The 57,509-nt window shown below is 66.5% G+C and carries 50 protein-coding genes, 1 tRNA gene, 3 rRNA genes and 1 pseudogene (1 of these 55 running past the window's edge); 36 read left to right on the forward strand and 19 right to left on the reverse strand.

Features of this window, described 5'->3' with window-relative positions:
* From A5659_RS07015 to A5659_RS07070, 12 genes and pseudogenes are all read left to right on the forward strand, one after another.
* The coding region (locus A5659_RS07015) for an L-threonylcarbamoyladenylate synthase (protein WP_067180024.1) at positions 1–472 on the forward strand (472 nt) is incomplete at its 5' end.
* Between the two features lie 28 nt (positions 473–500).
* A pseudogene (locus A5659_RS07020) lies at positions 501–1,710 on the forward strand (glycosyltransferase family 4 protein); the annotation flags it as partial.
* Between the two features lie 215 nt (positions 1,711–1,925).
* Positions 1,926–2,417, forward strand: coding sequence for an ATP synthase subunit I (locus A5659_RS07025; RefSeq protein WP_066864568.1), 492 nt, complete (start codon positions 1,926–1,928; stop codon positions 2,415–2,417).
* Entirely contained in the window at positions 2,414–3,172 is a 759-nt protein-coding gene (gene atpB, locus A5659_RS07030; protein ID WP_066864573.1) for a F0F1 ATP synthase subunit A, read from the forward strand. Before A5659_RS07025 ends, atpB begins: the two co-directional genes overlap by 4 nt.
* Before the next feature lie 95 nt (positions 3,173–3,267).
* Positions 3,268–3,513: a F0F1 ATP synthase subunit C gene (locus A5659_RS07035; protein ID WP_065052998.1), complete on the forward strand. Its 246-nt coding sequence runs from the start codon at positions 3,268–3,270 to the stop codon at positions 3,511–3,513.
* 9 nt (positions 3,514–3,522) lie between these two features.
* Positions 3,523–4,056, forward strand: a complete 534-nt coding sequence (locus A5659_RS07040; protein ID WP_066864576.1) for a F0F1 ATP synthase subunit B — start codon at positions 3,523–3,525, stop codon at positions 4,054–4,056.
* A 6-nt stretch (positions 4,057–4,062) separates the two neighbouring features.
* Entirely contained in the window at positions 4,063–5,403 is a 1,341-nt protein-coding gene (locus A5659_RS07045; RefSeq protein ID WP_066877011.1) for a F0F1 ATP synthase subunit B/delta, read from the forward strand.
* Positions 5,404–5,462: 59 nt separating this feature from the next.
* Positions 5,463–7,151 carry a F0F1 ATP synthase subunit alpha gene (gene atpA / locus A5659_RS07050; protein ID WP_066864582.1) on the forward strand — a complete coding sequence of 563 codons (1,689 nt, stop codon included), beginning with the start codon at positions 5,463–5,465 and terminating at the stop codon, positions 7,149–7,151.
* A gap of 6 nt (positions 7,152–7,157) precedes the next feature.
* Positions 7,158–8,066 carry a F0F1 ATP synthase subunit gamma gene (locus tag A5659_RS07055; RefSeq protein WP_066864584.1) on the forward strand — a complete coding sequence of 303 codons (909 nt, stop codon included), beginning with the start codon at positions 7,158–7,160 and terminating at the stop codon, positions 8,064–8,066.
* 21 nt (positions 8,067–8,087) lie between these two features.
* Positions 8,088–9,557, forward strand: coding sequence for a F0F1 ATP synthase subunit beta (gene atpD, locus A5659_RS07060; RefSeq protein ID WP_066864587.1), 1,470 nt, complete (start codon positions 8,088–8,090; stop codon positions 9,555–9,557).
* A gap of 34 nt (positions 9,558–9,591) precedes the next feature.
* Positions 9,592–9,957 (forward strand): F0F1 ATP synthase subunit epsilon, encoded by a 366-nt coding sequence (locus A5659_RS07065; RefSeq protein WP_066864590.1) that lies wholly within the window; start codon positions 9,592–9,594, stop codon positions 9,955–9,957.
* 17 nt (positions 9,958–9,974) lie between these two features.
* Positions 9,975–10,418: a DUF2550 domain-containing protein gene (locus A5659_RS07070; RefSeq protein WP_066864592.1), complete on the forward strand. Its 444-nt coding sequence runs from the start codon at positions 9,975–9,977 to the stop codon at positions 10,416–10,418.
* Positions 10,419–10,448: 30 nt separating this feature from the next.
* Here A5659_RS07070 and A5659_RS07075 read toward each other — a convergent pair whose 3' ends face one another.
* Positions 10,449–11,021: a cob(I)yrinic acid a,c-diamide adenosyltransferase gene (locus A5659_RS07075; protein ID WP_066864595.1), complete on the reverse strand. Its 573-nt coding sequence runs from the start codon at positions 11,019–11,021 to the stop codon at positions 10,449–10,451.
* A 68-nt stretch (positions 11,022–11,089) separates the two neighbouring features.
* On the opposite strand from A5659_RS07075, the gene murA reads away from it, so the two are divergent.
* The 4 genes from murA to rrf all read left to right on the forward strand — a co-directional run bounded on the left by murA (position 11,090) and on the right by rrf (position 17,830).
* A complete protein-coding gene (murA, locus tag A5659_RS07080; RefSeq protein ID WP_066864597.1) occupies positions 11,090–12,343 on the forward strand; it encodes a UDP-N-acetylglucosamine 1-carboxyvinyltransferase in 1,254 nt (417 codons plus the stop codon).
* A 370-nt stretch (positions 12,344–12,713) separates the two neighbouring features.
* Positions 12,714–14,244 (forward strand): 16S ribosomal RNA (locus A5659_RS07085).
* Positions 14,245–14,527: 283 nt separating this feature from the next.
* Positions 14,528–17,637: ribosomal RNA gene (locus A5659_RS07090) — 23S ribosomal RNA — on the forward strand.
* An 80-nt stretch (positions 17,638–17,717) separates the two neighbouring features.
* Positions 17,718–17,830: ribosomal RNA gene (rrf, locus tag A5659_RS07095) — 5S ribosomal RNA — on the forward strand.
* The 16S, 23S and 5S rRNA genes sit together here, the layout of an rRNA operon.
* 46 nt (positions 17,831–17,876) lie before the next feature.
* Here rrf and A5659_RS07100 read toward each other — a convergent pair.
* Complete coding sequence (locus A5659_RS07100) at positions 17,877–18,368, reverse strand: methylated-DNA--[protein]-cysteine S-methyltransferase (RefSeq protein WP_067180031.1); 492 nt, start codon at positions 18,366–18,368, stop codon at positions 17,877–17,879.
* 79 nt (positions 18,369–18,447) lie between these two features.
* Positions 18,448–19,935, reverse strand: a complete 1,488-nt coding sequence (locus A5659_RS07105; RefSeq protein ID WP_066864604.1) for a DNA-3-methyladenine glycosylase 2 family protein — start codon at positions 19,933–19,935, stop codon at positions 18,448–18,450.
* Between the two features lie 227 nt (positions 19,936–20,162).
* Between A5659_RS07105 and A5659_RS07110 the strand changes: the two genes are divergently transcribed.
* Positions 20,163–21,236, forward strand: coding sequence for a GGDEF domain-containing protein (locus tag A5659_RS07110; RefSeq protein ID WP_066864607.1), 1,074 nt, complete (start codon positions 20,163–20,165; stop codon positions 21,234–21,236).
* Between the two features lie 25 nt (positions 21,237–21,261).
* On the opposite strand, the gene A5659_RS07115 is transcribed toward A5659_RS07110, so the two are convergent.
* Entirely contained in the window at positions 21,262–22,161 is a 900-nt protein-coding gene (locus tag A5659_RS07115) for a LysR family transcriptional regulator (protein ID WP_067180034.1), read from the reverse strand.
* An 89-nt stretch (positions 22,162–22,250) separates the two neighbouring features.
* On the opposite strand from A5659_RS07115, the gene A5659_RS07120 reads away from it, so the two are divergent.
* Complete coding sequence (locus tag A5659_RS07120; RefSeq protein ID WP_197497944.1) at positions 22,251–23,480, forward strand: MFS transporter; 1,230 nt, start codon at positions 22,251–22,253, stop codon at positions 23,478–23,480.
* A 17-nt stretch (positions 23,481–23,497) separates the two neighbouring features.
* On the opposite strand, the gene A5659_RS07125 is transcribed toward A5659_RS07120, so the two are convergent.
* Together A5659_RS07125 and A5659_RS07130 are read right to left on the reverse strand one after the other, a co-directional pair.
* Positions 23,498–23,872, reverse strand: a complete 375-nt coding sequence (locus A5659_RS07125) for a hypothetical protein (RefSeq protein ID WP_082975941.1) — start codon at positions 23,870–23,872, stop codon at positions 23,498–23,500.
* 59 nt (positions 23,873–23,931) lie between these two features.
* The gene (locus tag A5659_RS07130; RefSeq protein WP_066864623.1) at positions 23,932–25,566 is read right to left on the reverse strand and encodes an adenylate/guanylate cyclase domain-containing protein; all 1,635 of its coding nucleotides are present in this window, start codon (positions 25,564–25,566) and stop codon (positions 23,932–23,934) included.
* 45 nt (positions 25,567–25,611) lie between these two features.
* On the opposite strand from A5659_RS07130, the gene nucS reads away from it, so the two are divergent.
* Entirely contained in the window at positions 25,612–26,283 is a 672-nt protein-coding gene (gene nucS, locus A5659_RS07135; RefSeq protein WP_066864626.1) for an endonuclease NucS, read from the forward strand.
* A 23-nt stretch (positions 26,284–26,306) separates the two neighbouring features.
* On the forward strand, positions 26,307–26,615 hold the full coding sequence (locus A5659_RS26815; RefSeq protein WP_082975945.1) for a hypothetical protein: 309 nt from the start codon (positions 26,307–26,309) through the stop codon (positions 26,613–26,615).
* Between the two features lie 11 nt (positions 26,616–26,626).
* Here the strand turns inward: A5659_RS26815 and mce are convergent, their stop codons facing one another.
* Positions 26,627–27,094 (reverse strand): methylmalonyl-CoA epimerase, encoded by a 468-nt coding sequence (mce, locus tag A5659_RS07140; RefSeq protein WP_082975947.1) that lies wholly within the window; start codon positions 27,092–27,094, stop codon positions 26,627–26,629.
* 78 nt (positions 27,095–27,172) lie between these two features.
* On the opposite strand from mce, the gene A5659_RS07145 reads away from it, so the two are divergent.
* Together A5659_RS07145 and A5659_RS07150 are read left to right on the forward strand one after the other, a co-directional pair.
* Positions 27,173–28,366 (forward strand): acetyl-CoA C-acetyltransferase, encoded by a 1,194-nt coding sequence (locus tag A5659_RS07145; RefSeq protein ID WP_066879060.1) that lies wholly within the window; start codon positions 27,173–27,175, stop codon positions 28,364–28,366.
* A 179-nt stretch (positions 28,367–28,545) separates the two neighbouring features.
* Positions 28,546–29,463 (forward strand): tetratricopeptide repeat protein, encoded by a 918-nt coding sequence (locus tag A5659_RS07150; protein WP_067180042.1) that lies wholly within the window; start codon positions 28,546–28,548, stop codon positions 29,461–29,463.
* A 3-nt stretch (positions 29,464–29,466) separates the two neighbouring features.
* Here the strand turns inward: A5659_RS07150 and glgB are convergent, their stop codons facing one another.
* Positions 29,467–31,662 (reverse strand): 1,4-alpha-glucan branching protein GlgB, encoded by a 2,196-nt coding sequence (glgB, locus tag A5659_RS07155; RefSeq protein ID WP_067142782.1) that lies wholly within the window; start codon positions 31,660–31,662, stop codon positions 29,467–29,469.
* A gap of 1 nt (position 31,663) precedes the next feature.
* Complete coding sequence (locus tag A5659_RS07160) at positions 31,664–33,778, reverse strand: alpha-1,4-glucan--maltose-1-phosphate maltosyltransferase (protein ID WP_231997762.1); 2,115 nt, start codon at positions 33,776–33,778, stop codon at positions 31,664–31,666.
* Positions 33,779–34,005: 227 nt separating this feature from the next.
* Here A5659_RS07160 and glgP point away from each other — a divergent pair, with 227 nt between their 5' ends.
* Positions 34,006–36,666 carry an alpha-glucan family phosphorylase gene (glgP, locus tag A5659_RS07165; protein ID WP_067180045.1) on the forward strand — a complete coding sequence of 887 codons (2,661 nt, stop codon included), beginning with the start codon at positions 34,006–34,008 and terminating at the stop codon, positions 36,664–36,666.
* 11 nt (positions 36,667–36,677) lie between these two features.
* Here glgP and A5659_RS07170 read toward each other — a convergent pair whose 3' ends face one another.
* Positions 36,678–38,678, reverse strand: coding sequence for an ATP-dependent DNA helicase (locus tag A5659_RS07170; RefSeq protein WP_156748885.1), 2,001 nt, complete (start codon positions 38,676–38,678; stop codon positions 36,678–36,680).
* An 11-nt stretch (positions 38,679–38,689) separates the two neighbouring features.
* Positions 38,690–40,009, reverse strand: coding sequence for a nicotinate phosphoribosyltransferase (locus A5659_RS07175; protein WP_066879066.1), 1,320 nt, complete (start codon positions 40,007–40,009; stop codon positions 38,690–38,692).
* A 66-nt stretch (positions 40,010–40,075) separates the two neighbouring features.
* On the opposite strand from A5659_RS07175, the gene clpS reads away from it, so the two are divergent.
* The 7 genes from clpS (at position 40,076) to rph (ending at position 45,263) form a co-directional block, all read left to right on the forward strand.
* Positions 40,076–40,381, forward strand: a complete 306-nt coding sequence (gene clpS / locus A5659_RS07180; protein ID WP_066867352.1) for an ATP-dependent Clp protease adapter ClpS — start codon at positions 40,076–40,078, stop codon at positions 40,379–40,381.
* A 24-nt stretch (positions 40,382–40,405) separates the two neighbouring features.
* Positions 40,406–40,984, forward strand: coding sequence for a DUF2017 domain-containing protein (locus A5659_RS07185; RefSeq protein ID WP_066867350.1), 579 nt, complete (start codon positions 40,406–40,408; stop codon positions 40,982–40,984).
* 16 nt (positions 40,985–41,000) lie between these two features.
* Positions 41,001–42,038 (forward strand): P1 family peptidase, encoded by a 1,038-nt coding sequence (locus A5659_RS07190; protein WP_067180047.1) that lies wholly within the window; start codon positions 41,001–41,003, stop codon positions 42,036–42,038.
* 34 nt (positions 42,039–42,072) lie between these two features.
* Positions 42,073–42,783 (forward strand): rhomboid family intramembrane serine protease, encoded by a 711-nt coding sequence (locus tag A5659_RS07195; protein ID WP_369829363.1) that lies wholly within the window; start codon positions 42,073–42,075, stop codon positions 42,781–42,783.
* Positions 42,780–43,595: a glutamate racemase gene (murI, locus tag A5659_RS07200; protein ID WP_067180049.1), complete on the forward strand. Its 816-nt coding sequence runs from the start codon at positions 42,780–42,782 to the stop codon at positions 43,593–43,595. The genes A5659_RS07195 and murI overlap by 4 nt, the downstream gene beginning before the upstream one ends.
* Before the next feature lie 72 nt (positions 43,596–43,667).
* A complete protein-coding gene (locus A5659_RS07205) occupies positions 43,668–44,450 on the forward strand; it encodes a cyclic nucleotide-degrading phosphodiesterase (RefSeq protein WP_066867342.1) in 783 nt (260 codons plus the stop codon).
* A gap of 33 nt (positions 44,451–44,483) precedes the next feature.
* Positions 44,484–45,263: a ribonuclease PH gene (rph, locus tag A5659_RS07210; protein ID WP_066867340.1), complete on the forward strand. Its 780-nt coding sequence runs from the start codon at positions 44,484–44,486 to the stop codon at positions 45,261–45,263.
* Between the two features lie 90 nt (positions 45,264–45,353).
* Here the strand turns inward: rph and A5659_RS07215 are convergent, their stop codons facing one another.
* Positions 45,354–45,881: a nitroreductase family deazaflavin-dependent oxidoreductase gene (locus A5659_RS07215; RefSeq protein WP_082975962.1), complete on the reverse strand. Its 528-nt coding sequence runs from the start codon at positions 45,879–45,881 to the stop codon at positions 45,354–45,356.
* Positions 45,878–46,798, reverse strand: a complete 921-nt coding sequence (locus A5659_RS07220) for a serine hydrolase (RefSeq protein ID WP_067180052.1) — start codon at positions 46,796–46,798, stop codon at positions 45,878–45,880. The genes A5659_RS07215 and A5659_RS07220 overlap by 4 nt, the downstream gene beginning before the upstream one ends.
* Before the next feature lie 135 nt (positions 46,799–46,933).
* Here A5659_RS07220 and rdgB point away from each other — a divergent pair, with 135 nt between their 5' ends.
* Positions 46,934–47,545, forward strand: a complete 612-nt coding sequence (gene rdgB / locus A5659_RS07225; RefSeq protein WP_066867334.1) for an RdgB/HAM1 family non-canonical purine NTP pyrophosphatase — start codon at positions 46,934–46,936, stop codon at positions 47,543–47,545.
* 29 nt (positions 47,546–47,574) lie between these two features.
* Here rdgB and A5659_RS07230 read toward each other — a convergent pair whose 3' ends face one another.
* A complete protein-coding gene (locus A5659_RS07230) occupies positions 47,575–47,925 on the reverse strand; it encodes a DUF3817 domain-containing protein (protein WP_066867332.1) in 351 nt (116 codons plus the stop codon).
* Positions 47,922–48,302 carry a hypothetical protein gene (locus A5659_RS07235; protein WP_066867330.1) on the reverse strand — a complete coding sequence of 127 codons (381 nt, stop codon included), beginning with the start codon at positions 48,300–48,302 and terminating at the stop codon, positions 47,922–47,924. The genes A5659_RS07230 and A5659_RS07235 overlap by 4 nt, the downstream gene beginning before the upstream one ends.
* A gap of 94 nt (positions 48,303–48,396) precedes the next feature.
* On the opposite strand from A5659_RS07235, the gene A5659_RS07240 reads away from it, so the two are divergent.
* Positions 48,397–48,480: transfer RNA gene (locus tag A5659_RS07240), tRNA-Leu, on the forward strand.
* A gap of 90 nt (positions 48,481–48,570) precedes the next feature.
* Positions 48,571–48,897 carry a hypothetical protein gene (locus A5659_RS07245; protein WP_067137976.1) on the forward strand — a complete coding sequence of 109 codons (327 nt, stop codon included), beginning with the start codon at positions 48,571–48,573 and terminating at the stop codon, positions 48,895–48,897.
* Between the two features lie 4 nt (positions 48,898–48,901).
* On the opposite strand, the gene A5659_RS07250 is transcribed toward A5659_RS07245, so the two are convergent.
* The gene (locus tag A5659_RS07250) at positions 48,902–49,327 is read right to left on the reverse strand and encodes a thiol-disulfide oxidoreductase DCC family protein (protein ID WP_066867324.1); all 426 of its coding nucleotides are present in this window, start codon (positions 49,325–49,327) and stop codon (positions 48,902–48,904) included.
* 270 nt (positions 49,328–49,597) lie between these two features.
* Here A5659_RS07250 and A5659_RS07255 point away from each other — a divergent pair, with 270 nt between their 5' ends.
* The 3 genes from A5659_RS07255 (at position 49,598) to A5659_RS07265 (ending at position 55,110) form a co-directional block, all read left to right on the forward strand.
* Entirely contained in the window at positions 49,598–52,213 is a 2,616-nt protein-coding gene (locus A5659_RS07255) for an ABC transporter ATP-binding protein/permease (RefSeq protein ID WP_067180055.1), read from the forward strand.
* Positions 52,210–53,946: an ABC transporter ATP-binding protein gene (locus A5659_RS07260; protein ID WP_067022033.1), complete on the forward strand. Its 1,737-nt coding sequence runs from the start codon at positions 52,210–52,212 to the stop codon at positions 53,944–53,946. The genes A5659_RS07255 and A5659_RS07260 overlap by 4 nt, the downstream gene beginning before the upstream one ends.
* 87 nt (positions 53,947–54,033) lie before the next feature.
* A complete protein-coding gene (locus tag A5659_RS07265; protein WP_066867318.1) occupies positions 54,034–55,110 on the forward strand; it encodes a phosphotransferase family protein in 1,077 nt (358 codons plus the stop codon).
* A gap of 5 nt (positions 55,111–55,115) precedes the next feature.
* Here A5659_RS07265 and A5659_RS07270 read toward each other — a convergent pair whose 3' ends face one another.
* The 3 genes in view from A5659_RS07270 to A5659_RS07280 are tightly spaced (at most 54 nt apart) and all read right to left on the reverse strand, a layout consistent with a single transcriptional unit that may run on beyond the window.
* Entirely contained in the window at positions 55,116–55,544 is a 429-nt protein-coding gene (locus A5659_RS07270; protein WP_066867316.1) for a pyridoxamine 5'-phosphate oxidase family protein, read from the reverse strand.
* A gap of 54 nt (positions 55,545–55,598) precedes the next feature.
* Positions 55,599–56,420: a mycofactocin-coupled SDR family oxidoreductase gene (locus A5659_RS07275; RefSeq protein ID WP_066867315.1), complete on the reverse strand. Its 822-nt coding sequence runs from the start codon at positions 56,418–56,420 to the stop codon at positions 55,599–55,601.
* A gap of 28 nt (positions 56,421–56,448) precedes the next feature.
* Positions 56,449–57,509, reverse strand: partial view of an acyl-CoA dehydrogenase family protein gene (locus A5659_RS07280; RefSeq protein ID WP_067180085.1) — the 3' portion only. 112 nt of this gene lie beyond the right edge of the window; the window shows 1,061 of its 1,173 coding nt (coding positions 113–1,173); its start codon lies off the right edge, out of view — the gene reads right to left on this strand; its stop codon occupies positions 56,449–56,451.

Consider the following 57,509-nt stretch of genomic DNA (forward strand, 5'->3'; position numbering starts at 1 on the left):
GCCGGTGGGCGTGCTGGTCGGCTCCTGGCACACCATCGAGGGGCTCGTGTACACCATGCCGGACGGGGCCCGCGACCTGATCCGCGCCTTCTGGCCGGGCGCGTTGAGCCTGGTGGTCACCCAGGCGCCGTCGCTGCAGTGGGACCTCGGCGACGCGCGCGGCACCGTGATGCTGCGCATGCCGCTGCATCCCGTGGCCATCGAGCTGCTGCGCGAAGTCGGGCCCCTGGCGGTGTCCAGCGCCAACGTCTCCGGACGCCCGGCCGCCGTGGACGCCAACGAGGCGCGCAGCCAGCTCGGCGATCTGGTCGACGTCTACCTGGCAGCGGGTCCGTCAGCACAGGGCGCTGCCTCCACGATCGTCGACCTGACCGGGGCCACGCCGCGGATTCTGCGGCCGGGCCCGGTGAGCGCGGAGCGGATCGCGGAAGTGCTCGCCCTCGACCCGGAAAGCTTGACCGCCCAGGCCTGACTGGAGCGGTTGTCGAGGTCCCAGGTTTGTCCAGTACGGTCTCGGTGATGTCCCGCGACGTAACCAACCTTGCCGGGGGTTTACTCGCGCTGGGCGACCGCGGCGCCGGTGTTCCGCTTCGCGAATTGGCGCTGGTCGGGCTGACCGCAGCCATCATCACGTACTTCGCCACCGGCCCGGTGCGGGTGCTGGCCACCCGGCTGGGCGCGGTCGCCTATCCGCGGGAGCGCGACGTCCACGTCACGCCGACCCCCCGGATGGGTGGGCTGGCGATGTTTCTCGGCGTCATCACGGCCGTCTTTCTGGCGTCCCAGCTTCCGGCGCTCACGCGTGGGTTCGTCTACTCCACCGGTATGCCCGCGGTCCTGGTGGCCGGCGCGGTCATCATGGGCATCGGCCTCATCGACGACCGTTGGGGCCTCGACGCGCTGACCAAGTTCGCCGGCCAGATCACCGCGGCCAGCGTGCTGGTCACCATGGGCGTGGCGTGGAGCGTCCTGTACATCCCTATCGGCGGCGTGGGCACCATCGTGCTCGATCAGGCCTCGTCGATCCTGCTGACCCTGGCGCTCACCGTGTCGGTCGTCAACGCGATGAACTTCGTCGACGGGCTCGACGGCCTGGCGGCCGGGCTGGGACTGATCACCGCGCTGGCAATCTGCATGTTCTCGGTCGGGCTGCTGCGCGACCACGGCGGTGACGTCCTGTTCTATCCGCCCGCGGTGATCTCGGTGGTGCTCGCCGGGGCATGCCTGGGCTTCCTGCCGCACAACTTCCATCGCGCCAAGATCTTCATGGGCGACTCCGGCTCGATGCTGATCGGCCTGATGCTGTCGGCCGCGTCCACGACGGCCGCCGGGCCCGTCTCGCAGAACGCCTACGGCGCGCGCGACGTGTTCGTCCTGCTGTCCCCGTTCTTGCTGGTCGCGGCCGTCATCTTCGTGCCGATGCTCGATTTGCTGCTGGCGATCGTGCGCCGCACACGCGCGGGCCGCAGCGCGTTCAGCCCCGACAAGATGCATCTGCACCATCGGTTGCTGCAGATCGGTCATTCGCACCGCCGGGTGGTGTTGCTGATCTATCTGTGGGTGGGGATCGTCGCGTTCGGCGCCGCCAGCACAATCTTTTTCCGTCCGCGTGATACCGCCGCGGTGATGCTTGGCGCCATCGTGGTGGCCGGCATCGCGACGGCGATCCCGCTGTTGCGCCGGGGCGACGACTACTACGACGAAGGGTAGTAGTGGGGTCCGGCATGTGGTACGGTGCTGGTAGAACCCCAAAAAGCCGCGCAGGCTACCGGCCCATCGGAGGTCAATCCGACCGGGCTGGTTCAAGACCGGCCTCGGGAGATACCCCTTGGGTGATTCAAGTGTGACGTGCGATACGCTCGGCGGACCACCGATCAGTCGGTCGGGGGGTTCCCGTTCCATCAACCTGGGATTGAGGTGCTGCAGTGACGACACCAGCGCAGGACGCGCCGTTGGTGTTTCCCTCTGTTGCTTTCCGTCCGGTTCGGCTCTTCGCGATCAGCATTGCCATCACTGCGGTGGCGGTGCTCGCCGCCGGGCTGTCCGGCCACCTGATGGTCGGCGTCTTCTTCGGCGTCGGACTTCTCCTGGGTTTGCTCAACGCAGTATTGGTGCGTCGCTCGGTTGAATCGATCACCGCCAAGGACCACCCGCTGAAAAGGTCAATGGCGGTCAACTCGGCGTCACGGCTGGCCATCATCACGGTCTTCGGGCTGATCATCGCCTACGTCTTTCGCCCCGCCGGCCTGGGCGTCATGTTCGGGTTGGCGCTTTTCCAGGTCCTGTTGGTTGCCTCGACAGCGCTCCCGGTGTGGAAGAAGCTGCGCGCGGGTGACTGGGCGGAGCCATCGGACGGCGCCGAAGGCGGCGTGATCGCAGGGTCGGACGGAACGGAAGATAAGGAACAGCAACGATGACTGGCACGACGTTCCTGGCCGAGTCGGCAATCGAGGTTGGCGAGCACAATAAGGCCACGTGGCTTGGCCTGACCGTCAACACCGACACGATTCTGTCGACCGCGATCGCCGCGGTGATCGTGCTCGGGCTGGCCTTCTTCCTGCGCGCGAAGATCACTTCCAAGGGCGTGCCGAGTGGCGTTCAGCTGTTCTGGGAGGCGATCACCGAACAGATGCGCGGACAGATCGAGAGCGCTATCGGCATGCGGATCGCCCCGTTCGTGCTGCCGTTGGCCGTCACGATCTTCGTGTTCATTCTGATCTCCAACTGGCTGTCGGTCCTCCCGCTGCAATACAAGGACAAATCCGGGCACGCGAGCGAGCTGCTGAAGTCGGCGGCGGCGGACATCAATTACGTTCTGGCGCTGGCCCTTTTCGTCTTCGTCTGCTACCACGTGGCGGGCATCTGGCGCCGCGGCATAATCGGGCATCCGCTGGCGGTGGTCAAGGGTCACGTGGCGTTCTTGGCGCCGATCAACCTCGTCGAAGAGCTCGCCAAGCCCATCTCGCTGTCGCTCCGACTTTTCGGCAACATCTTCGCCGGCGGCATTCTGGTCGCGCTGATCGCGATGTTCCCGCCGTACATCATGTGGGCGCCCAACGCGATCTGGAAGGCCTTCGACCTTTTCGTCGGGGCGATCCAGGCCTTCATCTTCTCGATCCTGACCATCCTGTACTTCAGTCAGTCGATGGAGATCGAGGACCACCATGACTGAGACGCCCATGAATTGTTTTGTCCCACGCACCATTACAGAGGCTCGGTAGACCGCTACCGGATAAGCCCCAAATAAAGGAGGAAAGAATGGCAGGCATGGACCCTCAAATCGCTGCCGCCGCTCTCATCGGCGGAGGCCTGATCATGGGTGGCGGTGCGATCGGCGCCGGCATCGGTGACGGCATCGCTGGTAACGCGCTGGTTTCGGGTATCGCCCGGCAACCCGAGGCGCAGGGCCGGCTGTTCACGCCGTTCTTCATCACGGTCGGTCTGGTCGAGGCGGCCTACTTCATCAACCTGGCGTTCATGGCGTTGTTCGTCTTCGCTACCCCGGTCAAGTAATTCGCTGCAATGCGTGACGCGAGTCTGAGCATTTTGGCATCCAGCCAGGTGGTGGCCGAGGGAGGCAACAACTTCCTCGTCCCCAACGGCACCTTCTTCTTCGTGCTGGCGATCTTCCTGATCGTGCTGGCCGTCATCGGCACATTCGTCGTGCCGCCGGTGATGAGGGTCTTGCACGAGCGCGAGGCCATGGTCGCCAAGACGGCTGCCGACAACAAGAAGGCGACCGAGCAATTCGAAGCGGCCAAGGCCGACTACGAAGAAGCCCTGAGCGAGGCGCGGGTTCAGGCGTCGTCGTTGCGCGACAATGCCCGCGCCGAAGGTCGTAAGGTGGTCGAAGACGCGCGCGCCCGTGCCGAACAACAGGTGATGTCGACGTTACAAATGGCATCCGAGCAATTGAAGCGGGAGAGGGACGCCGTGGAGCTGGATCTGCGTGCCAATGTGGCGTCGATGTCGGCGACGTTGGCAAGTCGCATCCTCGGCGTCGACGTCGCCCCCGCCGCCACGACCACATCCGCAACCAAGACATCCGGACGGTAAATACGTATGTCGACTTTCATCGGCCAGTTGGTGGGCTTTGCAGCCATCGTGTTTCTGGTGGTGCGCTATGTCGTGCCGCCGGTGCGTCGGCTGATGGCCGCGCGGCAAGACGCCGTGCGCCAACAGCTGAAAGACGCTGCGACGGCGAGCGATCGGCTGACCGAGTCGACCACGGCGCACACCAAGGCCGTGGAAGATGCGAAGACGGAGGGCGAACGGGTGGTCGAGGAGGCCCGGACCGACGCGGGCCGCATCGTCGAGCAGTTGCGGGCCCAGGCCGATGTCGAGTCCGATCGCATCAACGCACAGGGCAGCCGTCAGGTCGATCTCTTGCGGACCCAGTTGAGCCGGCAGCTCCGGTTGGAACTCGGCCACGAAGCGGTGCGCCAGGCGGGCGAGTTGGTCCGCAACTACGTCGCCGACTCCGAACAGCAGTCGGCCACCGTCGACCGGTTCCTCGATGAACTCGACGAGATGGCGCCCGTTGCGGCTGACGTCCAGTATCCGTTGATGACCAAGATGCGTTCGTCGAGTCGCATCGCGCTGGGCAACCTGTCGGACAAGTTCGGCACCCTAGCCAAAGACCTTGACAACAAAGGGCTTTCGACTGTCTCCGGTGAGCTGGTAGAAGTTGCTCAGATGCTGGACCGCGAGATCGTCGTCACGCGGTATCTCACCGTTCCCGCCGAGGATGGCGCCCCCAGGGTCCGGTTGATCGAAAGACTGGTCTCCGGCAAGGTCGGCGACGCGACGCTCGAGGTGCTGCGCGCGGCGGTCTCGGAGCGTTGGTCGGCCAACTCCGATCTGGTCGATGCCATCGAACACGTGTCTCGGCAGGCGCTGCTCGAAGTCGCCGAACGCGAGGACAAGGTCGACGAGGTCGAAGAACAGCTGTTCCGGTTCTCCCGCGCCCTCGACGCGGAGCCGCGGCTGGCGATCCTGCTGGGCGACTACTCCGTTCCGGTGGAAGGGCGAGTCGGCCTCCTGCGCAAGGTGCTTGAGAGCGCGAGCGGACGGGTCAATCCGATCACGATGGCACTGCTGACCCAGACTGTGGAGCTGCTGAGGGGCCAGAACGCCGACGAGGCCATCCAGTTCCTGGCGGAGGTTGCGGTGGCGCGCCGCGGCGAGATCGTGGCGCAAGTCAGCGCCGCAGCCGAACTCAGCGATGCGCAGCGCACCCGCCTCACCGACGTGCTCGGCCGCATCTACGACCACCCGGTGGCGGTGCAGCTCCAGATCGATGCCGAACTGCTGGGCGGGCTGCTCATCTCCGTGGCCGACGAAGTGATCGACGGAACGCTCGCTTCTCGACTTGCCGCGGCCCAGGCTCAATTGCCCGACTAACCACCATCGACCAATCACAATCCCACGCGAACCAAGATCAAGTAGGAAGACGAATAGCCATGGCCGAGTTGACCATCTCCGCTGAGGACATCCAGAGCGCCATCGAGGAGTACGTAGGCTCCTTCACGTCCGACACCGCCCGCGAGGAGGTCGGCTCGGTCATCGAGGCCGGGGACGGTATCGCGCACGTCGAGGGTTTGCCCTCCGTCATGACCCAAGAGTTGCTCGAGTTCCCCGGCGGGGTCCTTGGCGTCGCCCTGAACCTCGATGAACACGACATCGGCGCGGTGATCCTGGGTGACTTCGAGAAAATCGAAGAAGGCCAACAGGTTAAGCGCACCGGCGAGGTCCTGTCGGTGCCCGTCGGCGACGCGTTCCTAGGGCGCGTGGTCAATCCGCTCGGCCAGCCGATCGACGGCCAGGGCGACATCGATACCGACATTCGCCGCGCGCTGGAGATCCAGGCGCCGTCGGTGGTGCAGCGGCAGAGCGTGAGCGAGCCGCTGCAGACCGGGATCAAGGCCATCGACGCGATGACCCCGATCGGGCGCGGCCAGCGCCAGCTGATCATCGGCGACCGCAAGACCGGCAAGACCGCCGTCTGCGTGGATACCATCCTCAACCAGCGGGAGAACTGGGAGTCGGGCGACGAACGCAAGCAGGTGCGCTGCGTGTACGTGGCCATCGGCCAGAAGGGCACCACGATCGCCTCGGTCCGACGCGCGCTCGACGAGGGTGGCGCCATGGACTACACCACCATCGTGGCGGCGCCGGCATCCGACTCCGCCGGCTTCAAATGGCTTGCGCCGTACACGGGTTCGGCGATTGCCCAGCACTGGATGTACGAGGGCAAGCACGTGCTGATCGTCTTCGACGACCTGAGCAAGCAGGCCGAGGCCTACCGCGCCATTTCCCTGCTGCTCCGCCGTCCGCCGGGTCGCGAGGCGTACCCCGGCGACGTCTTCTACCTGCACTCCCGCCTGCTGGAGCGTTGCGCCAAGCTGTCCGACGACCTCGGTGGCGGCTCGCTGACCGGGTTGCCGGTTATCGAGACCAAGGCGAACGACATCTCGGCCTACATCCCCACCAATGTCATCTCGATCACCGACGGCCAGTGCTTCCTGGAATCCGACCTGTTCAACCAGGGCGTGCGGCCGGCCATCAACGTCGGTGTCTCGGTGTCCCGCGTGGGTGGTGCGGCGCAAATCAAGGCCATGAAGGAAGTCGCAGGCTCGTTGCGTCTAGACCTGTCGCAGTACCGGGAGCTGGAGTCCTTCGCCGCATTCGCCTCAGATCTGGACGCGACGTCCAAGGCCCAGCTGGAGCGCGGTGAACGCCTGGTCGAGCTGTTGAAGCAGCCTCAGTACCAACCCATGCCGGTTGAGGAGCAGGTGGTGTCGATCTTCCTGGGCACCGGCGGTCACCTGGACTCGGTGCCCGTCGAGGACGTCCGACGTTTCGAGACCGAGCTGCTGGATCACATGCGGGCCTCGGAAGAGAAGTTCCTGGCCGGCGTCCGCGACAGCGGCAAGCTCTCCGAAGAGGGCGAGAACCAGCTCACCGAGATCATCAACAACTTCAAGAAGGGCTTCGCGGCCACCGGTGGCGGCTCGGTCGTGCCCGACGAGCACGTCGAGCCCCTGGACGAAGAGGATCTGGAGAAAGAGTCCGTACAGGTCAAGAAGGAGAAGCCGAAGGACAAGAAGGAATCCAAGGATTCCAAGGCCTCCGGCAAGGACAAGAAGTAGCTACCGATGGCGGCAACACTTCGCGAATTACGGGGCCGGATCCGTTCGGCCGGGTCGATCAAGAAGATCACCAAGGCCCAGGAGATGATCGCGACCTCGCGCATCGGCAAGGCGCAGGCCCGGCTGGAATCCGCCCGGCCTTACGCATTCCAGATCACGTCGATGCTCACCACGTTGTCCTCCGAAGCCGCTTTGGACCATCCGTTGTTGGTCGAGCGTGACGAGCCGAAGCGCGCCGGCGTCCTGGTGGTGTCCTCGGACCGCGGTCTGTGCGGCGCGTACAACTCAAGCATCTTCCGCCGTGCCGAGGAACTGTTCTCGTTGCTGCGGGAGGAGGGCAAGACACCCATCGTTTACACGGTGGGCCGGAAGGCGCAGAACTACTTCAAGTTCCGCAACTGGGACATCACCGAATCCTGGACGGGTTTCTCCGAGCAGCCCCAGGTGGAGAACGCCCAGGAGATCGCGTCCACTTTGGTCGAGAGCTTCATGGCCGGGGTCGGCGATGACGAGTCACAGGACGACCAGGGCGTCGACGAACTGCACATCGTCTACTCGGAATTCAAGTCGATGATGTCGCAGGCCGCGGTGGCCCATCGGATCGCTCCGCTGGTCATGGAATACGTCGAGGACACCGACGAACTCCACACCTTGTACTCGTTCGAACCAGACGCCACAACGCTTTTCGACGCGCTGCTGCCGCGGTATGTGACGACCAGGGTGTATGCCGCGTTGCTCGAATCGGCGGCATCGGAGCTCGCGTCGCGTCAACGAGCGATGAAGTCGGCGACCGACAACGCCGACGACCTGATCAAAGAGCTGACGTTGATGGCGAACCGGGAGCGCCAGGCTCAGATCACCCAGGAGATCAGCGAAATCGTCGGCGGCGCAAACGCGCTCGCCGACGCTCAGTAGCACACGAGGAAGAAGAAAAATATGGCTGCTACTACTGAAAGCACCGAGAAGACCGACAAGAAGTCGACCAAAGCCGACACCAACGGCCGCATCGTACGGGTGACCGGCCCCGTCGTCGACGTCGAGTTCCCGCGCGGCTCGGTACCCGAGCTATTCAACGCTCTCAACGCGGAGATCACGTTCGAGGAGCTCAAGAAGACCCTGACACTCGAGGTTGCGCAGCACTTGGGCGACAACCTCGTTCGGGCAATCTCGCTGCAGCCCACCGACGGCCTCGTGCGCGGCGTTGAGGTCACTGACTCCGGAAAGTCGATCTCGGTGCCGGTCGGTGAGGGCGTCAAGGGGCACGTCTTCAACGCCTTGGGCGACTGCCTGGATAAGCCAGGGTACGGCGAGGAGTTCGACCACTGGTCAATCCACCGCAAACCGCCGCCGTTCGAGGAGCTCGAGCCCCGCACCGAGATGCTCGAGACGGGTCTGAAGGTCGTCGACCTGCTCACCCCGTACGTGCGTGGTGGCAAGATCGCACTGTTCGGCGGTGCGGGCGTGGGCAAGACGGTGCTGATCCAGGAGATGATCAACCGTATCGCCCGAAACTTCGGTGGCACTTCGGTTTTCGCCGGCGTCGGTGAGCGCACCCGTGAGGGCAACGACCTGTGGGTCGAACTCAAGGAAGCCGACGTGCTCAAGGACACCGCGCTGGTGTTCGGTCAGATGGACGAGCCGCCCGGCACCCGCATGCGGGTGGCCCTGTCCGCGCTGACCATGGCGGAGTGGTTCCGTGACGAGGCCGGCCAGGACGTGTTGCTGTTCATCGACAACATCTTCCGGTTCACCCAGGCCGGATCCGAGGTCTCGACGCTGCTCGGTCGTATGCCGTCCGCGGTGGGTTACCAGCCGACGCTGGCCGACGAGATGGGCGAGTTGCAGGAGCGCATCACCTCGACGCGAGGCAAGTCGATCACGTCGATGCAGGCCGTTTATGTGCCCGCCGACGACTACACCGACCCGGCGCCGGCGACGACATTCGCGCACCTGGACGCCACCACCGAGCTCTCTCGAAACGTGTTCTCCAAGGGCATCTTCCCCGCGGTGGACCCCCTGGCGTCGAGCTCGACCATTCTGGACCCGAGTGTTGTCGGTGACGAGCACTACCGCGTTGCCCAGGAAGTCATCCGAATCTTGCAGCGGTACAAGGACCTGCAGGACATCATCGCGATCCTCGGTATCGACGAGTTGTCCGAAGAGGACAAGCAGCTCGTTCAGCGTGCACGACGGATCGAGCGATTCCTGTCGCAGAACATGATGGCGGCCGAGCAGTTCACCGGTCAGCCCGGTTCGACGGTACCGCTGAAGGAGACCATCGAGGCGTTCGACCGCCTAACCAAGGGCGATTTCGACCACATCCCGGAGCAGGCGTTCTTCTTGATCGGCGGCCTGGACGACTTGGCGAAGAAGGCCGAAAGCTTTGGCGCCAAACTGGATTCCTGAGGCGTGAGCGAAAAGGCTCTGAAAGGCTCGTGGCATGGCGGATTTGAACGTTGAGATAGTCGCCGTCGATCGAAAGATCTGGTCGGGTGAGGCGACGTTTCTGTTCACCCGTACCACCGTCGGTGAGATCGGCATCCTGCCGCGGCACATCCCGCTGGTAGCGCAGTTGGTCGACGATGCAATGGTGCGCGTCGAACGAGACGGTGAAGACGATCTGCGGATCGCGGTGGACGGCGGATTTCTGTCCGTCACCGAGGAATCGGTGACAATCCTCGCCGAATCCGCCGAGTTCGAGTCGGAGATCGACGAAAGCGCCGCCAGAGAGGCTTCCGAGTCGGACGACCCGCGTATCGCCGCCAAGGGGCGCGCAAGGTTGCGCGCCGTCGGCGCGATCGACTAACCGCCTCGGTCCAGACGATGAGCGCGCCCATGGTTGGGATGGTCGTGCTGGTCGTCGTGCTGGCAGGCGCCGTCGTCGCGCTGAGCTATCGATTGTGGAAGCTGCGCCAGGGCGGCACGGCGGGGATCATGCGAGACATTCCCGCGGTCGGAGGCCACGGCTGGCGCCATGGCGTAATCCGTTACCGCGGTGGGGAAGCCGCGTTCTACCGATTGTCCAGTCTGCGATTGTGGCCGGATCGACGGCTGAGCCGGCGAGGCGTCGAGATCGTCTCGAGGAGGGCGCCACGCGGCGACGAGTTCGACATCATGACCGACGAGATCGTCGTCATCGAGCTGCGTGACACCACCCAGGACCGCAGGTCCGGCTACGAGATCGCGCTCGACAAGGGCGCGTTGACGGCGTTTTTATCCTGGCTGGAATCGCGTCCGTCGCCGCGGTCCCGCCGGCGCGGCCTCTAGCCGCGCCGCGTTGAGGCGATCGGACCCCTGCTAGCTTCCGGCCGCCGGTTTCCAGAGCACATCACCGTCGGGGTTGGCCACCCGCGACAGGATGAACAGCAGATCCGAGAGGCGGTTCAGGTATTTCGCGGGCAGCACGCTGACCTGCCCGGGCGCGGCATCGACCGCGGCCCACGCCGACCGCTCGGCTCGGCGCACCACGGTGCGAGCGACGTGCAGAAACGCCGACAACGGCGAACCACCGGGCAGCACAAACGAATTCAGCTTCGGCAAGGGCTCGTTGTACGTGTCACACCACTTTTCGAGCCGATCGATGTAAGGCTGGGTGACCCGCAGCGGGGGATATTCCGGGTTGTCGACCACGGGGGTCGACAGATCCGCGCCGGCGTCGAACAAGTCGTTTTGAATCTGGCGCAATACGCTGGTGAGCTGCTCGTCGGGCCGGCCGACGGCGACCGCGACACCGATCGCCGCGTTGGCTTCGTCGCAATCGGCGTAGGCCACCAGCCGGGGATCGTTCTTGGAGACCCGGGAGAAGTCGCTCAATCCCGTGGTGCCGTCGTCGCCGGTTCGCGTGTAGATGCGAGTCAGGTGTACAGCCATGAGCAAACCGTACTCGGGTGTGGCTCGGCCGACTGACAAGGCGATACCGCTTCACTAGACTGACGCGGGTGGCTGAGCGATTCGTGGTGACCGGCGGCAACCGGTTGTCAGGCGAAGTCGCAGTAGGGGGCGCGAAAAACAGCGTGCTCAAGCTGATGGCCGCAACGCTGCTGGCCGAAGGCACCAGCACGATCACCAACTGCCCCGACATCCTGGACGTGCCGTTGATGGCCGAGGTGCTGCGCGGGCTGGGCGCGACCGTCGAACTGGACGGCGACGTCGCCCGCATCACCTCTCCGGACGAGCCGAAATATGACGCCGACTTCGCCGCGGTCCGGCAGTTTCGCGCGTCGGTGTGCGTGCTGGGACCGCTGGTCGGCCGGTGCAAGCGCGCCCGTGTCGCGCTGCCCGGTGGTGACGCGATCGGTTCGCGCCCACTGGACATGCATCAGGCCGGCCTGCGCCAGCTCGGCGCGCAATGCAACATCGAGCACGGATGCGTGGTGGCGCAGGCCGATACGCTGCGCGGCGCGGAGATTCAGCTGGAGTTCCCCTCGGTGGGAGCCACCGAGAACATTCTGATGGCCGCGGTCGTGGCCGAGGGCGTGACCGTCATCCACAACGCGGCACGCGAGCCCGACGTCGTCGACCTGTGCACGATGTTGAACCAGATGGGCGCGCAGATCGAAGGCGCCGGTTCGCCGACCATGACCATCACCGGCGTCCCGAAGCTGCACCCGACCGAGCATCGCGTCATCGGGGATCGCATCGTCGCCGCCACGTGGGGGATCGCTGCCGCGATCACCCGCGGTGACATCACGGTGACGGGCATCGACCCGGCACACCTGCAGGTGGTGCTGCACAAATTGCACGACGCCGGCGCCACCGTGACCCAGACCGACGACAGCTTCCGGGTGGCGCAGTACGAGCGCCCCAAGGCCGTCAACGTGGCGACCCTGCCATATCCCGGATTTCCGACAGACCTGCAGCCGATGGCCATCGCCTTAGCCTCGATCGCCGACGGCACCTCGATGATCACCGAGAACGTATTCGAGGCGCGCTTTCGGTTCGTCGAGGAAATGATTCGTTTGGGCGCCGATGCCCGCACCGACGGACACCATGCCGTCGTTCGGGGGCTGCCGCAATTGTCGAGCGCGCCGGTGTGGTGTTCGGACATCCGGGCCGGCGCGGGCCTGGTATTGGCCGGGCTTGTCGCCGACGGAGACACCGAGGTCCACGACGTGTTCCACATCGATCGCGGCTACCCGTTGTTCGTGGAAAACCTGGCGATTTTGGGAGCGGAGATCGAGCGGGTACAGTAACCAAAGTCAGTGCCCCACAAGCGCGGTCACCAACGCGAAGGTGGACGAGAGCGGGGCCTTGACTCCCTCGCTGGATTGGTACTAGCCTGGCACGGCTGCTCCCGAGACGGTCTCTAGCAGATCAAAACTGGGAGTTGACTTACCTGCCGGATCTGTATTAAGCTGGCAGGGTTGCCCCAAAACGGGCGAAACAAGTGTTGTTTGAGAACTCAATAGTGTGTTTGGTCTTTTTATTTGTTGTTGTTTTTTGACCATACTTCGCACCCCCCGTGTGTGGGTATGGTCGTTTTTTTGATGCCAGTTTTTGGTGTCTTTTTGTTAGGTCAGATTATCTCTGATTTGAAATTCACCTCGTTCTGCGAGGAGATTTTGTTTGGAGAGTTTGATCCTGGCTCAGGACGAACGCTGGCGGCGTGCTTAACACATGCAAGTCGAACGGAAAGGCCTCTTCGGAGGTACTCGAGTGGCGAACGGGTGAGTAACACGTGGGCAATCTGCCCTGCACTTCGGGATAAGCCTGGGAAACTGGGTCTAATACCGGATAGGACCTTTAGACGCATGTCTTTTGGTGGAAAGCTTTTGCGGTGTGGGATGGGCCCGCGGCCTATCAGCTTGTTGGTGGGGTGATGGCCTACCAAGGCGACGACGGGTAGCCGGCCTGAGAGGGTGTCCGGCCACACTGGGACTGAGATACGGCCCAGACTCCTACGGGAGGCAGCAGTGGGGAATATTGCACAATGGGCGCAAGCCTGATGCAGCGACGCCGCGTGGGGGATGACGGCCTTCGGGTTGTAAACCTCTTTCACCATCGACGAAGGTCCGGGTTTTCTCGGATTGACGGTAGGTGGAGAAGAAGCACCGGCCAACTACGTGCCAGCAGCCGCGGTAATACGTAGGGTGCGAGCGTTGTCCGGAATTACTGGGCGTAAAGAGCTCGTAGGTGGTTTGTCGCGTTGTTCGTGAAATCTCACGGCTTAACTGTGAGCGTGCGGGCGATACGGGCAGACTAGAGTACTGCAGGGGAGACTGGAATTCCTGGTGTAGCGGTGGAATGCGCAGATATCAGGAGGAACACCGGTGGCGAAGGCGGGTCTCTGGGCAGTAACTGACGCTGAGGAGCGAAAGCGTGGGGAGCGAACAGGATTAGATACCCTGGTAGTCCACGCCGTAAACGGTGGGTACTAGGTGTGGGTTTCCTTCCTTGGGATCCGTGCCGTAGCTAACGCATTAAGTACCCCGCCTGGGGAGTACGGCCGCAAGGCTAAAACTCAAAGGAATTGACGGGGGCCCGCACAAGCGGCGGAGCATGTGGATTAATTCGATGCAACGCGAAGAACCTTACCTGGGTTTGACATGCACAGGACGCGTCTAGAGATAGGCGTTCCCTTGTGGCCTGTGTGCAGGTGGTGCATGGCTGTCGTCAGCTCGTGTCGTGAGATGTTGGGTTAAGTCCCGCAACGAGCGCAACCCTTGTCTCATGTTGCCAGCGGGTAATGCCGGGGACTCGTGAGAGACTGCCGGGGTCAACTCGGAGGAAGGTGGGGATGACGTCAAGTCATCATGCCCCTTATGTCCAGGGCTTCACACATGCTACAATGGCCGGTACAAAGGGCTGCGATGCCGTAAGGTTAAGCGAATCCTTTTAAAGCCGGTCTCAGTTCGGATTGGGGTCTGCAACTCGACCCCATGAAGTCGGAGTCGCTAGTAATCGCAGATCAGCAACGCTGCGGTGAATACGTTCCCGGGCCTTGTACACACCGCCCGTCACGTCATGAAAGTCGGTAACACCCGAAGCCAGTGGCCTAACCTTTTGGAGGGAGCTGTCGAAGGTGGGATCGGCGATTGGGACGAAGTCGTAACAAGGTAGCCGTACCGGAAGGTGCGGCTGGATCACCTCCTTTCTAAGGAGCACCACGAAAAGCACTCCAATTGGTGGAGTGCGAGCCGTGAGGGGTTCTCGTCTGTAGTGGACGAAAACCGGGTGCACAACAGCAAATGATTGCCAGACACACTATTGGGCCCTGAGACAACACTCGGTCGATCCGTGTGGAGTCCCTCCATCTTGGTGGTGGGGTGTGGTGTTTGAGTATTGGATAGTGGTTGCGAGCATCTAGATGAACGCGTGGTCCTTCGTGACCGGCGTGTTCATCGAAATGTGTAATTTCTTTTTTAACTCTTGTGTGTAAGTAAGTGTTTAAGGGCGCATGGTGGATGCCTTGGCATCGAGAGCCGATGAAGGACGTGGGAGGCTGCGATATGCCTCGGGGAGCTGTCAACCAAGCATTGATCCGAGGATTTCCGAATGGGGAAACCCAGCACGAGTGATGTCGTGTTACCCGTATCTGAATATATAGGGTGCGGGAGGTAACGCGGGGAAGTGAAACATCTCAGTACCCGTAGGAGAAGAAAACAATTGTGATTCCGTCAGTAGTGGCGAGCGAACGCGGAACAGGCTAAACCGCACGCATGTATAACCGGGTAGGGGTTGTGTGCGCGGTGTTGTGGGATTGATATGTCTCAGCTCTACCTGGCTGAGGGGTAGTCAGAAAGTGTCGTGGTTAGCAGAAATGGCCTGGGATGGCCTGCCGTAGACGGTGAGAGCCCGGTACGCGAAAACCCGTCACCTACCTAGTATCAACTCCCGAGTAGCAGCGGGCCCGTGGAATCTGCTGTGAATCTGCCGGGACCACCCGGTAAGCCTAAATACTTCTCGATGACCGATAGCGGATTAGTACCGTGAGGGAATGGTGAAAAGTACCCCGGGAGGGGAGTGAAATAGTACCTGAAACCGTGTGCCTACAATCCGTCAAAGCCTCCTCGTGGGGTGATGGCGTGCCTTTTGAAGAATGAGCCTGCGAGTCAGGGACACGTCGCGAGGTTAACCCGTGCGGGGTAGCCGCAGCGAAAGCGAGTCTGAATAGGGCGCATCCCCTTTGGGGTGTAGTGGCGTGTTCTGGACCCGAAGCGGAGTGATCTACCCATGGCCAGGGTGAAGCGCGGGTAAGACCGCGTGGAGGCCCGAACCCACTTAGGTTGAAGACTGAGGGGATGAGCTGTGGGTAGGGGTGAAAGGCCAATCAAACTCCGTGATAGCTGGTTCTCCCCGAAATGCATTTAGGTGCAGCGTTGCGTGGTTCACCACGGAGGTAGAGCTACTGGATGGCCGATGGGCCCTACTAGGTTACTGACGTCAGCCAAACTCCGAATGCCGTGGTGTAAAGCGTGGCAGTGAGACGGCGGGGGATAAGCTCCGTACGTCGAAAGGGAAACAGCCCAGATCGCCGGCTAAGGCCCCTAAGCGTGTGCTAAGTGGAAAAGGATGTGTAGTCGCAGAGACAACCAGGAGGTTGGCTTAGAAGCAGCCACCCTTGAAAGAGTGCGTAATAGCTCACTGGTCAAGTGATTATGCGCCGATAATGTAGCGGGGCTCAAGCACACCGCCGAAGCCGCGGCACATTCACGTCTACGTGAATGTGGGTAGGGGAGCGTCCCTCATTCAGCGAAGCCTCCGGGTAACCGGTGGTGGAGGGTGGGGGAGTGAGAATGCAGGCATGAGTAGCGATAAGGCAAGTGAGAACCTTGCCCGCCGTAAGACCAAGGGTTCCTGGGCCAGGCCAGTCCGCCCAGGGTGAGTCGGGACCTAAGGCGAGGCCGACAGGCGTAGTCGATGGACAACGGGTTGATATTCCCGTACCCGTGTATAGGCGTCCCTGATGAATCAGCGGTACTAACCACCCAAAACCGGATCGACCATTCCCCTTCGGGGGCATGGAGTTTCGGGGCTGCGTGGGACCTTCGCTGGTAGTAGTCAAGCGATGGGGTGACGCAGGAAGGTAGCCGTACCAGTCAGTGGTAATACTGGGGCAAGCCCGTAGGGAGAGCGATAGGCAAATCCGTCGCTCATTAATCCCGAGAGGTGATGCATAGCCGATTGAGGCGAATTCGGTGATCCTCTGCTGCCAAGAAAAGCCTCTAGCGAGCACATACACGGCCCGTACCCCAAACCAACACAGGTGGTCAGGTAGAGAATACCAAGGCGTACGAGATAACTATGGTTAAGGAACTCGGCAAAATGCCCCCGTAACTTCGGGAGAAGGGGGGCCGGAATACCGTGAACACCCTTGCGGTGGGAGCGGGATTCGGCCGCAGAAACCAGTGGGTAGCGACTGTTTACTAAAAACACAGGTCCGTGCGAAGTCGCAAGACGATGTATACGGACTGACGCCTGCCCGGTGCTGGAAGGTTAAGAGGACCCGTTAACCGTAAGGTGAAGCGGAGAATTTAAGCCCCAGTAAACGGCGGTGGTAACTATAACCATCCTAAGGTAGCGAAATTCCTTGTCGGGTAAGTTCCGACCTGCACGAATGGCGTAACGACTTCCCAACTGTCTCAACCATAGACTCGGCGAAATTGCACTACGAGTAAAGATGCTCGTTACGCGCGGCAGGACGAAAAGACCCCGGGACCTTCACTACAACTTGGTATTGGTGTTCGGTACGGTTTGTGTAGGATAGGTGGGAGACTGTGAAGTACAGACGCCAGTTTGTATGGAGTCGTTGTTGAAATACCACTCTGATCGTATTGGACACCTAACGTCGAACCCTTATCGGGTTCACGGACAGTGCCTGGCGGGTAGTTTAACTGGGGCGGTTGCCTCCTAAAATGTAACGGAGGCGCCCAAAGGTTCCCTCAACCTGGACGGCAATCAGGTGTTGAGTGTAAGTGCACAAGGGAGCTTGACTGCGAGACTTACAAGTCAAGCAGGGACGAAAGTCGGGACTAGTGATCCGGCACCTCTGAGTGGAAGGGGTGTCGCTCAACGGATAAAAGGTACCCCGGGGATAACAGGCTGATCTTCCCCAAGAGTCCATATCGACGGGATGGTTTGGCACCTCGATGTCGGCTCGTCGCATCCTGGGGCTGGAGCAGGTCCCAAGGGTTGGGCTGTTCGCCCATTAAAGCGGCACGCGAGCTGGGTTTAGAACGTCGTGAGACAGTTCGGTCTCTATCCGCCGCGCGCGTCAGAAACTTGAGGAAACCTGTCCCTAGTACGAGAGGACCGGGACGGACGAACCTCTGGTATACCAGTTGTCCCACCAGGGGCACGGCTGGATAGCCACGTTCGGACAGGATAACCGCTGAAAGCATCTAAGCGGGAAACCTTCTCCAAGATCAGGTTTCTCACCCTTTTAGAGGGATAAGGCCCCCCGCAGACCACGGGTTCGATAGGCCAGACCTGGAAGCCCAGTAATGGGTGCAGGGAACTGGCACTAACCGGCCGAAAACTTACCAACACACAATCGCAACCACAGTCCAATTCACGGCAGCAATGCCGCGAACACCGCACCCCCCACCAAACAAATTTAAATAGAGTTACGGCGGCCACAGCGACAGGGAAACGCCCGGTCCCATTCCGAACCCGGAAGCTAAGCCTGTCAGCGCCGATGATACTGCCCATACGGGTGGAAAAGTAGGACACCGCCGAACATACACAAAAACACCCCCGGCAACGGGGGTGTTTTTGCATGCGCAATTAGTCGAAAAGTGTCAAAGTCACCCGTTGCTTTTCTAATTCGAGCAATGTGCGCTTTCGGCCGAGTCCGCCGCCGAAGCCCGTAAGGCTTCCATTGGCACCGATGACGCGATGGCAGGGAACGACGATGGCGATCGGGTTGTGGCCGTTGGCCAACCCGACTGCGCGCGCGGCGCCCGGCGCTCCGATCTGCTCGGCGATTTCGCCGTACGAGCGCGTTTCGCCGTAAGGAATGGTCAGCAGCGCCCGCCATACTCGGCGCTGAAATTCGGTGCCGCACAGGTCGAGCTCGACATCAAAATTCGTCAGCTCGCCGGCGAAATACGCGGCGAGTTGTTCGACAGCCTCACCGAACGCCCGGGGGTTCGGTGACCAGTCGGCGCGGCTCGGTTCATAAGTCTGGTCGACCATTCGCAGATTGGTCAGCACGGAGCCGCGACCGGCCAGGGTCAGCAGCCCGATCGGGCTGTCGATGGTGCGGTACTCGATCATGTGCGCCACTCCTCTCCCCGCAAGCGGGAGGTCCCCCCGCAAGCGGGAGGTCCCCCCGCTGCCTCGTCGCCGGCGTGAATCATGCGACCTCCTGTGGCGGCCAATGGTTTACCGGATGCTCGAGAGTGGTCCAAAGGTATTGGGTGGCATAGGAACGCCACGGTCGCCACCGCGCGGCGCGTGCGGCGAGGGACCGTTCGTCGGACGGCAGGCCCAGCTGTTCGGCGGCCAGGCGCACGCCCAGATCGCTGGCGGGAAACGCGTCGGGATCGCCGAGGCCGCGCATGGCGATGACCTCCGCGGTCCACGGGCCCACCCCGGGCAGGGCGAGCAGTTGCGTTCGGGCCCTTTCCCAGTCGCACCCGGGGCTCAGCACCACACTGCCGTCGGCGAGGCCGGCGACCAAAGCGCTCAGGGTTCGTTGCCGGGCTCTGGGCACCGCCAGATGAACCGGATCGATCTCGGCCAACTGCTCGACGGACGGGAAGGTGTGGGTCAGCGATCCCTCCCGATCGTCGATCGGCTGCCCATAGGCAGCGACCAGGCGGCCCGCATGGGTGCTCGCCGCCTTGGTGGACACCTGCTGGCCCAGCACCGCACGCACCGCGAGCTCGGCCTCGTCGACCGTGCGCGGAATTCGCTGTCCGGGCGCCTTGGCTACGACGGCGGCGAACTCGTCGTCCGCGCCGAGCGCATCGTCCACGGCTTGCGGGTCGGCATCGAGGTCCAGCAGACGCCGGCAGCGCGCGATGGCCGTCGTCAGATCGCGAAAGTCGTCGAGCACGAGCACGCAACGGACGTGATCGAGGGCGGGCGTCAGGGCGACGATCGCGTTGCCGAACGGCAGGCGCAGGCTGCGCCGATAGGCGCCATCGCGGATCTCCTCACAACCGGGAACCGTGCCCGCCGCCAGATGACCGAAGACACCGGCGTACGCGAAGGGCGTGCGCACCGGGAGCCGGAGGCTCACCGTGCCAGGCGAATTCGGGGCCGACGCGGCGCGTGTCACCGCGCGCCGCCGCAGCGCGCTGGGTGTGTTCTCGAACACCGAGCGCACGGTGTCGTTGAACTGACGGATGCTGGAAAAGCCCGCGGCGAATGCGACGTCGCCGAACGGCAGATCCGTCGTCTCGATCAGCACGCGCGCGGTTTGCGCCCGTTGCGCGCGGGCCAGGGCTAGCGGGCCGGCCCCCACCTCGGCCTGCAGGAGGCGCTCCAGCTGCCGGGTGGTGTAACCGAGTTCGGCGGCCAGGCCGGTGACTCCCGCACGGTCCACCGCGCCGTCGGCGATCAGCCGCATCGTTCGCGCCACGATGTCATCCCGCACGTTCCATTCCGGAGACCCCGGGGAGGCGTCGGGGCGGCACCGCTTGCACGCGCGGAAGCCGGCGCGCTGCGCGGCCGCCGCGGTCGGATAAAACCGCACGTTCCGGGCGAACGGTGGCCGCACCGGGCAGCTGGGCCGGCAATAGATCCGGGTGGTCAGCACCGCGGTGACGAACCAGCCGTCGAACCGGGCGTCCTTCGACTGGACGGCGCGGTAGCAGCGTTCGAAATCGTCGTGCACGGTTCCACACTTACACCCAGCCCCCGACAAAACTGGCGGAAAAGCGACATCGTCGTGGGATGCACCCGCGCGACCTATTCAACCTGGTGGGCGGTGCACCATCCGATGCGCCTTTCTCGTCCATTCGAGCTATTTCCAGCGCGCGATGGTATTAACTGTGACGCAACTCGCTGGCTCCTTTGCTATCGCCCGAACCGGGGTGAGCGAGTTCGGGGAAAGGCGAACCGATGACGCGGCTAGCGACGTGGTGGGCGCAAGACGACCACTTCGATTGGCTGACAGGTTATTTGCAGGCCCACGGGCTCAGCACGAGCACCCGCAGGGTTCTCGCCGTGGTGGCGTCCTCGTTGGTATTGGTGCCCGTCAACGTGCTGTACGGGCCCGTCCCGTTGTATCCGCGTGTGGCGCTGGCGGTTTCGGTCGTCGCCGCCGTCTTGGGGCTGGGCATGGCGGCGTTGTGGTTGAGCGGGTGGCCCACCCGACGACAGTCCATCTTCTACATCCTGACCGGCGCCATATCCATTGGTGGCGGTTGTCTGTGGCAGCCTCAGCCACTCGTGGGGCTGATGTCGTGCTCGGCGTTATCGGTCACCGGCGGGTACATCGCGTTCTTCCACACGGTCCGGCTCATGGCGCTGAATTTCGTTCTGGCCAGCGCGATCGGGGCCTGGCAGGCGGTGCGGCTGGCCGCCAGCGGACAGACCCTGCTGGCCTTCACCGGTTACTTTCTGGTCCTGGAACTCAACGTGGTCGTGCCGCTCGCCATCCAGGTCGTGGTGCGCGCGCTGTGGATGGACCTCTTGCGCGCCAACCGTGACCCGCTGACCGGTCTGCTGAACCGGAGAGCCTGCGACCGGGCCATTGTCGGCCGAATGCTGGCCGGCGCCCATCACATGTTTCTGGCGGTCGCCATGGTCGATCTCGACCGCTTCAAAGAGCTCAACGACAGTCGCGGACACGCCGCCGGCGACGAGGCGCTGATCGCTGTGGCGGGCACCTTGACCACCGCGTGCGGCGAGACCGCTGTGGTCGGGCGAGTCGGCGGGGAGGAATTCCTGGTCGCCGACATCGTGACGACAGAACAGCTGCCGGACTGGGGTCGGCAGCTCTGCGACGCCGTGGCCGGGGTGGACGTGTCGGTGACCGCCAGCGTCGGAATCGCCACGCTGGCGCTGAGCAACGTGGTCTCGGACTACGCCGAGCACGCGTTTCACCAGTTGGTCGCCCATGCCGACACCGCGATGTACGAGGCCAAGCGGTGTGGCGGTAATCAGACCCGGCACCACCAGATCGCGGTCTGAGCGGTACCCGCGGGGCGCGTTGCGTTCAGCTGATCGGATCCTTCGGCGAGTGGTGTTCTACCGCCGCGGCGGCCGCGATGAAGTCGCGTGCCGAGCGAGACAGCGGTCGATCGGAATTCCAGATCATGCCGACATCGCGATCGGCGTCGGCGTCGGCCAGCCGCAGCACCCGCACCCCCGGCGCGTACTCGCTGCCGTCGATGGGCACCAGACTGACGCCCAGTCCCGCGGCGACTAGGCCGGCGACCGTCGTGAGGGTCGGGGCCTCCAATCCGATGCGGGGCCGAAACTGCGCTGCCGCACAGAGCTCGTCGAGCAGTCCCCGCATGCCGAATCCGCGGTGCATCGTCACGAAGCGCTCGTCGGCCAGATCGATCATGGACACCGCCGCACCGTGCGAAAAGCGGTGGTCCTGGGGCACGGCGATGCCCAGCCGTTGACGAAACAGGCTGCGCCAGGCCAGCGTTCGTTTGCGCGGCCGTGGCGATACCACGCCGATGTCGACGACTCCGGACCGCACGCGATCGCCGATCGACTCGGCGGGCCCTTCCTCCAGCGCGAACGTCACCCGCGGTGACGATTCCCCGAACTTCGCGATCAACCTCGGAACCACCGTCGATCCGAACGAGCTCAGAAAGGCCAACCGGATCTCGCTGACGGCCGGGTTTGTCAGGTCATCGATCTCGCGCCGGGCCGAGTCGAGCTCGAGCTGGGCCCGCCGCGCGTGCTCATAGAAGATCCGGCCGTACGTGTTGAGGGCAAGGCGCCTGCCGTGCCGGTCGAACAGCGGCGTCCCCACCTGCTGTTCCAGGCGCGCCAGCATCCGGGTCAGCGTCGGCTGGGCGACATGGAGCTGCTGTGCCGCCGCCGTGACGTGCTGCAATTCGGCGAGTGTGATGAACCACTCGTAGTCGCCGTCCGACATGCAACCACCTCTGCTTATGTGTTTCACGCATCATAAGCACCGAAATAATTCATTTCCTTTTCAGCTGCACGGCCCGAAGCATTGTTGGCATGCCTCACGTCGTCGCGCATCGGGCCGGATCCAGGGGATATCGGCGCATGACGATCGCGCTGTACGGTGCCGGCCTGTCCAGTTTCGCCGCCATGTACTGCACGCAGGCGCTGCTCCCGGCATTGTCGGCGTCCTACCGGATCACGCCGGCGACCGCGGCGTTGACGGTTTCGCTGACGACGGGCATGTTGGCGCTGTCGATCATTCCGGCGAGCGTGCTGTCCGAGCGCTACGGACGCATCACCGTGATGCTGACGTCGGGCATAGCGTCCAGCGTTATCGGGCTGTTGCTGCCGCTGAGTCCCACCCTCGGCGTGCTACTGGCCGGCCGCGCGCTGCATGGCGTCGCGCTGGCCGGTATACCGGCGGTCGCCATGGCATTCCTGGCCGAGGAGGTGCACGCCTCGTCGCTCGGTTCGGCGATGGGCCGCTACGTCGCGGGCACCACGGTGGGAGGGCTGGTCGGGCGGATCGTGCCGTCCCTGGTCGTCGACGTCAGCAATTGGCGGGTCGCGCTGTTGGTGTGCTCGGTGATGACGCTTGCCGGCACGGTCGTGTTCGCCCTGTTGGTGCCCCGGTCGCAGTTCTTCAGCCCGAAGGCGGCGAGCGTGCGCGACACTGTGCGCAACCTTGCCGCACATGTGCGAAACCCCGTGCTGCTGAAGCTGTTTGCCTTGGGTTCGGTGGTGATGGGGGCGTTCGTCACGGTGTACAACTACCTCGGATACCGGCTGACGGACCGGCCCTTCGGATTGGCCTCCTCGGTGGTCGGGCTGTTGTTCGTGCTGTACCTGGTGGGCACCTGGACGTCGGTGGTGGCCGGGCGGCTCGCGGACCGCAGGGGCCGCCGGCTCGTGCTCGGCTCGGCATTGCCGATCACCGTGGCCGGCCTGCTGCTCACCGTCCCGCACGCGCTGGCCGTCATCGTCATCGGTGTCGGCGTGTTCACCGGCGGCTTCTTCGCCGCGCACACCGTCGCCAGCGGCTGGGTGGGTGCGGTGGCGCAGCGCGACCGCGCGGAGGCCTCGGCGCTGTACCTGTTCAGCTACTACCTGGGCGGATCGGTGGCCGGCGCCTTGGGCGGCGTCGTGTACGGCAGCGGCGGCTGGCCGGCGACCATGTTGTTCGTGGGCGGGCTGCTGGCCGCCGGTACCTTGCTCGTCGCAATGTTAGTGCGGCAGACGGCAACTCGGCCCGATGCGCGCCTGGCCGTCGCCGTCGCCCGATGAACCGCTAGGCCTGCGCCTCAGCCGGGAGGCGTTCCGACGCACACGCCACCGGCGCAGGCACCCGCACCGCCCGGTCCCGCCGACGCCCCGGCACCCGGGACGCCCGCGCTGGCCCCGCCGGGTCCGGCGCCGGCCCCCGAACCGCCCGGTCCGGCGGTGGTCGCACCGCCCGGCCCGACGCCCGGTCCACCGCCACCCGGTTCGCCGGTCCCCGGCGCCGTCGGAGCGGTTGTTGTGACGCTCGCCGGCGTCGTGACGGTGGTGGTGACGGTCGACGTGCTGGGGTTCTTGTTGTCCTTGCCCGAGCTGCAACCCGCGGTCAACGAACTCAAGGCGATCGCCGCGGCGATTCCCGCGGCGACCGAAACACGGGTGACTCCACTACCGGTCATGCGCAAACCAATCTCTGAGGGGTCAGTTCTTGTGTCCCTCTACCCATTCCGGTCTGATATCAACCGTGTCCGGCCGACGGGTCGTCCACCGCGACGGGCACCGCCAGTCGGGTGGGACGCTCATGGCCGCGCAGGGTCACGCTGTCGCCCAGAGACCAACGCGCCCGCTCGGTTTCGCTGGCGCGCTCGATCGCGTCGGCCGTCGCGAGCAGCCGGCTCGCGTGCGCCTTGGCCAGCTCGCACAGCCGGGCCGCCTCGTTGACCGGCTCACCGATCACGGTGTATTCGAAGCGCTCCCTGGCACCGACGTTTCCGGCCACGGCTTGGCCGGCCGCCACGCCGATGCCCGCCGACAGCTCAGACATTTCGTTGGCCAGCCGTTCGGAGATGCTGCGCCCGGCGGCAAGGGCCGCGTCTTCCGGTGAATCAAGGCGGTTGGGAGCCCCGAAGATCGCCAGCGTCGCATCGCCCTCGAACTTGTTGACCAGCCCGCAATAACGGTCCACCTCTTCGACGACGATCCCGAAAAATTGGTTGAGCACGGCCACCACCTCGGCCGGCGGGCGGCTGGTCACCAACTGGGTGGAGCCGATGATGTCGATGAATACGACTGCGACATGGCGTTCTTCGCCGCCCAGCTTCGGCTTCTCGCGTTCGGCGGCCAGGGCCACTTCGCGCCCCACGTGGCGGCCGAAGAGGTCGCGAACGCGTTCGCGCTCGCGCAGTCCGTTGACCATCGCGTTGAAGCCGCGCTGCAGCTCGCCGAGTTCGGTGCCGTCGAATACCACCAATTCGCCGCGCAGATCACCCTTTTCGACGCGCTGAAGCGCGGCCCGCACCACGCGCACCGGTGTCGCGGTCAGCCACGCCAGGATCCACATCAGGATGCAGCCGAAGATCAGCGCCGCCGACGACACGATCAGGACACCGACTGCGAACTGGGTCTGGGTGAGATTGTTCAGCCAGATCTCGAACAGCGTCAAGAGCGCGATGCCGATGACCGGAACACCTGAACCGAGGAACCACACCGTCATGGTCCGGCCCATGATCCCGGCCGCCAGCCGACGGGGCGGCGGACCGGCCTCGAGCGCCTGAGCCGCCACCGGACGCAACGCGAACTCGGCGAGCAGATAACTGCCGGTGGCCACCAGCACACCGCAGAAACTCACCCCGACCAGGAAGCGGGGGATGAACATCGTGTTGACCAGGCCGTAGAGGACCGAATACAGCACCGCCCCGGTTCCCCACAGGACGAGGTCGACCAACGCGATCCGCCACGGGGCGATGAACGTGTTGCGTTCGTCCTCGGGCGTCGGCGCGCGCTCCTCGATGGCCCACCGCAACGCCAGCACGGTCCTGCGGGTGATCCAAAACGTGCCCAGCGTCAGCGCCAGCAGGATGTAGGCCGGTGACACCCCGAACGTGAGCCACGCCGGTGCGTCGTCGAAGATGCTCGGTACCGGGATGGCGACTGTGACCAAGATCAGCCCCGCGACGATCCCGACCAGGTTCGCCCCCAGCACCAGGACGGTCATGATGATCTGGATGCGTACCCGGCGACGGCCCTGGCTTTCCGACACCCGCCCCAGCAGCAGGGAGCCGTACGCGGGCGTGGCCGGCAGACGGCCGCTCTGACGGGTGACCCGCTCGAGCACCCGGCCTATTCGCTGCGCCACGGACTGGTTGGCCGACATGGTGGCGTCAGCCTAATTTGTCGGCGACGCTCTAAGGTGAGTCGGGTGCGTCTAGTGATCGCTCAATGCACCGTGGACTATGTCGGCCGGCTCACCGCGCATCTGCCCTCCGCACGCAGGTTGTTGTTGTTCAAGGCCGACGGATCGGTCAGCGTGCACGCCGACGACCGCGCCTACAAGCCGCTGAACTGGATGAGCCCGCCGTGCTGGCTGACCGAGGAGCCCGGTGATCAATCGCCGGTGTGGGTGGTCGAGAACAAGGCGGGCGAGCAACTGCGCATCACCGTCGAGGAGATCGAACACGACTCCAGCCACGAACTCGGCGTCGACCCCGGCCTGGTCAAGGACGGCGTCGAAGCGCACCTGCAGGCGCTGCTCGCCGAGCACGTGCAACTGCTCGGCGAGGGATACACGCTGGTTCGCCGCGAGTACATGACGGCCATCGGTCCGGTCGATCTGCTGTGCCGCGACGAACACGGGGGCTCGGTGGCGGTGGAGATCAAGCGGCGCGGCGAGATCGACGGCGTCGAACAACTCACCCGGTACCTGGAATTGCTCAACCGCGACACCGTGCTCGCGCCGGTCCGGGGAGTGTTCGCCGCCCAGCAGATCAAACCGCAGGCCCGCACGCTCGCCACCGATCGCGGTATCCGTTGTCTGACATTGGATTACGACAAGATGCGCGGCATGGACAGTGACGAGTACCGGCTCTTCTGACGGTTCGCCACTACACTGACCGGATGGCTCGGCGCCGCCCCCCGCCACGTCGGCAGCGGCCGTTGGCGCCGCCCCCGGCCCTGCGGCGGGTGGAGGTCGGCCCGGACGGCCACGAGTACGAGGTTCGGCCCGTACCGGCGGCCCGGGCGGCCAAGACCTATCGGTGTCCCGGCTGCGACCACGAAATACGTTCCGGCTCAGCGCATCTGGTGGTATGGCCCACCGATTCGACGCTCGCAGGCGGCCCCGGACAGGTGGAGGACCGCCGGCATTGGCACACGCCGTGCTGGACGCACCGCGCTACCCGCGGTCCGACCAGGAAGTGGTCGTGAGGGTCGGCGTCTCAGGCGGCCGGCTCGACGAGCTCGATCAGGACTCCGCCACCGTCCTTGGGGTGGATGAAGTTGATCCGCGAGTTTGCCGTGCCGCGCCGGGGCGCGTCGTAGATCAGCCGCACACCCTGCTCGTGCAGCTGGGCGACCAAGGCGTCGAGGTCGCTGACCCGAACGGCCATCTGCTGGATGCCCGGCCCGCGCTTGTCGAGGAACTTGGCGATCGTCGAGGACTCGTCGATCGGGGCCATCAACTGGATCTGTGCGGTGCCCGCCGGAGCGCCGCGCACAGCCAGCATGGCTTCGCGGATTCCCTGCTCCTCGTTGACTTCCTCGTGCACCAGGATCATGCCGAGGGTGTCGTGGTACCAGTCGATGGCGGCGTCCAGGTCGGCGACTGCGATGCCGACGTGATCGATCGCCGTCACCAGTGAGGTGGCCAGGATCTGACGGGCGTCAACTTGATCGGTCGTCATCACATAACGGTAACCTGGCGGCAAAGATTGCGCTTCCCCGGGAGGCCGAACCGGCCGTCGGCGCAGGATTAGGAGAGTGTCATGACGACGTCGGTGATCGTTGCTGGAGCACGGACACCCATCGGCAAGCTGATGGGTTCGCTGAAGGACTTTTCGGCCAGCGATCTGGGGGCGATCGCGATCGCCGGGGCGCTGGAAAAGGCCTTCCCAAATGTTCAAGAGCCGGGTTCGCTGGTCGACTACGTGATCATGGGCCAGGTGTTGACGGCCGGGGCCGGCCAGATGCCGGCACGCCAGGCGGCCGTGGCGGCCGGGATCGGCTGGGACGTTCCGGCGTTGACCATCAACAAGATGTGTCTGTCCGGCATCGACTCCATCGCGCTGGCTGACCAGCTCATTCGCGCCGGGGAGTTCGACGTCGTGGTGGCCGGCGGCCAAGAGTCCATGACCAAGGCGCCGCACCTGCTGATGGACAGCCGCTCGGGCTACAAGTACGGCGATGTGACGGTGCTGGACCACATGGCCTACGACGGCCTGCACGACGTGTTCACCGACCAGCCGATGGGCGCGCTCACCGAGCAGCGCAACGACGTCGACCAGTTCACCCGGCAGGAGCAGGACGAGTTCGCTGCCCGGTCGCACCAGAAGGCCGCCGCGGCATGGAAGGACGGCGTCTTCACCGACGAAGTGGTGCCGGTCAACATCCCGCAGCGCAAAGGCGATCCGCTGCAGTTCACCGAGGACGAGGGGATCCGCGCCAACACCACCGCCGAGTCGCTGGCCGGCCTCAAGCCGGCCTTCCGCCGTGACGGCACCATCACCGCCGGATCGGCCTCCCAGATCTCCGATGGCGCCGCCGCGGTGGTGGTGATGAGCAAGGCCAAGGCACAGGAGCTGGGGCTGAGCTGGCTGGCAGAGATCGGTGCGCACGGCGTGGTGGCCGGGCCGGATTCCACGCTGCAGTCGCAGCCGGCCAACGCGATCAAGAAGGCGATCGCCCGTGAGGGCATCTCCGTCGACCAGCTCGACGTCATCGAGATCAACGAGGCGTTCTCCGCGGTGGCGCTGGCCTCGACCCGCGAACTGGGCGTGAATCCCGACCTGGTCAACGTCAACGGCGGCGCGATCGCCGTCGGGCATCCCATCGGGATGTCGGGAGCGCGGATCACTCTGCACGCCGCCCTGGAATTGTCGCGACGCGGCTCCGGATACGCCGTCGCGGCGCTGTGTGGGGCCGGCGGACAGGGCGACGCGCTGATTCTGCGCGCGGGTTAGCCGCCCGATCGGACGTTTGCCGACGTTGCTGGCGCGGCGCGCCGGTGGCCGATTGTGATCTTCGTCATATTTGCCGATCACGGGGCTTTTCGTGGGCGTTTTCGGCCCGCTGCGTCGCCGTCTGAGCGGCTCCGCCACCGGGTGGATGGGTAGCCCGTCCGCATGACAAACTTGACGGCGTGACTCGTCCGCGACCTCCTATCGGCCCCGCCCTGGCTGGTGCGGTCGATCTCTCCGGTCTCAAGCAACGGGCCCAGCCCGCGGCCGGCCCAGCCGCAGGGGCCACACAGTCAGCCGCCGACGGTGACCCCGGCATCATCGCGGTCACCGAGGCCAATTTCGAGGCCGAAGTCCTGCTGCGGTCCGAGGAAGTGCCCGTCGTGGTGTTGCTGTGGTCGCCGCGCAGCGATGCGTGTGTCCAGCTGCTCGACACGTTCGCCGGGCTGGCCGCCCAGGACAATGGCAAGTGGTCGTTCACCACGGTCAACGTCGACGTCGCGCCCCGGGTGGCGCAGATATTCGGTGTCGATGCCGTCCCGACCGTGGTGGCATTGGCCGCCGGGCAGCCGATCTCGAGTTTTCAGGGGATGCAGCCGACCGAGCAGTTGCGCGGCTGGCTGGATCAGATTCTCTCGGCGACCGCCGGAAAGCTTAGGGGCCCAAGCGGTTCCGCGGAGGCCGAGGCGGTCGACCCGGAGCTGGCAGCGGCCCGCCAGCAGCTGGAAGACGGCGACTTCGAGGCGGCTAAGACGTCGTATCAGTCGATCCTGGACGCCAATCCGGCCAACGCCGAAGCCAAGGGCGCGATCCGGCAGATCGAATTCCTCACGCGCGCAACCGCGCAACGCCCGGACGCCGTTGCCGTGGCCGACGCCGCGCCCGGTGACATCGAAGCCGCCCTCGCGGCGGCCGACGTGCAGATCCTCAACCAGGAGGTCGGACCCGCCTTCGATCGCCTGATTGCTTTGGTGCGCAGCACATCCGGCGACGACCGCACCCGAGTGCGCACCAGGTTGGTCGAGCTTTTCGAGCTATTCGACCCGACTGACCCCGAGGTCGTCGCCGGGCGGCGCAACCTCGCCAACGCGCTGTACTGAGGTTTACTCGGGGGCCAGCCACAGCGCCGACGTGGGCGGCAGCACCAGCAGTGCCGAGGCCGGCCGGCCGTGCCAGGGGTCTTCCGTGGCGTCCACCCCGCCCATGTTGCCGATCCCCGTACCGTTGTAGGCCGTCGCGTCGGTGTTGAGCACCTCGCGCCACCGGCCGGCCGAGGGCAGGCCCAATCGGTATCCGCCGTGCTCGGCGCCCGCGAAGTTGAACACACAAGCCATCACCGAGCCGTCCTTGCCGTACCGCAGGAAGCTCAGCACGTTGTTGCCCGAGTCGTTGGCGTCGATCCAGGAGTAGCCGTCTGGCACGGTGTCCTGGCTCCACAGCGCCGGGTGAGTGCGGTAGATGTCGTTGAGGTCGCGGACCAGGCGCAGCACCCCGTTGGAGAACCCCTGCTCGTCGAGCTGCCACCAATCCAGGCCGCGCTCCTCGGACCACTCGGCGCGCTGCCCGAATTCCTGTCCCATGAACAACAATTGCTTGCCCGGGTGCGCCCACTGGTAGGCGAGCAAGCTGCGCAGCCCGGCCGCCTTGACGTGGTTGTTGCCCGGCATGCGGCCCCACAGCGTGCCCTTGCCGTGTACCACCTCGTCATGGCTGATCGGCAGCACGTAATTCTCGCTGAACGCATAGAGCATCGAGAACGTCATCTCGTGGTGGTGGTAGCTGCGGTAGATGGGATCGCGGCTGATGTAGTCGAGCGTGTCGTGCATCCAGCCCATGTTCCACTTCATCGAAAAGCCCAGGCCGCCAAGGTTTGTCGGCCGCGTCACGCCGGGCCACGAGGTGGACTCCTCGGCGATGGTGACGATGCCCGGGGCGGTCTTGTGCACCGTGGCGTTCATCTCCTGCAGGAACTGCACCGCCTCCAAGTTCTCCCGGCCGCCGTAGATGTTCGGGGTCCAGCCCCCTTCGGGGCGGGAGTAGTCCAGGTAGAGCATCGAGGCGACCGCGTCCACCCGCAGGCCGTCGATGTGGAACTCCTCGAGCCAGAACAGCGCGTTGGCCACCAGGAAGTTACGCACCTCGCGACGGCCGAAGTCGAATACGTAGGTGCCCCAGTCGAGTTGCTCGCCCCGCTTGGGGTCGGAGTGCTCGTAGAGCGGCGTGCCGTCGAAGCGGCCCAGCGCCCAGGCGTCCTTGGGAAAGTGCGCCGGCACCCAGTCCACCAGTACGCCGATGCCGGCCTGGTGTAAGGCGTCGACCAGGGCCCGGAATTCGTCGGGGGTGCCGAACCGCGATGTCGGCGCGTAGTACGACGTCACCTGGTAGCCCCACGATCCGGCGAAGGGATGCTCGGCGACCGGTAGCAGCTCGACGTGGGTGAACCCGTGTTCCACAACGTAATCCGTCAGCTCGCGGGCCAACTGGCGGTAGTTCAGTCCGGGGCGCCAGGAACCCAGGTGCACCTCGTAGGTGCTCATCGGTTCGAACACCGGGTTGCGCCGCGCGCGCTCGGCCATCCAGTCGGCGTCTTCCCACGTGTAGCTGCTGCGCGTCACCCGGGATGCGGTGTGCGGCGGCACCTCGGTGGCGAACGCCATCGGGTCGGCGCGCTCGGTCACGACGTCGTCGGCCCCGTGCACCCGGAACTTGTACAGCCCCTCGACGGGAAAGCCGGGCCAGAACAGTTCCCAGACCCCCGATGAGCCCAACACCCGCATCGGGGCTTCGCTACCGGTCCAGCCGTTGAACTCACCGATCAGATTGACGCCCTTGGCATTCGGCGCCCATACCGCGAACGACACCCCGTTGACCACGCCGTCGGCCGTGGTGAACGAGCGCGGATGCGCGCCCAGTACTTCCCAGAGCCGCTCGTGGCGTCCCTCCCCGAACAGGTGGAGGTCGACCTCGCCCAGGGTCGGCAAGAAGCGGTAGGCGTCGGCGACGACGTACGGCTCCGCCCCCTCATAGGTGATCTGCAACCGATAGTCGATCAGGTTGACGAACGGCAGCGCGACCGCGAAAAGCCCGGATTCGATGTGCTGCATCGGGAACCGATCGTCGCCGACGAGTGCGACGACTTCGGTCGCGTGCGGCCGGTACGCCCGAATGACGGTGTGGTCGGCGTACTCGTGCGCCCCGAGAATGCTGTGCGGGTTGTAATGCGTGCCCCCGATCAGGCGCGAGAGGTCGGCAGGGTCGGGTGCCAGGAGCGCCCCGGCGAGTTGGTCGGTTTTGCTCATGTCACAATCCCTCCGGTCCGTTTGGTGGCCTGCGCAGCAGGATCCCCCGCGCGTCGTGCGGTATGAGCGGCATATTGATGATGTGCGCAACCGCCTGCCCGGGATCGATGCGAACGTAATTGGCTTGGCCCCACTGGAATTCCTGGCCGGTGATCTCGTCGCGCACCCAAAAACGCTCGTAGGGCTCCATACCCAGAGCCTCCATATCTAAAAACAGCGTCGCCTCCTCGGCGCCGAACGCGTTGAGCGTCACCACCACCAGGACGCAGTCGCCGGTCACCGGGTCGAACTTGGAATAGGCGAGCAGCGCATCGTTGTCGATGTCATGGAAATGAATCGTGCGCAGTTGCTCCAGCGCGGGGTGCAGTCGGCGAATCGCGTTGAGCTGCGTGATGAATGGCTCCAGCGATCGCCCCTCGGCCAGCGCGGCGGCGAAATCGCGGGGCCGCAACTCATACTTCTCGGAGTCCAGGTACTCCTCGCTGCCCTCCCGCACCGCGCGATGTTCGAACAGTTCGTAGCCGGAGTACACCCCCCACGCCGGACCCATGGTCGCCGCCAGCACCGCTCGGATCGCGAACATGCCGGGTCCGTTGTGCTGCAGGATGGCGTGCAGGATGTCCGGGGTGTTGACAAACAGGTTGGGGCGCCGGAAGTCTGCCGCGGCGGCGATGGCCTCGCCAAACTCAGTGAGCTCCTGCTTTGCCGTGCGCCAGGTGAAATAGCTGTAGGACTGGGTAAACCCGAGCTTGGCCAGGCCGTACTGGCGGGCCGGGGGCGTGAAGGCCTCCGACAGGAACAGCACGTCGGGGTCGATGCCCTTGACCGTGGCGATCAGCCAGGCCCAGAAGTCTGGCGGCTTGGTGTGCGGGTTGTCGACGCGGAAGAACTTGACGCCGTGGTCCATCCAGTGCCGGACCACGCGCAACACCTCGTCGTAGAGGCCGGCGGGGTCGTTGTCGAAGTTGATCGGATAGATGTCCTGGTATTTCTTCGGCGGGTTCTCCGCGTAAGCGATTGTGCCGTCCGGCAATTCGGTGAACCAGTTGCGGTGATCGCGCGCCCACGGATGATCCGGTGCGCACTGCAGCGCCAGGTCCAGCGCGACCTCCATGCCTAACTCGCGGGTGGCGGCGACGAAGGCGTCGAAGTCCTCGATGGTCCCCAGATCCGGGTGCACGGCGTCATGTCCGCCCTCGTCGCTGCCGATCGCCCAGGGGGAGCCCACGTCTCCGGGCGCCGCGGTCGGGGAGTTGTTGCGCCCCTTGCGATGTACCTTGCCGATCGGGTGGATCGGCGGCAGGTAGACGACGTCGAAGCCCATCGCCGCGATGCGGGGAAGCTGGGCGGCCGCCGTGGCGAACGTGCCGTGCACGGGGTTGCCGTCGGCGTCCCACCCACCGGTCGAGCGGGGAAACATCTCATACCAGGAGCCGAACCGGGCCAGCGGCCGGTCCACCCAGACGCCGTACTGCTCGCCGCGGGTGACCAGATCGCGCAGCGGGTAGTCGGCCAGGATTTCCTCGATCTCGGGGCCCAGCGCCAGCGCGGTGCGGGTGACCGGGTCGCCCGGCTCGCGCAGCGCGGCGGCGGCGGCCAGCAGCGGCTCGCGCAGTGCCCGCGGCACGCCCGTCGCCGCGCGTTCGAAGAGCCCCGCACCGACCAGAAGGTCGTTGGACAACTCGGTCTCACCCTGACCGGCGTCCAGCTTGGCGACCAGCCCGTGCCGCCACGAGTGGATCGGGTCGCCCCACCCGTCGACCCGGAAGGTCCACAGCCCGACCTGATCGGGGGTGAACTGACCGTGGAACACGTAGGGTTCCGGACCCATCGTCATCGGCAGCAGCAGCGGTTTGATCCGTTGCTGGTCGACCTTGCCGTCGCGCTGGGTCGCCGGCTTGGTCGGGGCCGCAGCGGCCTTGATCCGGCGGGTCTCGCTCACCTGCGGGTAGCCGGGGCCGAGGTAGCGCACGACCAAGGTCGCCGCGACTGCCTCGTGGCCTTCTCGCCATACCGCGGCGCTGACCGGGACGACTTCGCCGACCACGGCTTTCGCGGGATACGCGCCACAGGAAACGACCGGTTGGACGTTATCGATCTCGACACGACCGGGCACCAGCACTCCGTTCCGATTGTTTGCGGCCATGCCCGCGATGTGCTCCGTGCGGAATGCCGCTCGTCGGGAAACTTCCTGTCGTGAGGAAAATTTCTGGGCAGGGAAGCATCGTTGCGACCCCGATTACTACCCGATACCCACCCTAGTCTCCGGTCACACACCGCCGGGGAAATGCGGTGCGTCCGGTCGCCGTGCACGGGCCGGGAACCTCAGTAAGGTAGGGACGCGTGAAAGCCCTCCGCCGGTTTACCGTCCGTGCTCACCTTCCGGAGCGTCTGACCGCGCTGGACCAACTGTCGACCAACCTGCGATGGTCGTGGGACAAGCCCACTCAGGAGCTTTTCGCGACCATCGACTCTGACCTGTGGGAGCGGTGCGGCAGCGATCCGGTGGCGTTGCTGGGCGCGGTCAAACCGGCGCGGCTCGATGAGTTGGCGCTCGATGAAGCCTTCCTGCGCCGGCTCGACGAGCTGACCGCCGATCTCAACGACTATCTGAGCCGCCCGCTGTGGTACCAGCAGCGGCAGGAGCAGGGCGCCGAGATGCCGGCCGCCATCGCGTACTTCTCGATGGAATTCGGCATCGCCGAGGTGCTGCCCAACTACTCCGGTGGCTTGGGAATCCTGGCCGGCGACCACCTGAAGTCCGCATCCGATCTGGGCGTGCCGCTGGTGGCGGTGGGCCTCTACTACCGGTCCGGGTATTTCCGGCAGTCCTTGACCGCCGACGGCTGGCAGAACGAGACCTACCCGTCGTTGGATCCGCAGGGCCTGCCGTTGCGGCTGCTGACCGACGCGACCGGCGAGCCGGCGCTGGTCGAGCTGATGCTGCCGGACTCCGCGCAGCTGCACGCGCGGATCTGGGTCGCCCAGGTGGGCCGGGTTCCGCTGCTGCTACTCGATTCCGATGTCCCCGAGAACGAGCACGACCTGCGCGGCGTCACCGACCGCCTGTACGGGGGCGACCAGGAACACCGGATGCGCCAGGAGATCCTCGCCGGCATCGGTGGGGTACGGGCGATCCGCGCCTTCACCGGCATTCACGGCCTGCCCGCGCCGGAGGTGTTCCACATGAACGAGGGCCACGCGGGTTTCCTGGGAGCCGAACGCATTCGTGAACTGATGACCGGCTCGGGATTGGACTTCGACACCGCGCTGACGGTGGTGCGCTCCAGCACGGTGTTCACCACCCACACCCCGGTGCCCGCCGGCATCGACAGGTTTCCCGTCGAGATGGTGCGGCTGTACTTCGACGACCACGCGGGCGACGGCGCGAAATCCGGTGACAAGGCCGCGAGATCGGATGCGACCGGTGCGCCCGCGTTGCTGCCGGGGGTGCCGACCGCTCGCATCCTGGCGCTCGGCGCCGAGGACGACCCCACCAAATTCAACATGGCCCACATGGGTTTGCGGCTGGCCCAGCGCGCCAACGGCGTCTCGTCGTTGCACGGCCGGGTGAGCCGGTCCATGTTCAACGAGCTGTGGCCCGGCTTCGACGCCAGCGAGGTGCCGATCGGCTCGATCACCAACGGAGTTCATGCACGCACCTGGGCGGCGCCGCAGTGGCTGCAGCTGGGTCGCGAGCTGGCCGGGTCGGATTCGTTCAGCGATCCGGGGGTTTGGCTGCGGCTCAAGCAAGTCGACGCGGGGCACCTGTGGTGGATCCGCTCGCAGCTGAGGTCCCTGCTGGTCGACGACGTCCGGCAGCGGCTGCGTCGCTCCTGGCTGGAACGGGGTGCCTCGGACGCCGAATTGGGTTGGATCGCAACCGCATTCGATCCGGAGGTGTTGACCATCGGCTTCGCGCGACGGGTGCCGACCTACAAGCGGCTGACGCTGATGCTGCGCGATCCGGCTCGGCTGGAACAGCTGCTGCTCGACTCCGAACGACCGATCCAGCTGATCGTGGCCGGTAAATCCCACCCCGCCGACGACGGCGGAAAGGCGTTGATCCAGCAGGTGGTGCGCTTCGCCGACCGGCCCGAGGTGCGCCACCGCATCGCCTTCCTGCCCGACTACGACATGTCGATGGCGCGGCTGTTGTATTGGGGCTGCGACGTGTGGCTGAACAATCCGCTGCGGCCGCTGGAGGCTTGCGGCACTTCGGGAATGAAGAGCGCGCTCAACGGCGGGCTGAACCTGTCCATCCGCGACGGCTGGTGGGACGAATGGTACGACGGCGAAAACGGTTGGGAGATACCGTCCGCCGACGGCGTGACCGACGAGGCGCGGCGCGACGACCTGGAGTCCAGCGGGCTCTACACGCTGCTGGAAGAAACCGTCGCACCGAAGTTCTACGAACGCGACGAACACGGTGTGCCGCCCCGCTGGATCGAAATGGTGCGTCACACGGTGCAAACGCTCGGTCCCAAGGTGTTGGCGTCGCGCATGGTGCGCGACTACGTCGAGCAGTACTACACGCCCGCGGCGCAGTCGTTGCGCAAGACGATCGCGCCAGTCGAGGGCGCCGAGGATGCGGCGAGCGGCGGCGAGTTCGGCGCGGCCCGTGAGCTGGCCGCCTACCGCACGCGCGCCCAGGAGGCCTGGCCCAAGATCGTCATCACCGACGTCGACAGCACCGGACTGCCGGACAGCCCGGTGCTCGGCTCCAAGCTGACCCTGACCGCGACCGTCCAGCTGGCCGGGCTCGCGCCTGACGAGGTCACCGTCCAGGCGGTGGTCGGGCGCGTCGACGCCAGCGACGCACTGCTGGAGCCCGTCACCGTCGAGATGTCCTACGCCGGCACCGCCGAGGGCGGCAACCAGGTGTTCTCGACGACAACGCCGCTGCCGCTGGCGGGATCGGTCGGCTACACCGTGCGCGTGCTGCCCCGCCATCTGATGCTGGCGGCCAGCAACGAGCTCGGACTGGTCACCCTGGCCCGCTAGCCGGAAGCGGGTCAGGCCGACAGGCCCTGCTCGGCCGCGGGCGCGGTGCGCAGCCGCTGCAGCGCCTGGCGCACCTGCTCGCCGTTGGTGGTCTGCCAGAACGGCGGAAGCGACGCCCGCAGGTAGCCGCCGTAGCCGGCGGTGACCATGCGCGAGTCGAGCACCGCGACCACTCCCCGGTCGGTGACGCGGCGCAGCAGCCGCCCCGACCCCTGCGCCAGCAGCAGCGCCGCATGACTGGCCGCGACGGCCATGAAGCCGTTGCCGCCGCGGGCCGCGACCGCGCGCTGCCGCGCGCCCAGCAGGGGGTCGTCGGGCCGGGGAAACGGGATGCGGTCGATCAGCACCAGGGACAGCGACGGCCCGGGCACGTCGACGCCCTGCCACAGCGACAGGGTGCCGAACAGCGACGTCTGGGGGTCGGCGCTGAACTGCTCGACGAGTGCCGAGGTGCTGTCGTCGCCCTGACACAACACCGGCGTGGACAGCCGGCCGCGCATGGCCTCGGCGGCGGCACGGGCCGCCCGCATCGACGAGAACAGCCCCAGGGTGCGCCCGTCGGCGGCGGTGATGAGTTCGGCGATTTCGCTCAGCTGCTCGGCCGATCCGGTGCCGTCGCGTCCCGGTGGCGGCAGGTGCGCGGCCACATACAGGATTCCGGCTTTGGCGTGCTGGAACGGCGAACCCACATCCAGGCCGCGCCACCTCGCGTCGTCGTCCGCACCGGTCAGCCCCCACGCCGTGGCCATGGCGTCGAACGAGCCGCCGATGGTCAGCGTGGCCGACGTGAGCACGACCGTCGAACGCGAGAACACCCGGGACCACAGCAGCCCCGCGACCGACAGCGGGGCCACCCGCAGCACCGGGCGCGCCGCGCCCCTGATCTCCTCGTGCTCCAGCCACACCACGTCGGTGCGGTCGGGGATGGCCGGGCCGAAGGATGTGAGCACGCGCGACGCGGTGTCCGATATCTCGCTCAGCGCCGCAACGGCTTCGGCGCGCGCCGACGCCGCCTTCGGGTCGTTCGTGCGCTCGATCGCCGAGCGCGCCGCCGTCGTCACGTCGCGCAGTGCCGTCAAATAGGTCGCCAACTCCTCGTCGAGGCGATCGATGCGGCCCGGCGTGCCGTCGTGGATGACCGAGGCGAAGTTGGCCGTCGCCGCCTCCAGGCGCTGGATCAGTTCCGGCTCCACCAGGCGGGCGATCCGCCGGGCGGTCACCCCGAGGGCGGCCGACGTCAGCTCCGCGGTGGCCACCGACGTCACCCGGTCGACCAACTCGTGCGCCTCGTCGACGACCAGCAGCGCGTGCTCGGGCAGGACCGCCGATTCGGCCACCGCGTCGATGGCCAGCAGCGCGTGGTTGGTGACGACGATATCGGCCTGACCAGCACGACCGCGCGCGCGTTCGGAGAAGCACTCGGTACCGAACGGGCAGCGCGCCACGCCGAGGCATTCCCGCGCGGACACGCTGACCTGCGACCAGGATCGGTCCGGCACGCCGGGCTTGAGGTCGTCGCGGTCACCGGATTCGGTGCTCGACGCCCACTCGGTGAGCCGTTGCACGTCGCGGCCCAGGGCGCTGACGGCCATCGGGTTGAACAGTTCCTCCTGCGGCCGGTCGTCGGCATCCTCGCCGTCGGCCGCCGCGCCGTTGTGAATCTTGTTCAGGCACAGATAGTTTCGCCGCCCCTTGAGCAACGCGAACTGTGGGCGGCGCGGCAGCGCATCGGCCAGCGCGTCGACCAGCCGGGGTAGATCGCGGTCGACGAGCTGGCGCTGCAGAGCGATCGTGGCCGTGGACACGACGACGGGGGAGTCGTCCTCGAGGGCGTGCACGAGCGCGGGCACCAGATACGCGAGCGACTTGCCGGTACCGGTGCCGGCCTGCACCACCAGGTGCTCCTCGGTGGCGAAGGCCCGCGCCACCGCGGCGGCCATCTCCTGTTGGCCGCTGCGTTCACTGCCGCCGAGCGCGGCCACGGCGGCGGCCAGCAGCTCGGACACGGACACGTCGGACGTGGCTACCCTCTTCGCTGGTCGGGAATCTGCGTCGTGGTGACCGCGGGATCGCCATGCGACAAATTCAATCCCTCCCACGGCAGACTGCGCAGCCCGGAAGTTACCAGCTCGCGCGCCGCCGCGAGGTTCGGTTTGGACACCAGCTCGCCACCGCGCACCAGCGGGACGGTCAGCACCCGGGCCGGTTCGGAGACGGCGGGCTGCTGTCCGGCCGGATACACCACCTCCTCGATGATGGTGCCGGAGTCGCGGGACAGCCGCAGCGCCTCCTTGTGTCCGCCGTGAGATTCCTTGTGGCTGCTGCGCTTTTGCACCGGCATGCCGTCCACCTCGACGAGTTTGTAGACCATGTTCGCGGTCGGGGCGCCCGAGCCGGTCACCAGCGACGTGCCCACGCCGTAACTGTCCACCGGTTCGGCGGCCAGGGCCGCAATGGAGAACTCGTCGAGGTCACCGGAGACCACGATGCGGGTCCGGGTGGCGCCCAGCTCGTCGAGCTGCCGGCGGACCTGACGGGCCAGCACGCCCAGCTCGCCGGAGTCGATGCGCACCGCGCCGAGCCCCGTACCGGCGGCGGCGACGGCATTGGCCACCCCGGTCGTCACGTCATAGGTGTCCACCAGCAGGGTGGTGTCCACGCCGAGCGCGTCGACCTGTGCCCGAAACGCCGCCAGTTCGGTCGATTCCGTGGGTGAGTCGGCGCGCGCATGCAGCATGGTGAACGCGTGCGCGGAGGTGCCCTCGGCGGGTATTCCGTAGCAGCGCTGCGCCTCCAGGTTCGAGGAGCCGTCGAAGCCGGCGATGTAGGCCGCGCGGGCCGCGGCGACCGCCGCCTGCTCGTGGGTTCGCCGCGACCCCATCTCGATGAGCGGGCGTCCCCTGGCCGCGCTCACCATCCGCGCCGCGGCCGAGGCGACGGCGGTGTCGTGATTGAAAATCGACAGCGCCAGCGTCTCGAGCACCACGCATTCGGCGAACGTCCCGCTCACCGACAGCACCGGGGATCCGGGGAAGTACAGCTCGCCCTCGGCGTAGCCGTCGATGTCGCCGCCGAACCGAAATTCGCGCAAGTAGCGCAACGTATCTGGGTCGAGGAACTGCCCCAGCGACTGGCACGCCTGGTCGTCGAAGGTGAACTGGGGCAGCGCCTCGAGCAGCCGGCCGGTGCCGGCGACCACGCCGTAACGACGTCCTTGGGGAAGCCGGCGTGCGAAAAGCTCGAAGGTGGTCCGTCGATCGGCGCTGCCGTCGCGCAGCGCCGCCGCCAGCATCGTCAACTCGTACTTGTCGGTCAGCAGCCCAGTAACGACCGGGTCGTTCATCCCATAACGGTATCGGCTGCCCTCGGGTCTCGGAAACGTCGTCCAACCCTCGGTATCGTGTAGGCCATGGTTGTTATGTCAGCGCCCACTAAGCCGGGCACTACAGGACAACGAGAGTCCGCTCCGGTAGAGGCCACGGCGAGCCCGTGGGTCACGATCGTCTGGGACGACCCGGTCAATTTGATGACCTACGTGACCTATGTGTTCCAGAAGCTGTTCGGCTACAGCGAGCCGCACGCCACCAAGCTGATGCTGCAGGTGCACAACGAGGGCAAGGCCGTGGTGTCCGCCGGCAGCCGGGAGTCCATGGAAGTCGATGTGTCCAAGCTGCACGCCGCCGGTCTGTGGGCGACGATGCAGCAGGACCGCTGACGGTCGAGGCGCTGGCGATTCCCGGTGCGCAAATGGAAGCGGGTCGAGACCGCTGACGGTCCCCGTTTTCGGTCGTCGCTGGCCTCGCACGAGGCCGCCCTGCTCAAGAATCTGGCCACGGCGATGATCGGCCTGCTCGACGAGCGCGAATCCGCTTCGCCGGCAGACGAACTCGAGGAGATCACCGGGATCAAGACGGGCAACGCCGAACCGCCGAAAGATCCCACGTTGCGTCGGCTGCTGCCCGATTTCTATCGGCCCGACGATGACACCGAGCCGTCCGAGGCCGCGGACAGCCTGAACGCCGCCCTGCGCAGCCTGCACGAGCCCGGCATCGTCGACGCCAAACGCGTTGCCGCACAGCGGTTGCTGAGCACGGTTCCCGACGACGGCGGCCGCTTCGAGCTCACCGAGGACGACGCGAACTGCTGGATCGCAGCGGTCAACGACATCCGGCTGACGCTGGGAGTCATGCTCGAGGTGGGACCCGACGGCCCGGAGCGCCTGCCCGCCGACCATCCGCTGGCCGTGCACTTCGACGTCTACCAGTGGCTGACCGTGCTGCAGGAGTACCTGGTCCTGGTGCTCATGGGGTCCCGATGACCGCGTCGGGCGACCGGTGAACGCCATCACCGACGTCGGGGGCATCCGCGTCGGCCACTACCAACGACTGGACCCCGACGCGTCGCTGGGCGCCGGCTGGGCCTGCGGCGTCACCGTCATACTCACCCCGCCGGGAACCGTCGGCGCCGTCGACTGCCGCGGCGGTGCGCCCGGCACCCGCGAGACCGACCTGCTGGATCCGGCCAACACCGTGCGGTTCGTCGACGCGGTGCTGCTCGCCGGGGGCAGCGCCTTCGGCCTGGCCGCCGCCGACGGCGTCATGCGCTTCCTGGAAGAACACGAGCGCGGCGTGGCGATGGACGGCGGTGTGGTCCCGATCGTGCCGGCAGCGGTGATCTTCGATCTGCCGGTCGGGGGTTGGCGGTGCCGCCCTACGGCGGAGTTCGGTTACGCGGCCTGTGCTGCCGCCACCGACGCCGAGTTGACCGTCGGGACCGTCGGCGCCGGGGTGGGCGCGCGCGCCGGGGCGCTCAAAGGCGGCGTCGGGACCGCGTCGAAGGCGCTGCCGTCCGGTGTGACCGTCGGGGCGGTCGCCGTGGTGAACTCCGCCGGCGAGGTCGTCGACCGGAGCACCGGCCTGCCGTGGATGATGGACCTGATTCAGGAATTCGGGCTGCGGCCGCCGCCGGCCGAGCAGGTCGACGCGCTCGCCGGTTTGGCGTCCCCGTCGGATCCGGTGGACAACCCGCTCAACACCGTCATCGCGGTGGTGGCCACCGACGCCGCCCTGAGCGCGGCGGCGTGCCGGCGGGTGGCGATCGCCGCGCACGACGGCCTGGCCCGCAGCATCCGGCCGGCGCACACCCCGGTCGACGGTGACACCGTGTTCGTACTGGCCACCGGGGCGGTCGAGGTGCCGCCCGCGACGGACGCGCCCGCCGCCTTCTCGCCGGAGACCCGGCTGGCCACCGAGGTCGGCATCGCCGCCGCCGATTGCCTGGCCCAAGCGGTGCTGGGTGGCGTGCTGGCCGCCGAATCGATCGCCGGCATACCGAGCTATCGCGACGTGCTGCCCGGCGCTTTCGGTCGATGAGAGGCGACCGGCCGCGGCGCCGGTAGCCTTGACGATGCTGGAACACGCTGGAAGGGCAGCCATGGGTAAGAGGACTCCCACCGGACGCCCCGGCGCGCCTGCAGCCCAGCCGAAGAAGCGGTCCACCGCGACGGCCGGCGCCGCCACGATCCTCACCTTCGTGGTGCTGCTCTACCTCGTCGAGCTGATCGACCAGTTGACCCGCCATTCGCTGGACGCCAACGGCATTCGCCCACTGGAGGCCGACGGCCTGTGGGGCATCGTCTTCGCCCCGGTGTTGCACGCGAGCTGGCAGCACCTGATGGCCAACACCGTGCCGCTGCTGGTCCTGGGATTTTTGATGACGCTGGCCGGCCTGTCCAGATTCGTCTGGGCGACCGCCATCGTGTGGATCCTCGGTGGCTTCGGCACCTGGCTCATCGGCGACGTGGGCAGCGGCTGCGGCCCCACCGACCACATCGGTGCCTCCGGTTTGATCTTCGGCTGGCTGGCCTTCTTATTGGTGTTCGGGATCTTCGTGCGCCGGATGCGCGACATCATCATCGGGCTGGTCGTCATGTTCGCCTACGGCGGCGTGCTGCTCGGGGCCATGCCGGTGCTCGGCAGGTGCGGGGGCGTGTCGTGGCAGGGCCACCTGTGCGGAGCGATCGCCGGCATCCTGGCCGCCTATTGGTTGTCCGCCCCGGAACGTAAGGGCCGGACGTCCAGGAAAGCCGGCACCACCGTGCCGCGGCCCAAGACATGAGCTCGGCACTGGCACCCATCGGCGTCTTCGACTCCGGTGTCGGGGGACTCACCGTCGCGCGCGCGATCATCGACCAGCTGCCGGACGAAGACATCGTCTACGTCGGCGACACGGGCCACGGTCCGTACGGGCCGCTGACCATCCCCGAGGTCCGCGCGCACGCGTTGGCCATCGGGGACGACCTCGTCGGCCGCGGCGTCAAGGCGTTGGTCATCGCCTGCAACACGGCGTCGGCCGCGTGCCTGCGCGACGCCCGCGAACGCTACGACGTTCCCGTCGTCGAGGTGATCCTGCCCGCGGTGCGCCGCGCGGTCGCCACCACCCGCAGCGGGCGCATCGGCGTCATCGGCACCCAGGCCACCATCAACTCGCACGCCTATCAGGACGCGTTCGCCGCCGCCCGTGACACCGAGATCACCGCGGTGGCGTGCCCGCGCTTCGTCGATTTCGTGGAGCGCGGGGTGACCAGCGGCCGTCAGGTGCTCGGTTTGGCCGAGGGCTATCTGGAGCCGCTGCAGCGCGCGCAGGTCGACACGCTGGTGCTCGGCTGCACGCACTATCCACTGCTGTCCGGACTCATCCAATTGGCGATGGGTGACAACGTGACGCTGGTCTCCAGCGCCGAGGAGACGGCCAAGGAAGTGCTGCGCGTGCTGACCGAGCGGGACTTGCTTCGCCCGCACGACGCAGCGCCCGCGACGCGGGTCTTCGAAGCCACCGGCGACCCCGAAGCATTCACCGCTTTGGCGGCGCGCTTCCTCGGTCCGGCCGTCACCGGCGTCCAGCCCGTTGCGCAGGTGTACATTGATTGACCTGCGGACGAGATTCTCGTCACACCAATGCGGCCATGTTTTCGTCACGGTCCTATCGGGCATGGCACAGTAGTGTCCGTGCGAATAACCGTGCTCGGCTGCTCGGGCAGCGTGGTGGGTCCGGACTCGCCCGCGTCGGGTTATCTGCTCCGGGCACCGGACACTCCGCCGTTGGTCATCGACTTTGGCGGGGGCGTTCTTGGCGCGCTGCAGCGCTATGCCGATCCCGGTTCCGTGCACGTGTTGTTGTCCCATTTGCACGCCGACCATTGTCTGGATTTGCCCGGCCTTTTCGTGTGGCGGCGCTATCACCCGACGCGCCCGCTCGGCAAGGCGTTGCTCTACGGTCCGGGCGACACCTGGTCGCGGCTGGGCGCGGCGTCGTCACCCTATGGCGGTGAGATCGACGACTGCTCGGACATTTTCGACGTTCGCCATTGGGTCGACGGCGAGCCGGTCACCATCGGGGCGCTGACGGTGACGCCGCGGGTGGTGGCCCATCCGACGGAGTCCTACGGCCTGAAGATCACCGACCCCTCCGGCGCCTCGTTCGTGTACAGCGGCGACACCGGCAGCTGCGATCAGCTTGTCGAGCTGGCCCGCGGCGCCGACGTTTTTCTGTGCGAGGCCTCGTGGACGCACGCGCCGGACCGGCCGCCCGCGCTGCACCTGTCGGGCACCGAGGCCGGCCGGGCCGCGGCCGAGGCCGGCGTTCACGAACTGCTGCTGACGCACATCCCGCCGTGGACCTCGCGCGAGGATGTGATCAGCGAGGCCAAGGCCGAGTTCGACGGTCCCGTGCACGCGGTGGTCTGCGGCGAGACGTTCGATATCCGCCGCTCCGAGAGGGTCTGAGTCGGCGCGTTAGGGTTGGCTTAGGCTTGCCGGGTGACGAGACGAGAAGACGGCCGCCTTGACGACGAGCTTCGGCCCGTGGTCATCACCCGCGGTTTCACCGACCACCCCGCCGGTTCGGTATTGATCGAATTCGGCCACACCAAGGTCATGTGCACGGCGAGCGTGACCGAGGGCGTGCCGCGGTGGCGCAAGGGGTCGGGCCTGGGTTGGCTGACCGCCGAGTACGCGATGTTGCCGTCGGCCACCCACACCCGTTCGGACCGCGAGGCGGTGAAGGGCCGCCTCTCCGGACGCACCCAGGAGATCAGCCGGCTGATCGGGCGGTCGCTGCGCGCCTGCATCGACCTGGCGGCGCTCGGCGAGAACACCATCGCCGTCGACTGCGACGTCTTGCAGGCCGACGGTGGCACCCGCACCGCGGCCATCACGGGCGCCTTCGTGGCGTTGTCCGATGCGGTGACCTATCTCGCCGCGGCGGGGAAGCTGTCGGACCCGCGGCCGCTGTCCTGCGCGATCGCCGCGGTCAGCGTCGGCGTCGTCGACGGCCGCATCCGGGTCGACCTGCCGTATGAGGAGGACTCCCGCGCCGAGGTCGACATGAACGTCGTCGCCACCGACACCGGGACCCTGGTGGAAGTTCAGGGGACCGGCGAGGGCGCGACCTTCCCGCGGTCGACGCTGGACAAGTTGCTCGACGTCGCGCTGGCCGCCTGTGACAAGCTGTTCGCCGCGCAGCGTGAGGCGCTGGCGCTGCCGTACCCCGGTGTGCTCCCCGAGGGGGCCCCGACGCCGAAGGCGTTCGGCAGCTGACCGTGCCTGATGGTCGCCTGAACTCGGCCTAACTGCCGCGCGGTTTACCACCGCCGACAGCGCGACCACGGCGAGGCTCCTTGCGGTCGGTCATGCCTCGTCCTTCTGCAGCTCGAATATCGGGATTACGCGGGTGGTCTTTGACTGGTAGTTCGAGAACGCGAACGCGGGTACGGTCGCGTTGAGTTTGGGGATGATCGCCTCACGTTCGGACGCGTCGAGCTCGTGCGCGACGACGTCGAACGAGTCGGTGGCGACTTCAACGCGCGCCCGCGGGTTGGCCCGCAGGTTGTGCACCCACGCCGGGTTGACGTCGGCGCCACCATAACCCGCGACTATCAGCAGCCTGGCTTCGATGCGGAAGGCCACCAGCGGCGTGACGCGCGGCTCGCCGGACTTCGCGCCCGTCGTAGTGAGCAGTAACAATTCGTTGCCCGCGAATCGCCCGCCGACCTTGCCGGCATTGGCGCGAAACTCGTCGGTGATGTCGTTGTTGAGCGCCTTGAGCGTCTTGGTATCGGGTTTGTGACTCACTCTGGACGCAGCTGCTTCGTCGCCCTGTCTATTCCTTGTGGAGTGTGTCGCGTTAAACGTTTCGGCGTCGCCGAGACCGGTCATAGCAGGAGCAGAGCTTTGATGATGTCGGCCGGGAGTGTCATCTGGGTGCCAAGATCCTCTCCTTGCGCGACGACCACCATCTGGTGCGAGGGAATGACCGAAAGGGTCTGCCCGAACAAACCGACCGCCGAGTAGCTGCCAGGCGGCAGCGCATTCGCGTCGCCGCCGTTGGCAGTCCACCACAGGTAGCCGTATGACGCGAACGGGCTGGGCAGGCCGGTTTCGACCCGAGTCGCGGTGCTCACCCTCACCCAGTCGGGCGGCACGATTTCGTCGCCGTCCCAAGTTCCTTCGTTGAGATAAAGCTGCCCGAATCGGGCCAAGTCACGGGCTGATAGTTGGAGGGCGTGGTTCGGGTATCGGGGTGTCGCGCCCAGCGGGTCGTAGCCGTAGCGCAACCGCGTGTGCTGCAGCGGATTCCAATCGCGAAAGCCAAGTGGGCGGGCCAGGATGCCGTCGATTGCGGTGAACAACGCTACTCCGGACACTCGCTGGTAAATCTCGCCGAGGACGTTGAAATTCCAGTTGTTGTAGTGAAATTCCGCGCCCGGCACAGCAGAGTCGCGTTGCGGCCAGTCCGACGGCCTGTTGCGGAAAATGTCGTAGGTGGCACCGTAGTTCAACGGCAGGTAGACACCAGAGGTTGACGTCAGAAGGTGTTGAAGAGTCGCGGTTCGTTCTCGATCGGTGAGACACGGCGAGTCGTCGATACCGAAATCGGCCAGCGTTGCATCCAACTGCACATCGCCGCTTACAATCAGCCGACCAAATAGGGCGCTGACGATCGATTTGCGAATGGAATGAATCGGAAGCGGCTTGTCTTGGGGCCCAACGGCGAGCACGGTCTCTCCGGACTGGATGACACACAGCCTGGTGATCCGATGGGCGTTCACGGCCTCTTCGACTCGATAATCCATCCGACCCTCGAGGGTTGAGTTGTTATAAACATATAACAACATGGCAGCGGGCTGCTGCAAGGCCCGGGTGAGATGTTGCGGTCCAGCTACGCTGCCTAGGGTGTTGATCAGCGCTAAAACGTATGGCAGTGCAGGGTGACCCGGCTGCTGGTCGCCAGCCGCAATCCCAAGAAGCTGGCCGAGTTGCGCCGGGTGCTCGACGCCGCCGGTCTGACCGGCTTGACGCTGGTGTCACTCGACGATGTGGCGCCGTTCGACGAGGCGCCGGAGACGGGCGCGATGTTCGAGGACAACGCGTTGGCCAAGGCGCGGGATGCCTTCGCCGCGAGCGGGTTGGCAAGCGTGGCCGACGATTCCGGGCTGGAGGTCGCCGCCTTGAATGGCATGCCCGGTGTGCTGTCGGCGCGGTGGTCCGGTCGGCACGGCGATGACGCGGGCAACACCGCGTTGCTGTTGGCGCAACTGCGCGACGTGCCCGACGGACGGCGCGGTGCGGCGTTCGTGTCGGCCTGCGCGCTCGTCTCGGCCGCCGGTGAGGTTGTCGTCCGCGGCGAGTGGCCCGGCAGCATCGCCCGCGAACCGCGCGGCGACGGCGGCTTCGGCTACGACCCGGTGTTCATTCCCAACGGACACGACCGCACGGCCGCAGAGCTGAGCCCGGCGGAGAAGGACGCGGTCTCGCATCGCGGTCGGGCGCTGCGGCTGCTGTTGCCGGCGCTGGAAACGCTGGCCCGGTCCGGGGGCTAGGGCGCCGCGGGCCCGCGGGGCTCGCTGGCCTACAGCCCGAAACGCGCCTTGACGTCCCTGGTCTGGAAGTGCTCGACGATGATTCCGAGCAGCGGGATGGTCCCGGACAGCAGCACGCCCACCGTCTTGCCGAGCGGCCAGCGCACCTTGACCGCCAGATTGAACGCGGTCAGCACGTAGATGAAATACACCCAGCCGTGCACTACTTCGATCCACCGGATCTCGTGGCCGAAGGCGAGGTGCGAGACGATCTCGTAGCACAGCGCGATCAGCCACAGACCGGTCGTCCACGCCATGACCCGGTAGCCGAGCAACGCGGTGCGGACCTTGTCGACGGGCACCGCGGGAACTGGCGCTCCGGGCGTCTCCGGTGTGGTCATGGGGTTGTCCTCTTCTGTTGTTCGGCGTCTCGCGCGGCGAGCTCGGCCAGGTAGGTGTTGTACTCCCGCAGCGCGGGATCGTCGGGCGCCTGCGGGGCGGGCTTGGGGCGCTCGGGCAGCAGCCCGGCGGGTATCTCCGTCATCGCGTCGGTACCGCGCGGCTGCGGTGGTTCCTCTTCATAGCGAACGAATTTGCGGTACGCGTACACGCAGAATCCCGCGAACAGCGGCCACTGCAACGCATAGCCGAGGTTCTGAAAGGAGCCGGACACGGAATTGAACCTGGTCCACTGCCACCAGCCCAGCGCCAGGCAGCCGCACGCCGCGACGATCACCAGCGCGATGAGCGCGGGCCTGCGACGATGCGTAGTGGACACCCCTTGACCGTACCGCTCACGATTTGGGCCCGACGAATTCATCGAGCCCGTGCCGACGGCTCGGCGGCGTCGCAAGCGATACGATCGGCAAGCCGCGGGCGTGGCGAAATTGGCAGACGCGATGGTTTTAGGTGCCATTGCTCGAAAGAGCTTGAGGGTTCGAGTCCCTCCGCCCGCACCGGACACCCGAGACGAAATCTTTCAGCGGTGCAGGCATCAAACCCGTTGTGCGGGGTACCTGGAACTCACAGGACACTAGGGAGACGCCATGCCCGCCGAAACCGAACCACCGCCACAAAGCGAAAAAGCTTTCACTGCACAGGATGTCGAGCGCGCCGAACGCAGGGCCGCCGCCGCCCGCGAACGCGCCGCCCGCGCGGGCCTGTCCGCAGCGCGAAGCTTCGAGCAGTCCGCAATCCAGCACGAGCGGGTCGCCAGGACGCAGGACTGGACCGTCGAACAGGGCGTGCCCCATACCGACGTGCACCGCCGGTCCGCGATCAAGCACCGCCAAGCGGCCGAAGAGGACCGCAAGCTCGCGGAGTTGAAGCGCAGAGAATCCGAAGCGGACCTGGCCTCCGACGTCGGCCAGTAACCGGTCACTCCGCCACGAAGCGGGCGCGTACCTCCGGGGCCGGCAGCGGGCAAGTGTCGTATTTGCCGCCCACGCGATAGCGGATCGCGGCGAACCTGTCGTAGAGCCGGTCGAGCAGCGGAGCGGGGACGATGCGGGCGATCGTGAACGCCCGCCATGGTCCGCCGAGGTAGTCCACCACGCGCAGGACGGCCCGGGATCGGACGGCCACCCGTTCCGAGGGCCGGCCGGGGTCGTCGACGAAGACCACCGAATCGACGTTTCCGATCTCGGGATGCCGCTCGATGATCGCTTTGCCGAACACGCTGTCCAGGGCCGCAAAGCGCAGGGAGCCGGTGGGATCGAGACGCAGGATGGTGCGCACCGAGCGGTTGCACACCCCGCACACTCCGTCGTAGAGCAGCACCGGCGCCGCTGACTCATCGCTCATGTTTTCCAGGCTACCGACGGGCTCGGACGGCGGCCGGGACCAAGGTTGACCTATGGTAAGGCAACCCTTAGTTTGTACGTACCAAGTCGCGACCGGCTGGCGGTGATCCGCGGCAGGATGCCGCCCATGCGGGGTCGTGGCAGGTGTCGAACTCGAAGGGTTGCGGCCGCTGACGGCCGCATCGATCCGTGGCCTCATGGCGGTGCTCCCGCCGGGTCGTCAGATCGGCGAGGCCGTCGCGGCGCGGGGCGCCGCGAGAAAGGACCGCTAATGGCACGCGGATTCTCCGGTGTGATGCTGCGCAGCTTCGGCGCACGCGACCACACCGCGACGGTGATCGAAACCGTCCGGATCGCACCGCACTTCGTGCGGGTGCGCATGACGTCGCCGACCCTGTTCGAGGACGTGGATGCCGAACCGGCCGCGTGGCTGCGGTTCTGGTTTCCGGACCCGGACGGATCGAAAACGGAATTCCAGCGCGCGTACACGATCTCGGAGGCCGACGTCCCCGCCGGGCGCTTCGCGGTCGATATCGTGCTGCACGATCCCGCCGGTCCGGCGTCGCAGTGGGCGCGCACCGTCCAGCCCGGCGCCACCATCGCGGTCATGGCGCTGATGGGCTCGTCGCGATTCGACATGCCCGACGAGCAGCCGGCCGGATATCTGCTGATCGGTGACTCGGCATCCATCCCGGGGATGAACGGCATCATCGGGGTCGTCCCCGACGACGTCCCGATCGAGATGTACCTCGAACAGCACGACGACAACGACCCGCTGATCCCGATCGCCCAGCACCCCCGGCTGCGACTGCACTGGGTCGCCCGCCACGACGAGAAGTCGCTTGCCGCGGCGATCGAGAACCGGGACTGGTCCAACTGGTACGCGTGGGCGACGCCGGAGGCCACAACGCTCAAGCAGGTGCGAACGCGGCTGCGCGACGAGTTCGGCTTTCCCAAGTCCGAGGTGCACGCCCAGGCGTACTGGAGCGCCGGACGCGCGATGGGCACCCGGCGCGGTGACGAACCGGCGGCATCGGATGGCGTCGCATCCGCCCTCTCTGCGGAAGATGTTGCGGCGCAGTTGGAATCGGCTCCGCAGGTGTCCGACGCCCCACCCGCCCCGGCGGCCCGGGGGAGCTGGCGGGCCCAGGGCGCGGGCCGGCTGCTCGCGCCGCTGCGCTCCGCGCTGATCCTCTCGGGTGTGTTGCAGGCGGTGATCACGCTGGTGCAACTGGCGCCGTTCGTGTTGCTCGTGGAGCTGGCCCGGCTGCTCGTCTCGGGTGCGCCCGCCGCCCGACTGTGGGATATCGGCATCGCGGCGGTGTCGCTGCTGGGTTTGGGGGCGTTGCTGGGTGCCGCCCTCACGCTGTGGTTGCACGTCGTCGACGCGCGGTTCGCCCGTGATCTGCGAACTCGGCTGTTGCACAAGCTGTCTCGGCTGCCGCTGGGCTGGTTCACCGCACGCGGGTCGGGGTCGATCAAGCAGTTGCTGACCGACGACACGCTGTCCCTGCACTATCTGGTCACCCACGCCATCGGCGACGCGGTCGGCGCCGCCGTCGCGCCGGTCGCGGTGCTGGTCTATCTGTTCGCCGTCGACTGGCGGGTGGCGCTGGTGTTGTTCTTGCCGGTCCTGGTGTACCTGGTGCTGACGTCGTCGCTGACGATCCAATCGGGTCCGCGCATCCCGCAGTCGCAGCGCTGGGCGGAGACGATGAGCGGCGAGGCCGGGGCCTACCTGGAGGGCCAGCCGGTGATCCGCGTCTTCGGTGGCGCCGCCGCCTCCAGCTTCCGGCGCCGCCTGGACGAATACGTCGGCTTCCTGGTCGCCTGGCAGCGCCCGCTGGCCGGCAAGAAGACGTTCATGGACCTGGTCACCCGCCCCTCGACGTTCCTGTGGCTCATCGCGCTCACCGGCACGTTGCTGGTGGCCGCCGGCCGGATGAATCCGGTGAACCTGCTGCCGTTCTTGTTGCTGGGCACCACATTCGGGGCGCGGCTGCTCGGCATCGCCTACGGCCTGGGCGGCGTCCGCGCCGGCATGTTGGCCGCCCGGCGCCTGCAGAACACCCTCGACGAGGCCGACCTCGCCGTGCACGACGACCACGAGGCGCACGGGGATCCCGCGTCGACGGTGGTGTTCGACCACGTCGGCTTCGGCTACCGGCCCGACGTGCCGGTCATCCACGACGTCTCGCTGACGTTGCGGCCCGGGACGGTCACCGCGCTGGTCGGGCCCTCCGGGTCCGGCAAGTCGACGCTGGCCGCCCTGCTGGCCCGGTTCCATGACGTCGGACAGGGCGCGATACGTGTTGGGGGACAAGATATTCGGTCGATGACCGCCGACCAGCTGTACGCCCAGGTGGGATTCGTGCTGCAGGAAACGCAATTGGTGCACGGGACCGTCGCGGAGAATATCGCGCTGGCCGTCCCCGACGCCACCGCGGCGCAAGTCGAACAGGCCGCGCGAGAGGCGCAGATCCACGACCGCATCATGCGGCTGCCCGACGGCTACGACACCATGCTGGGTGCGGCCAGCGGCCTGTCCGGCGGTGAGCGGCAACGGCTCACGATCGCCCGCGCGATCCTGGCCGACACACCGGTGCTGATCCTTGACGAGGCCACCGCGTTTGCCGACCCCGAATCGGAATACCTTGTGCAGCAAGCGCTCAACCGGCTGACGCAGGACCGCACGGTGCTGGTGATCGCGCATCGATTGCACACCATCACCCGGGCCCACCAGATCGTCGTGCTCGACCACGGCCGCATCGTCGAACGCGGCACGCACGACGAGTTGCTCAGCGCCGACGGCCGGTACCGACGGCTCTGGGAGGGCGGTCGTCGCGACCGGGTAACCGCGGGCACGACCGGCGAGGGGGCGCGATGATCCGCACGTGGCTGAGCCTGGTTCCGGCGGACCGGCGCAACCGGGTCATCACCTACACGGTGCTCGCACTGGTCTCCGTGCTGGTGCGCGCGGTGGCCACCGTGCTGCTGGTCCCCTTGGTCGGGGCGTTGTTCGGCGACGCCCCGCAGCGCGCGCTGGTCTGGCTGGCCTGGCTGACCGCGGCCACCGTGGCCGGCTGGGTCATCGACACCGCAACCGCGCGGATCGGTTTCAACCTGGGCTTCGCCGTGCTGGATCACAGCCAGCACGACGTCGCGGATCGGCTGCCCGGCGTGCGGCTGGATTGGTTCACCGCCGAGCACACCGCGACCGCACGGCAGGCGATCGCCGCCACGGGGCCCGAGCTGGTCGGCCTCGTCGTCAACCTGCTCACGCCGCTGATCTCCGCCGTCCTGCTGCCCGCGGCCATCGCGGTGGCACTGCTGCCGGTCTCCTGGCAACTGGGGGCCGCAGCGCTGGGAGGCCTGCCGCTGCTGTTGGGCGCGCTGTGGGCATCGGCCCGGTTGGCGCGGCGCGCGGACTCTGCGGCGGCCGAGGCCAACACCGCGCTCACCGAGCGGATCATCGAGTTCGCCCGGACCCAGCAGGCGTTGCGGGCCGCACGTCGTGTCGAGCCGGCGCGCAGCATGGTCGGCGATGCACTGGCGGCACAACACGGCGCCACCATGCGCCTGCTGTCGATGCAGGTCCCGGGCCAGCTGCTGTTCAGCCTCGCCAGCCAGCTCGCGCTGATCCTGCTGGCCGGGGCGACTACTGCGCTGACCGTGCACGGAACGCTCACGGTGGCCGAGGCCATCGCGCTGATCGTCGTCATCGTGCGCTACCTCGAGCCGTTCACCACCATCAGCGAGCTGGCGCCGGCGCTGGAGAGCACCCGCGCCACACTCGACAACATCCGTGCCGTGCTGACCGCGCCGCTGATGACTGCCGGCGCCGCCAAGCTGGCCGGCGCCGGGGCGCCGCGAATCGAATTCGCGGACGTCGTGTTCCGCTACGACGGCGCGGGCACACCGGTGCTCGACGGCGTGAGCTTCGCGTTGGATCCGGGCAGCACGACGGCGATCGTCGGACCGTCCGGTTCGGGCAAGAGCACGATCCTGGCGCTGATCGCCGGGCTGCATGAGCCGACCGGCGGACGGGTGCTGATCGACGGGGTGGACGCGGCGACGCTGGACGGCGAGGCCCGGCGGGCGGCGGCCAGCGTCGTTTTCCAGCACCCCTACCTGTTCCACGGGTCGATTCGCGACAACGTGTTCGCTGGAGATCCGGGCGCCGACGACGAGCGCTTCGCGCGGGCGGTGGCGCTCGCGCGCGTCGACGAGCTGGTCGGACGGCTGCCTGACGGCGTCGACACGGTCGTCGGCGAGGCCGGTTCGGCGCTGTCCGGCGGTGAACGCCAGCGGGTCAGCATCGCCCGCGCGTTGCTCAAACCGGCGCCGATTTTGCTGGTAGACGAGGCGACCAGCGCGTTGGACACCGAGAACGAAGCCGCGGTGGTCGACGCGCTGACGGCCGACCCGCAGTCACGCACGCAGGTGATCGTCGCGCACCGCCTGGCCAGCATCCGTCGCGCCGACCGCGTGCTGTTCCTCGACAACGGCCGGGTGGTCGAAGACGGCACGGTTGACGAATTGCTCGCTGCGGGCGGCCGATTCGACGAATTCTGGCGCCAGCAGCACGAAGCCGCCGAATGGCGCATTCTGGCCGACTAGCGCACCGCGGTTGACCGCAACTCTTGCGGTATGCCTTACAGTTTGTCAGTCAGACCGTGCTGTCTGCGCAGGAGGAGGCGTGCCGCTATGAGTGCTGTGCTGTCGATACCGCGATACCCCGGCGACGTGACCCCGCAGTGGTTGTCGGCCGCGCTGTCCGGCGGTGGCCCGCCCGTCGAGGTCGCCGACGTGGACGTGGTCGCGATCGGCACCGGACAGACGGGGGCGACCTACCGGGTCACCGCTCGCTATGCGACGGATCCGGGGGACCTGCCGCAGACGTTCGTCATCAAGCTGCCCGCCCAGGACGACACGGTGCGCGACCGGGTGGTCATCGGCTACCGCAGCGAATGCGCGTTTTATTCGTCGGTGGTGGATCGGGTGCAGGTGCCGACACCGCGGTGCTTCTATTCCGAGATCACCGACGATGCAATGGATTTCGCCCTGCTCCTGGCGGACCAGGCGCCGGCGGTGCAGGGCGATCAGCTCGTCGGCTGCGGGGAAACCGAGGCGCGCCTTGCGGTTACCGCTCTGGCCGGGCTGCACGCACCCAGCTGGTGTGATCCCGTCTGGCTCGATTTCCCGGGCATCGCGTTCGGCAGGCCGGATGAGGCCGGTGCGGGCGGCATGGGCGAGGTGGCGAAGTTGAGCGCCGACATCACGCTGGAGAAGCTGGGCGAGCGGATGAGCGCCGTGGATCGCGATACCTTCAGTGCCGCAATGGGTTTGATCGCGCCCTGGCTGCTGTCCGAGTATGACCGGTTCGCCCTGCTGCACGGCGACTATCGCCTGGACAACCTGTTGTTCGACCCGGAGCGAACCCGGGTCAGCGTGGTGGACTGGCAGACGCTCGGCGTGGGTCTGCCGGCGCGCGATCTCGCGTATTTCACCGCGACCAGCCTCGCTCCGCAGCTGCGTGCGAGCATCGAAGAGGGCCTGGTCACCGACTATCATCGCGCGCTGACGGCCGGCGGGGTCAGCGACTACGACCGCGAAACCTGTTGGCGCGATTACCGGCTCGGGGTGCTGCAGGCCCCGCTGATCTCGGCACTCGGGTTCGCGTTCGCCGCCGCCACCGAGCGCGGCGACGACATGGTGCTGACCATGCTCAGCCGCGGCTGCCAGGCGATCCGCGAGCTGGGGACGCTGGACCTGATCGGCTGAGTGCTCTACAGGTCGCCGGTGAAGTCGGCGCTGAGCCAGCGGTCCGGGCGGATGGTGAACAGCACCTCCTCGACGCCTTCCATGCTGCGCACGAACGCCCGCCCACCTTCCTCGCCGAGATAACGGATGGCGACCGCCTCGGCCACGTCGAGCGGGGCCGGCTTGGTGGTCTCGACGATCGAGCCCTCGACCACCACGTACTGGTAGGGCGGCTCCTCGCGCTGCACCACCAGCGTCACCGCCCCCGTCTGCTCGATGAGGCGAGCCTTGCGGCTCGACGCCCCGGTCATGATCCGGATGTTTCCCCCGGGGGTGTAGTCGTACCAGATCGGGACGCTGGCCGGCGGCCGGCCTTCGGTGGCGGCGACGGACAGCACGGCCACATGCTTGTCGGCGAGGAACTCCTGGCGCTCGGATTCGCTGAAGGCTTTCATGCCGAGTGCCAACGCCCGGGCGGTGAAGCTATTCCCGATCCGCCCAGGGGGCGGTCAGTACTGCGTCGAGCCCTGATCCACCGGGATCTGGGCCGCGGTGACCTTGCGCGATTCGTCACTGGCCAGCCAGCACACGGTGTCGGCGATCTCCTCCGGCTCGGCGACCCAGTCGGGCAGGAACGGGGTGAGGACGTGTGACAGCTGGGGGTTGGTCTCCATGGTCTTGCCGACCGCCGTGACCATGTCCCCGGAGCCCATGGCGGTGTTCACCGGTCCCGGGTGCACGCTGTTGACCCGGATCGAATGCTTGCCCAGTTCGGCGGCGAAGGCCCGCGCCAGCCCGGTGACGGCATGCTTGCTGGCGGTGTAGTGGATCATGAACGGCTGCATCTTCATGCCGGCCGCCGAACTGATCAGGATGATCGATCCGCCCCGGCCCCCCTCGATGATCTTGTCCGCGCCGGCCATCACGGTGTTCCAGGTGCCGGTCACATTGATGTCCATGACGTCGCGGAAGTTCTCCGGGGTGATCTCATCCCACGCCTGCGGGGCGGCGACCCCGGCGTTGGCGACGATGACGTCCAGCCGGCCCAGCTCGGCCACGCCGTCGGCGACGACCTTTCGCAGGCCGTCGAAGTCGCGGGTGTCGGTGACTGAGGCGATGATCCGGCGGTTGGCGGCCTCGACCAGCCGCACCGTCTCACTCAGGTCGTCGGGAGTCGCCGGGTCGTAGGGCACGCAGGACGGGAGCTTGCCGGCGATGTCGACGGCGATGATGTCGGCGCCTTCGGACGCCAGGCGCACCGCATGCGCCCGGCCCTGACCGCGGGCCGCGCCGGTAATGAATGCCACTTTTCCGGCAAGCTTGCCGCTCATAGTTCTCCTCTGTTGGGTCCAGCCACTCTCATCGTTGTGCCGCCTTGACCAGGTTCGATCCGATGATCAACCGCTGGATCTCGCTGGTGCCCTCGTACAGCCGCAACAGGCGCACGTCGCGGTAAATCCGTTCGACGGCGACGCCTCTCATGTAACCGGTGCCGCCGTGGATCTGCACCGCGAGATCGGCGACGTTGCCGGCCATCTCGGTGCAAAAGACCTTGGCGGCCGAGGGCGCGATCCGACGATCCTCGTTGGCGACCCACAGCCGGGCGGCCTCGCGCACCAGGGCACGCCCGGCCATCACGCCGGTCTGCTGATCGGCAAGCATGCCCTGCACCAACTGGAAGTTGCCGATCGGCGTGCCGCCCTGCGTCGCGGTGGCGGCGTAGGACACCGATTCGTCGAGCGCGCGTTGCGCGGCGCCCACCGCGAGGGCGGCGATGTGCACCCGGCCGCGGGCCAACGAGGTCATCGCCGCTCGGTAGCCGTGGTCTTCGCTGCCGCCGACGAGTGCGTCGGGACCGACGCGGACGTCGGTGAAGTTGACGTCGGCGGTCCAGGCTCCTTCCTGGCCCATCTTGGCGTCCTTGGCGCCCACCTCGACGCCCGCGGCGTCCGCCGGCACTAGAAAGACCGCGATCCCCGGTCCCTTCTCGTCGGCCGGCCGGGTCCGCGCGAACACCACGAAAAGGTCGGCGACGGGCGCGTTGGTGATGAAGCGCTTCTGCCCGGAGATCACCCAATCGTCACCGTCGCGAACGGCTTTGGTGCGCAGGCCGGCCGGGTTCGATCCGGCGCCCGGTTCGGTCAGCGCGAAGGAGGCGACGACGTCGCCGGACGCGATCGACTCCAGCCAGCGGGATTTCTGTTCGTCGGTGCCGAAGCCGACCAGGACTTGTCCGGCGATGCCGTTGTTGGTGCCGAACATCGACCGCAGCGCCAGCGACGTGTAGCCCAGCTCCATCGCCAGCTCGACGTCCTGCCTCAGGTTGAGGCCGAGGCCGCCCCACTCCTGGGGGATCGCGTAGCCGAACAATCCCATCTTCTTGGCTTCGTCGCGCAGGTCGTCGGGCACGCGATCGGTGT

Source organism: Mycobacterium sp. 1165196.3, assembly GCF_001673415.1.
GTDB lineage: Bacteria > Actinomycetota > Actinomycetes > Mycobacteriales > Mycobacteriaceae > Mycobacterium > Mycobacterium europaeum_A.

Excerpts from the sequence above, each read along its gene's own strand:
- A5659_RS07270 (WP_066867316.1), bottom strand. The coding sequence starts at position 55,544 with ATGAAAGCCTTCAGCGAATCCGAGCGCCAGGAGTTCCTCGCCGACAAG.
- A5659_RS07035 (WP_065052998.1), top strand. The coding sequence starts at position 3,268 with ATGGACCCTCAAATCGCTGCCGCCGCTCTCATCGGCGGAGGCCTGATC.
- A5659_RS26815 (WP_082975945.1), top strand. The coding sequence starts at position 26,307 with ATGGCTCGGCGCCGCCCCCCGCCACGTCGGCAGCGGCCGTTGGCGCCG.
- A5659_RS07120 (WP_197497944.1), top strand. The coding sequence starts at position 22,251 with ATGCCTCACGTCGTCGCGCATCGGGCCGGATCCAGGGGATATCGGCGC.
- A5659_RS07040 (WP_066864576.1), top strand. The coding sequence starts at position 3,523 with ATGCGTGACGCGAGTCTGAGCATTTTGGCATCCAGCCAGGTGGTGGCC.
- A5659_RS07195 (WP_369829363.1), top strand. The coding sequence starts at position 42,073 with ATGCTGGAACACGCTGGAAGGGCAGCCATGGGTAAGAGGACTCCCACC.
- atpA (WP_066864582.1), top strand. The coding sequence starts at position 5,463 with ATGGCCGAGTTGACCATCTCCGCTGAGGACATCCAGAGCGCCATCGAG.
- A5659_RS07110 (WP_066864607.1), top strand. The coding sequence starts at position 20,163 with ATGACGCGGCTAGCGACGTGGTGGGCGCAAGACGACCACTTCGATTGG.
- A5659_RS07070 (WP_066864592.1), top strand. The coding sequence starts at position 9,975 with ATGAGCGCGCCCATGGTTGGGATGGTCGTGCTGGTCGTCGTGCTGGCA.
- clpS (WP_066867352.1), top strand. The coding sequence starts at position 40,076 with ATGGTTGTTATGTCAGCGCCCACTAAGCCGGGCACTACAGGACAACGA.
- A5659_RS07275 (WP_066867315.1), bottom strand. The coding sequence starts at position 56,420 with ATGAGCGGCAAGCTTGCCGGAAAAGTGGCATTCATTACCGGCGCGGCC.
- atpD (WP_066864587.1), top strand. The coding sequence starts at position 8,088 with ATGGCTGCTACTACTGAAAGCACCGAGAAGACCGACAAGAAGTCGACC.
- A5659_RS07100 (WP_067180031.1), bottom strand. The coding sequence starts at position 18,368 with ATGATCGAGTACCGCACCATCGACAGCCCGATCGGGCTGCTGACCCTG.
- A5659_RS07230 (WP_066867332.1), bottom strand. The coding sequence starts at position 47,925 with ATGACCACACCGGAGACGCCCGGAGCGCCAGTTCCCGCGGTGCCCGTC.
- A5659_RS07115 (WP_067180034.1), bottom strand. The coding sequence starts at position 22,161 with ATGTCGGACGGCGACTACGAGTGGTTCATCACACTCGCCGAATTGCAG.
- A5659_RS07220 (WP_067180052.1), bottom strand. The coding sequence starts at position 46,798 with ATGGATTATCGAGTCGAAGAGGCCGTGAACGCCCATCGGATCACCAGG.
- A5659_RS07065 (WP_066864590.1), top strand. The coding sequence starts at position 9,592 with ATGGCGGATTTGAACGTTGAGATAGTCGCCGTCGATCGAAAGATCTGG.
- A5659_RS07215 (WP_082975962.1), bottom strand. The coding sequence starts at position 45,881 with ATGACCGGTCTCGGCGACGCCGAAACGTTTAACGCGACACACTCCACA.
- A5659_RS07245 (WP_067137976.1), top strand. The coding sequence starts at position 48,571 with ATGCCCGCCGAAACCGAACCACCGCCACAAAGCGAAAAAGCTTTCACT.
- A5659_RS07250 (WP_066867324.1), bottom strand. The coding sequence starts at position 49,327 with ATGAGCGATGAGTCAGCGGCGCCGGTGCTGCTCTACGACGGAGTGTGC.
- A5659_RS07130 (WP_066864623.1), bottom strand. The coding sequence starts at position 25,566 with ATGTCGGCCAACCAGTCCGTGGCGCAGCGAATAGGCCGGGTGCTCGAG.
- A5659_RS07055 (WP_066864584.1), top strand. The coding sequence starts at position 7,158 with ATGGCGGCAACACTTCGCGAATTACGGGGCCGGATCCGTTCGGCCGGG.
- A5659_RS07260 (WP_067022033.1), top strand. The coding sequence starts at position 52,210 with ATGATCCGCACGTGGCTGAGCCTGGTTCCGGCGGACCGGCGCAACCGG.
- murI (WP_067180049.1), top strand. The coding sequence starts at position 42,780 with ATGAGCTCGGCACTGGCACCCATCGGCGTCTTCGACTCCGGTGTCGGG.
- A5659_RS07125 (WP_082975941.1), bottom strand. The coding sequence starts at position 23,872 with ATGACCGGTAGTGGAGTCACCCGTGTTTCGGTCGCCGCGGGAATCGCC.
- A5659_RS07255 (WP_067180055.1), top strand. The coding sequence starts at position 49,598 with ATGGCACGCGGATTCTCCGGTGTGATGCTGCGCAGCTTCGGCGCACGC.
- A5659_RS07175 (WP_066879066.1), bottom strand. The coding sequence starts at position 40,009 with ATGAACGACCCGGTCGTTACTGGGCTGCTGACCGACAAGTACGAGTTG.
- A5659_RS07075 (WP_066864595.1), bottom strand. The coding sequence starts at position 11,021 with ATGGCTGTACACCTGACTCGCATCTACACGCGAACCGGCGACGACGGC.
- A5659_RS07145 (WP_066879060.1), top strand. The coding sequence starts at position 27,173 with ATGACGACGTCGGTGATCGTTGCTGGAGCACGGACACCCATCGGCAAG.
- atpB (WP_066864573.1), top strand. The coding sequence starts at position 2,414 with ATGACTGGCACGACGTTCCTGGCCGAGTCGGCAATCGAGGTTGGCGAG.
- A5659_RS07045 (WP_066877011.1), top strand. The coding sequence starts at position 4,063 with ATGTCGACTTTCATCGGCCAGTTGGTGGGCTTTGCAGCCATCGTGTTT.
- A5659_RS07265 (WP_066867318.1), top strand. The coding sequence starts at position 54,034 with ATGAGTGCTGTGCTGTCGATACCGCGATACCCCGGCGACGTGACCCCG.
- glgB (WP_067142782.1), bottom strand. The coding sequence starts at position 31,662 with ATGAGCAAAACCGACCAACTCGCCGGGGCGCTCCTGGCACCCGACCCT.